Annotated in this window: 48 protein-coding genes (2 of these 48 running past the window's edge); 24 read left to right on the forward strand and 24 right to left on the reverse strand. The window is 32.1% G+C overall.

Annotated features, from left to right (window positions below; all coding sequences use genetic code 11):
- Positions 1-2,188, reverse strand: the 5' portion of a protein-coding gene (locus ACZ5CF_RS07275) for a putative LPS assembly protein LptD (RefSeq protein WP_464580843.1). The gene continues 410 nt to the left of window position 1, outside the view; only the first 2,188 of its 2,598 coding nucleotides appear in the window; it begins with the start codon at positions 2,186-2,188; the stop codon falls past the left edge of the window.
- Between the two features lie 228 nt (positions 2,189-2,416).
- Here ACZ5CF_RS07275 and ACZ5CF_RS07280 point away from each other — a divergent pair, with 228 nt between their 5' ends.
- The 12 genes from ACZ5CF_RS07280 (at position 2,417) to ACZ5CF_RS07335 (ending at position 17,568) form a co-directional block, all read left to right on the forward strand.
- On the forward strand, positions 2,417-3,610 hold the full coding sequence (locus ACZ5CF_RS07280; RefSeq protein ID WP_464578545.1) for an N-acetylmuramoyl-L-alanine amidase: 1,194 nt from the start codon (positions 2,417-2,419) through the stop codon (positions 3,608-3,610).
- A 55-nt stretch (positions 3,611-3,665) separates the two neighbouring features.
- A complete protein-coding gene (locus ACZ5CF_RS07285) occupies positions 3,666-4,616 on the forward strand; it encodes an MlaD family protein (RefSeq protein WP_464578546.1) in 951 nt (316 codons plus the stop codon).
- 17 nt (positions 4,617-4,633) lie between these two features.
- A complete protein-coding gene (locus ACZ5CF_RS07290) occupies positions 4,634-5,959 on the forward strand; it encodes a 4Fe-4S dicluster domain-containing protein (protein WP_464578547.1) in 1,326 nt (441 codons plus the stop codon).
- 28 nt (positions 5,960-5,987) lie between these two features.
- Positions 5,988-6,434 (forward strand): LNS2 domain-containing protein, encoded by a 447-nt coding sequence (locus ACZ5CF_RS07295; RefSeq protein WP_464578548.1) that lies wholly within the window; start codon positions 5,988-5,990, stop codon positions 6,432-6,434.
- Positions 6,435-6,472: 38 nt separating this feature from the next.
- Complete coding sequence (locus ACZ5CF_RS07300) at positions 6,473-7,264, forward strand: (Fe-S)-binding protein (protein WP_464578550.1); 792 nt, start codon at positions 6,473-6,475, stop codon at positions 7,262-7,264.
- Between the two features lie 12 nt (positions 7,265-7,276).
- Positions 7,277-7,759, forward strand: coding sequence for an ABC transporter ATPase (locus tag ACZ5CF_RS07305; protein ID WP_464578551.1), 483 nt, complete (start codon positions 7,277-7,279; stop codon positions 7,757-7,759).
- A 107-nt stretch (positions 7,760-7,866) separates the two neighbouring features.
- A complete protein-coding gene (locus ACZ5CF_RS07310) occupies positions 7,867-10,782 on the forward strand; it encodes a glycoside hydrolase family 3 N-terminal domain-containing protein (protein WP_464578552.1) in 2,916 nt (971 codons plus the stop codon).
- A gap of 15 nt (positions 10,783-10,797) precedes the next feature.
- Entirely contained in the window at positions 10,798-11,928 is a 1,131-nt protein-coding gene (gene bshA, locus ACZ5CF_RS07315) for an N-acetyl-alpha-D-glucosaminyl L-malate synthase BshA (protein WP_464578553.1), read from the forward strand.
- Between the two features lie 205 nt (positions 11,929-12,133).
- On the forward strand, positions 12,134-13,822 hold the full coding sequence (locus ACZ5CF_RS07320) for a carbamoyltransferase family protein (protein WP_464578555.1): 1,689 nt from the start codon (positions 12,134-12,136) through the stop codon (positions 13,820-13,822).
- Positions 13,823-13,947: 125 nt separating this feature from the next.
- Entirely contained in the window at positions 13,948-15,303 is a 1,356-nt protein-coding gene (locus ACZ5CF_RS07325; RefSeq protein WP_464578556.1) for an MBOAT family O-acyltransferase, read from the forward strand.
- Positions 15,304-15,308: 5 nt separating this feature from the next.
- Positions 15,309-16,259, forward strand: a complete 951-nt coding sequence (locus ACZ5CF_RS07330; RefSeq protein ID WP_464578557.1) for a hypothetical protein — start codon at positions 15,309-15,311, stop codon at positions 16,257-16,259.
- Between the two features lie 4 nt (positions 16,260-16,263).
- On the forward strand, positions 16,264-17,568 hold the full coding sequence (locus tag ACZ5CF_RS07335; protein ID WP_464578559.1) for a phenylacetate--CoA ligase family protein: 1,305 nt from the start codon (positions 16,264-16,266) through the stop codon (positions 17,566-17,568).
- Positions 17,569-17,570: 2 nt separating this feature from the next.
- On the opposite strand, the gene ACZ5CF_RS07340 is transcribed toward ACZ5CF_RS07335, so the two are convergent.
- From ACZ5CF_RS07340 to ACZ5CF_RS07430, 19 genes are all read right to left on the reverse strand, one after another.
- A complete protein-coding gene (locus tag ACZ5CF_RS07340; protein ID WP_464578560.1) occupies positions 17,571-19,682 on the reverse strand; it encodes a GNAT family N-acetyltransferase in 2,112 nt (703 codons plus the stop codon).
- Entirely contained in the window at positions 19,683-20,300 is a 618-nt protein-coding gene (locus tag ACZ5CF_RS07345) for a sugar transferase (protein ID WP_464578562.1), read from the reverse strand.
- Between the two features lies 1 nt (position 20,301).
- Positions 20,302-20,904, reverse strand: coding sequence for a formyltransferase family protein (locus tag ACZ5CF_RS07350; RefSeq protein WP_464578563.1), 603 nt, complete (start codon positions 20,902-20,904; stop codon positions 20,302-20,304).
- On the reverse strand, positions 20,879-21,496 hold the full coding sequence (locus ACZ5CF_RS07355) for a sugar transferase (protein WP_464578565.1): 618 nt from the start codon (positions 21,494-21,496) through the stop codon (positions 20,879-20,881). The genes ACZ5CF_RS07350 and ACZ5CF_RS07355 overlap by 26 nt, the downstream gene beginning before the upstream one ends.
- A complete protein-coding gene (locus tag ACZ5CF_RS07360; RefSeq protein ID WP_464578566.1) occupies positions 21,489-22,796 on the reverse strand; it encodes a phenylacetate--CoA ligase family protein in 1,308 nt (435 codons plus the stop codon). Before ACZ5CF_RS07360 ends, ACZ5CF_RS07355 begins: the two co-directional genes overlap by 8 nt.
- A gap of 4 nt (positions 22,797-22,800) precedes the next feature.
- Positions 22,801-23,847, reverse strand: coding sequence for a sugar-transfer associated ATP-grasp domain-containing protein (locus tag ACZ5CF_RS07365; protein ID WP_464578568.1), 1,047 nt, complete (start codon positions 23,845-23,847; stop codon positions 22,801-22,803).
- A 9-nt stretch (positions 23,848-23,856) separates the two neighbouring features.
- Positions 23,857-24,993 (reverse strand): glycosyltransferase family 4 protein, encoded by a 1,137-nt coding sequence (locus ACZ5CF_RS07370; protein WP_464578570.1) that lies wholly within the window; start codon positions 24,991-24,993, stop codon positions 23,857-23,859.
- 3 nt (positions 24,994-24,996) lie between these two features.
- On the reverse strand, positions 24,997-26,895 hold the full coding sequence (gene asnB / locus ACZ5CF_RS07375; RefSeq protein WP_464578571.1) for an asparagine synthase (glutamine-hydrolyzing): 1,899 nt from the start codon (positions 26,893-26,895) through the stop codon (positions 24,997-24,999).
- Positions 26,895-28,046: a glycosyltransferase gene (locus ACZ5CF_RS07380; protein WP_464578573.1), complete on the reverse strand. Its 1,152-nt coding sequence runs from the start codon at positions 28,044-28,046 to the stop codon at positions 26,895-26,897. The genes asnB (ACZ5CF_RS07375) and ACZ5CF_RS07380 overlap by 1 nt, the downstream gene beginning before the upstream one ends.
- A 22-nt stretch (positions 28,047-28,068) precedes the next feature.
- Positions 28,069-29,925: an asparagine synthase (glutamine-hydrolyzing) gene (gene asnB, locus ACZ5CF_RS07385; RefSeq protein ID WP_464578574.1), complete on the reverse strand. Its 1,857-nt coding sequence runs from the start codon at positions 29,923-29,925 to the stop codon at positions 28,069-28,071.
- A 30-nt stretch (positions 29,926-29,955) separates the two neighbouring features.
- Entirely contained in the window at positions 29,956-31,038 is a 1,083-nt protein-coding gene (locus ACZ5CF_RS07390) for a glycosyltransferase (RefSeq protein ID WP_464578576.1), read from the reverse strand.
- Between the two features lies 1 nt (position 31,039).
- Positions 31,040-31,624: a serine O-acetyltransferase gene (locus tag ACZ5CF_RS07395; protein WP_464578578.1), complete on the reverse strand. Its 585-nt coding sequence runs from the start codon at positions 31,622-31,624 to the stop codon at positions 31,040-31,042.
- Positions 31,614-32,819, reverse strand: a complete 1,206-nt coding sequence (locus tag ACZ5CF_RS07400) for an O-antigen ligase family protein (protein ID WP_464578579.1) — start codon at positions 32,817-32,819, stop codon at positions 31,614-31,616. The genes ACZ5CF_RS07395 and ACZ5CF_RS07400 overlap by 11 nt, the downstream gene beginning before the upstream one ends.
- Positions 32,819-33,895, reverse strand: coding sequence for a glycosyltransferase family 4 protein (locus ACZ5CF_RS07405; protein ID WP_464578581.1), 1,077 nt, complete (start codon positions 33,893-33,895; stop codon positions 32,819-32,821). The genes ACZ5CF_RS07400 and ACZ5CF_RS07405 overlap by 1 nt, the downstream gene beginning before the upstream one ends.
- The gene (murJ, locus tag ACZ5CF_RS07410) at positions 33,885-35,237 is read right to left on the reverse strand and encodes a murein biosynthesis integral membrane protein MurJ (protein ID WP_464578583.1); all 1,353 of its coding nucleotides are present in this window, start codon (positions 35,235-35,237) and stop codon (positions 33,885-33,887) included. The genes ACZ5CF_RS07405 and murJ overlap by 11 nt, the downstream gene beginning before the upstream one ends.
- A 4-nt stretch (positions 35,238-35,241) precedes the next feature.
- The gene (locus tag ACZ5CF_RS07415; protein WP_464578584.1) at positions 35,242-36,525 is read right to left on the reverse strand and encodes a nucleotide sugar dehydrogenase; all 1,284 of its coding nucleotides are present in this window, start codon (positions 36,523-36,525) and stop codon (positions 35,242-35,244) included.
- Positions 36,518-37,849 (reverse strand): UDP-glucose dehydrogenase family protein, encoded by a 1,332-nt coding sequence (locus ACZ5CF_RS07420; RefSeq protein ID WP_464578586.1) that lies wholly within the window; start codon positions 37,847-37,849, stop codon positions 36,518-36,520. The genes ACZ5CF_RS07415 and ACZ5CF_RS07420 overlap by 8 nt, the downstream gene beginning before the upstream one ends.
- Before the next feature lie 3 nt (positions 37,850-37,852).
- Positions 37,853-38,860, reverse strand: a complete 1,008-nt coding sequence (locus tag ACZ5CF_RS07425) for an SDR family oxidoreductase (protein ID WP_464580844.1) — start codon at positions 38,858-38,860, stop codon at positions 37,853-37,855.
- A gap of 149 nt (positions 38,861-39,009) precedes the next feature.
- Entirely contained in the window at positions 39,010-40,029 is a 1,020-nt protein-coding gene (locus ACZ5CF_RS07430; RefSeq protein ID WP_464578587.1) for an NAD-dependent epimerase, read from the reverse strand.
- Positions 40,030-40,334: 305 nt separating this feature from the next.
- Here ACZ5CF_RS07430 and ACZ5CF_RS07435 point away from each other — a divergent pair, with 305 nt between their 5' ends.
- The 9 genes from ACZ5CF_RS07435 (at position 40,335) to ACZ5CF_RS07475 (ending at position 51,816) form a co-directional block, all read left to right on the forward strand.
- Positions 40,335-41,900 carry a pectate lyase family protein gene (locus ACZ5CF_RS07435; protein ID WP_464578589.1) on the forward strand — a complete coding sequence of 522 codons (1,566 nt, stop codon included), beginning with the start codon at positions 40,335-40,337 and terminating at the stop codon, positions 41,898-41,900.
- 140 nt (positions 41,901-42,040) lie between these two features.
- Positions 42,041-42,808 carry a hypothetical protein gene (locus ACZ5CF_RS07440; RefSeq protein ID WP_464578591.1) on the forward strand — a complete coding sequence of 256 codons (768 nt, stop codon included), beginning with the start codon at positions 42,041-42,043 and terminating at the stop codon, positions 42,806-42,808.
- Between the two features lie 187 nt (positions 42,809-42,995).
- Positions 42,996-44,300 (forward strand): MBOAT family O-acyltransferase, encoded by a 1,305-nt coding sequence (locus ACZ5CF_RS07445; protein WP_464578592.1) that lies wholly within the window; start codon positions 42,996-42,998, stop codon positions 44,298-44,300.
- Positions 44,301-44,302: 2 nt separating this feature from the next.
- Complete coding sequence (locus ACZ5CF_RS07450; protein WP_464578593.1) at positions 44,303-45,232, forward strand: restriction endonuclease subunit S domain-containing protein; 930 nt, start codon at positions 44,303-44,305, stop codon at positions 45,230-45,232.
- Between the two features lie 360 nt (positions 45,233-45,592).
- Positions 45,593-46,678, forward strand: coding sequence for a DegT/DnrJ/EryC1/StrS family aminotransferase (locus tag ACZ5CF_RS07455; protein ID WP_464578595.1), 1,086 nt, complete (start codon positions 45,593-45,595; stop codon positions 46,676-46,678).
- Positions 46,679-46,680: 2 nt separating this feature from the next.
- Positions 46,681-47,553 carry a nucleoside-diphosphate sugar epimerase/dehydratase gene (locus ACZ5CF_RS07460; RefSeq protein ID WP_464578596.1) on the forward strand — a complete coding sequence of 291 codons (873 nt, stop codon included), beginning with the start codon at positions 46,681-46,683 and terminating at the stop codon, positions 47,551-47,553.
- 11 nt (positions 47,554-47,564) lie between these two features.
- The gene (locus tag ACZ5CF_RS07465) at positions 47,565-48,623 is read left to right on the forward strand and encodes a UDP-N-acetylglucosamine 4,6-dehydratase family protein (protein ID WP_464578598.1); all 1,059 of its coding nucleotides are present in this window, start codon (positions 47,565-47,567) and stop codon (positions 48,621-48,623) included.
- Positions 48,624-48,639: 16 nt separating this feature from the next.
- Positions 48,640-49,410, forward strand: a complete 771-nt coding sequence (locus ACZ5CF_RS07470; protein WP_464578600.1) for a polysaccharide biosynthesis/export family protein — start codon at positions 48,640-48,642, stop codon at positions 49,408-49,410.
- A gap of 21 nt (positions 49,411-49,431) precedes the next feature.
- Positions 49,432-51,816, forward strand: coding sequence for a GumC family protein (locus tag ACZ5CF_RS07475; RefSeq protein WP_464578602.1), 2,385 nt, complete (start codon positions 49,432-49,434; stop codon positions 51,814-51,816).
- Here ACZ5CF_RS07475 and ACZ5CF_RS07480 read toward each other — a convergent pair.
- Together ACZ5CF_RS07480 and mnmE are read right to left on the reverse strand one after the other, a co-directional pair.
- Positions 51,803-52,555 (reverse strand): tyrosine-protein phosphatase, encoded by a 753-nt coding sequence (locus ACZ5CF_RS07480; protein ID WP_464578603.1) that lies wholly within the window; start codon positions 52,553-52,555, stop codon positions 51,803-51,805. The two genes, ACZ5CF_RS07475 and ACZ5CF_RS07480, sit on opposite strands and share 14 nt — an antisense overlap.
- A gap of 18 nt (positions 52,556-52,573) precedes the next feature.
- Positions 52,574-53,974: a tRNA uridine-5-carboxymethylaminomethyl(34) synthesis GTPase MnmE gene (mnmE, locus tag ACZ5CF_RS07485; RefSeq protein WP_464578604.1), complete on the reverse strand. Its 1,401-nt coding sequence runs from the start codon at positions 53,972-53,974 to the stop codon at positions 52,574-52,576.
- A 186-nt stretch (positions 53,975-54,160) separates the two neighbouring features.
- Here mnmE and ACZ5CF_RS07490 point away from each other — a divergent pair, with 186 nt between their 5' ends.
- The 3 genes from ACZ5CF_RS07490 to ACZ5CF_RS07500 all read left to right on the forward strand — a co-directional run bounded on the left by ACZ5CF_RS07490 (position 54,161) and on the right by ACZ5CF_RS07500 (position 56,089).
- Complete coding sequence (locus ACZ5CF_RS07490; protein ID WP_464578605.1) at positions 54,161-54,664, forward strand: Dps family protein; 504 nt, start codon at positions 54,161-54,163, stop codon at positions 54,662-54,664.
- An 83-nt stretch (positions 54,665-54,747) separates the two neighbouring features.
- Positions 54,748-55,647 carry a mechanosensitive ion channel family protein gene (locus tag ACZ5CF_RS07495; RefSeq protein WP_464578607.1) on the forward strand — a complete coding sequence of 300 codons (900 nt, stop codon included), beginning with the start codon at positions 54,748-54,750 and terminating at the stop codon, positions 55,645-55,647.
- A gap of 100 nt (positions 55,648-55,747) precedes the next feature.
- Positions 55,748-56,089 carry a DUF4870 domain-containing protein gene (locus ACZ5CF_RS07500; protein ID WP_464578609.1) on the forward strand — a complete coding sequence of 114 codons (342 nt, stop codon included), beginning with the start codon at positions 55,748-55,750 and terminating at the stop codon, positions 56,087-56,089.
- Between the two features lie 68 nt (positions 56,090-56,157).
- Here ACZ5CF_RS07500 and dnaN read toward each other — a convergent pair whose 3' ends face one another.
- Both dnaN and gldG read right to left on the reverse strand, forming a co-directional pair.
- Complete coding sequence (dnaN, locus tag ACZ5CF_RS07505) at positions 56,158-57,276, reverse strand: DNA polymerase III subunit beta (RefSeq protein WP_464578610.1); 1,119 nt, start codon at positions 57,274-57,276, stop codon at positions 56,158-56,160.
- A gap of 73 nt (positions 57,277-57,349) precedes the next feature.
- Positions 57,350-57,671, reverse strand: partial view of a gliding motility-associated ABC transporter substrate-binding protein GldG gene (gene gldG / locus ACZ5CF_RS07510; RefSeq protein WP_464578612.1) — the final stretch only. It continues 1,349 nt past the right edge of the window; only the last 322 of its 1,671 coding nucleotides appear in the window; its start codon lies off the right edge, out of view; it ends in the stop codon at positions 57,350-57,352.

Genomic DNA, 57,671 nt, shown 5'->3' on the forward strand with positions numbered 1-57,671 from the left:
TCCCAAATAAATCATCTTCACGCCCACCGCTAAGGGTATTATCTATTTGTCTGTTTTGATCATCTTTTTTAGCAAAACTCTTACTGGTAAGAGAGTAGCTTACAGTAAGGTTTGCGTTAGTTAACCTAAATAGGCTACCGCCATTATCAATATTAAAAACATCTATTCTTTGGTTATTTACCCCTAATGCATAGGGGTCTAACGTTGCACCAAAGTTAATATTCATTTTATTGTCTAAAAGCTGAGTTCCACCGGTAACTCTCACAGGGCTTAACGCAAGCGAATCTGCTTCAAAATTGTAGGAAGTAGATAAGTTTAAGTTATTAAGCAGTTTAATTTTTTTAGGCTCTGTAGCAGTAGAGTCTTTGTCTCTAACTTTAGCTTCAATTACATTGCTCAAGCTAAAACTAACAGCGTTAGCATTATTTAATCCGGGAGTACCAAATAAACCACCTTCAAAACGGGTATATTGTCTAATGTCTGTAGGATCTTCAGAGGCTACGTATTCATCATAATATTGGTCTAATCCGGGAGTATAGCCCCAACTAATAGTAGGGCGCATTACGTGCCGTATAGCTTGTATTTTTTTATCTTCACCAAAATTAAAAGTTCCGTATAGTGTAGTACCAATACTTGCACTTAAGTTGTATTTTCCAAACCTATCAAAACCACTTAAAGTGTCAACAGGGACAACTCCTAAAGTAGGGTTGTAGTCTTCTCTTCTTATAGTTTTAAATGTCCATACGTCTTGGTAATTACCTCCAACACTAACGCTAAAATATTTAAACAGTTTAAAGTTGGTACTAATAGGGATGTTGTGCTGCATGCCTACTTTAGCATCGTCAAACATTTCTTTTTTAAAGAAAAGAGAGTCGGTTGTTTCTATTCTGTTTTCTGCTCTTAAATTGTACTGAAAGTTTATATTTTGCAGCATTCCTTTTTTTATACCATCACGCTTTGCAAATGGGAAAATTCTTTCTACACTTGCTTGAAGGGTTGGCAAGGTCATATTTATAGATTCTGTTCTGGTATTTTGAGAGTGCGTTGCCGTAAGGTTAATGTTTACAGAAGGGTAGGCCGGAAAAGTTTTAGAATACGAAATAGACGAGGCTAACGTGTTATTTAAAAAATTAGGGGTGTTAAGTTGGTTTACAGATTGCTGATAGTACCTACTGCTACCCAAGTTTACCGAGGCAGAAAACCTTGAGTTTGGGCTGGCCTTAGCATCTTGAGTATGACTCCATTGTATATTGTAAATTGTGCTTCGGCTGTAATCCGGAAAACCTTTCTGGCTGTTAATTAAATTCTCATACCTAAACCTAAAACTACCTCTAAATCTGTAGCGTAATGCATAATTACTCTCGGCTCTAAACCCATAGCTTCCGTTGGTGTAAATATCTCCTAAAACAGCTAAATCAAAATAATCACTTATAGCAAAGTAATAGCCTCCGTTTTGTATAAAATACCCTCTGTTATTTACCTCACCAAATGTTGGAAAAATAAACCCGGAAGTTCTGCTTTCTGTTAATGGAAAATACGCAAATGGCACACCAATAGGAGTAGGCACATCGGCAATGTACATATTACTTAAACCGGCAATTATTTTCTTTTTAGGAACAAACTTTGCTTTCCTTATTCTAATATAATACTCTGGGTCTTCGGGTGTTTTAGAGGTTGTTAAACGCCCTTCTTTAAAAAAGTAAACAGAATCGTTTTCTTTTTTTGTTATTTCAGCAAAAACATGAACACCACCACCCGTTTGCTGTTCAGATCTAGAGTTCCAAATTAAAGCTTTTTTAGTATCGTAATTAAATCTAATAGAATCCGGATTTACCTGATTGGCAGCTTGTTTAAAATCTGGCAATTGCGTGTAAGCGCCCGTAGAATCTTTTATTCTTCCGGCATAAACCTCACGTTTATCGTAATTTAAAACAATAATTCCGGCTTTTAACTCGGTATCTTGGTAATATACTTCTGCTTGATTGTATAGATGAATTTCTTTCTTTATTTGGTCTATAGTAACCGAATCTTTGGCTTTATAAGTTATTTTACCCAGTAGAGCAGAAGATTTTGGTTTTATAGTGTCTAATTGAGTAGTGTCTGCTTTTTTTGTTGAAAGAACTAACGAGTCTTGAGGTTGATTTTTAGGATTTGTTTGTATAGAATCTGCTACGGCTTTTATGGGCATAGGCTTTTTTGCCGGAAGCTCCTGACCATATAAAGAAAACTTCCAAAGTAGTATAAATAGTGTTAAAAGAGAGTGTAGTTTATTTGTTTGCAAAGCTTTTAATCCTATTTTTGTATAAGAATGGCCTAGTTTTTGGGTGTCAAACTTACGTATATTTTTTTGTCCTACGATAAGAGATTTCAATAAATTTAACTTCGGTTTAGGCCTTAACATACTTGAGAGAAACTTATGAAACACAGAACAATATTTTTTACAGCTGTAACAACGTTAGCGCTACTGTTGGTTTCGTTTACTGCACACAAAAACAACGCCAAACCTAACGATAAGTTTATTGTGGTTTTAGATGCAGGCCATGGCGGGCATGATCCGGGTAACTTAGGTAATGGTTTTAAGGAAAAAGACATTGCTTTAAAAATAGTACTTAAAGTAGGTGAGTTGCTTAAAAATAATAAAGATATTGAAGTTATTTATACTCGAACTAAAGATGTTTTTGTGCCATTAAAAAAAAGGGGAGAGATTGCTAATAAAGCTAAAGCCGATTTGTTTGTTTCTGTACACTGCAATGCCCACGGCTCTAAAGCACACGGAACAGAAACCTTTGTCTTGGGATTACATGCCAACAAGCAAAACTTTGAAGTAGCCAAGAAAGAAAACCAGGTAATATATTTAGAGGAAAACTACGAAAGTACTTATGCAGGCTACGATATTAATTCTCCCGAATCTGTTATAGGGTTAACCATTATGCAAGAAGAGTTTTTAGACCAAAGTATTATGTTAGCCAAGGCTATACAGGATAATTTTGATAAAAAACTTAAACGCGTAAATAGAGGAGTTAAACAAGCCGGATTTATTGTTTTACACCAAACTTACATGCCAAGTGTATTGGTAGAAGCCGGATTTTTATCGTACAGACCCGAAGGAGAATATTTAAATTCAAATAAAGGTCAGCAACAAGTTGCCAAAGCTATCACTGATGCTATTTTACAATACAAAAAGAATATAGAAACCAATGTAGGTTTAGATACCAGTTTTGAAACGGTAAATAATTTGCCTCAAGACCAAGAAAACAACAATCAAACAGAGACACAAACAGAAACCAACACCAATCTGGGTAATGGAAGTGAAGCTGAGCACCATGATACTATAAAAAACACAGAACAAGTAACATTTAGGGTTCAGTTGGCTGCCAGCACAAAAAAAATACCATTAAAACCGGAAAATTTTAAAGGATTAACCAATTTATCTTCAGAAACATACAATAGGTTTTACAGATATATGTATGGTAATACAACCAATTATAAAGAAGCTTTAAAGCTTAAAGAACAAGCTAAAGCCAAAGGTTTTACCTCTTGTTTTATAGTGGCTTATAAAAACGGAAAAAGAGTTCCGGTTACTACACAAATGCAAACAACATCAAATTAGCCTTTATCTTTAAAAAATATTTCTAATTTTGTTGTAAACCAAAAAGCGTACATTTTTGAAACTATCTAGAGAACTTAAAACTGCCGTTATTGTATTAGGCGGAATACTACTGTTTATTTTAGGGTTTAGCTATTTAAAATCTGCATCAATATTTAATAAAAGCCGTACTTTTTATGCTGTTTATAAACATGTGGGAGGCTTATCGTCCGGAACACCTGTAACTATCAACGGTTTTAAGGTCGGAACCATTCAACAAATAAAATTTAAAGACAATAAAGGACATTTAGTTGTAACCTTTACAGTAGATAATGATTTTGAGTTTTCTAAAAACAGTATTGCAGAACTGTACGATACCGGTATTATTGGAGGAAAAAGCATACAAATTATTCCTGTTTTTGATGAAAGTGCTTTGGCACAATCCGGAGACACACTTCCATCTTCTATAAAACCGGGTTTAACAGAGCTGGTTACACAACAATTAACACCATTACAAGAAAAAATTCAGGGGGCTATAACCAGCGCAGATTCTGTTTTGTTAGGAGTAAACAAAGTATTGGATAAAAAAACACGTACCAGTTTACAAGAGGCTATTACAGGATTTAATGATGTAGTTGTTAATTTTAAACAAGCCTCGAGTACTCTAAATAAATTACTGGTAGAAAACCAACAAAACATAGACAGTTCTTTAACTAATATTAATACCCTCACGGCTAATTTTGCAGATATGTCTAAAAAACTATCAGAAGCAGAGTTAGATAAAACTGTTTTGAAGCTACAAGAAACAGTTGCTAACTTAAATGCAGTATTAGCACAAGTAGAAAAAGGAGAGGGTACAATGGGTAAGTTACTTAAAGACGATAAAATGTACAATAATCTCTCTGAAGCCTCAAAACAACTTGAGTTGCTTTTAGAAGATATGCGTTTAAATCCTAAGCGCTATGTTCATTTTTCGCTATTTGGTAAAAAACCTAAACCATATCAAGCGCCAGAAGAGAATAAACAATAACAAGATAACTAACCATTATGAATTACATTCCAAACATACTTTTTGCAGTTGTATTGGTTGCCGGGATTACTTTTTTTACTAGAAATGTAAAAAAGCTAATCAGAAATATTAAACTTGGTAAATCTGTAGATGTTTCTGATAATAAATCAGAACGGTTTAAAAATATGGTTAGAATTGCCCTTGGGCAATCTAAAATGGTGGTTAGACCAATAGCCGGAATACTGCACATAATTGTATATGTAGGGTTTGTTATTATTAATATAGAGGTATTAGAAATTATTATAGACGGCTTATTTGGCACGCATAGAGTATTATCTTTTTTAGGTGGGTTTTATGATTTTTTAATAGCTTCTTTTGAGATTTTAGCCTTATTGGTTATTGTAGCGGTTTTAGTTTTTTGGATTAGAAGAAATATTATTCGTTTACAGCGCTTTATAAAACCAGAAATGAAAGGTTGGCCTGAGAAAGATGCTAACTACATTCTTTATTTTGAGTTTGTTTTAATGGTGTTTTTCTTAACTATGAATGCAGCCGATTTTAAACTGCAACAGTTAGGAGTAGAGCACTATACACAAGCTGGGGCATTTCCGGTAAGTCAGTATATTTTACCATTATTAGACAATTTATCAGAAAGCACTTTAATACTAATAGAGCGCTCTGCATGGTGGCTTCATATAGTTGGTATATTATTATTTTTAAACTACTTATATTACTCTAAGCATTTACATATTTTATTAGCATTCCCAAACACTTATTACGCAAGTGTTAAACCTAAAGGTGCTTTTGATAATTTAGAGTCTGTTACCAACGAGGTAAAGCTTATGATGGATCCTAATGCCGATCCATTTGCTGCCCCTGCGCCCGATGCAAATGAAGCTCCGCCCGAAAAATTTGGAGCATCAGATGTAACCGATTTAAATTGGGTTCAACTATTAAGTGCATACACTTGCACAGAATGTGGTAGATGCACCAGCGAATGCCCTGCTAACCAAACGGGCAAAAAACTATCGCCTCGTAAGATTATGATGGATACGCGCGACAGATTAGAAGAAGTAGGTAAAAATATAGATAAGAATGGGGAGTTTAAAGATGACGGTAAGCAACTTTTAGACAATTACATAACAAGAGAAGAACTTTGGGCCTGTACAACTTGTAATGCATGCGTAGAAGCTTGCCCGGTTAGCATAAACCCACTATCAATAATTTTAGATATGCGCCGCTATTTAGTAATGGAGCAATCTGCAGCCCCTTCAGAGCTTAACGTTATGATGAGCAATATAGAAAATAACGGAGCTCCTTGGCCTTTTAACCAAATGGACAGATTAAACTGGAAAGACGAGTAAACGTGTAACGTTAAAATATCAATGTGCTATGAATAAAGAAGAAGTAGAAAAATTGTTGCACGAAAAGGTAGAAGCCGGAGAACACGTGAGTCCCGTTTTACCTGAAGGCATAAAAAACTATTTAATAGATATAGACGGTACCATTTGCGAAGATATTCCTAACGAAGAACCCGAAAGAATGGCTACTGCAAAGCTATATCCGGATGCTTTACAAACCCTTAATAAGTGGTATGATGAAGGACATATAATTTGCTTTTTTACCTCTAGAACAGAAGCTCACAGAGAAGTTACAGAACAGTGGTTAAAAAAACACGGGTTTAAATATCACAGTTTGCTAATGGGGAAACCCAGAGGAGGTAATTACCATTGGATAGATAATCACTTAGTGAAGGCTACACGCTACAATGGTAAATTTACAGACTTAGTAGAAAAAGAAGTTACCATACAGGTTTTTGATGATGGTAAGCACGATTAAACCAAGTAAGAAATTATAATTTTCAGAAAAATATAAAAATGAGTGATAAAATTGTAGTTCCAACCATGGCTCAAATGCTTGCCGAAGGCAAACAACCTGAGGTTTTATTTTGGGTAGGTTGTGCAGGAAGTTTTGATGATAGAGCCAAAAAAATAACCAAAGCCTTTGTAAAACTACTTAACAAAGCCAACGTTTCATTTGCTGTTTTAGGAACAGAAGAGAGTTGTACCGGAGACCCCGCAAAGCGTGCCGGCAATGAGTTTTTGTTTCAAATGCAAGCTGTTACAAATATTGAAGTTTTAAATGGTTATGGAGTAAAAACTATTGTTACAACGTGTCCGCATTGCTTTAATACCATAAAAAATGAATATCCTTCTTTAGGAGGAGAATATGAAGTATTACACCACACACAATTTCTAAAAAAGTTATTAGAAGAAGGTAAACTAACCGTAGAAGGTGGTAAATTTAAAGGTAAAAGAATCACATTTCACGACCCTTGTTACTTAGGGAGAGCCAACAATGTTTACGAAGCACCAAGAGAATTACTCACAAAATTAGAAGCAGAGTTGGTAGAGATGCGTAAATGTAAAAAACAAGGACTTTGTTGTGGGGCAGGAGGTGCGCAAATGTTTAAAGAACCCGAAAAAGGAGACAAAGATGTTAATGTAGAGCGTACAGAACAAGCCTTAGAAACAAAACCCGATATAATTGCTGCCGGATGCCCGTTTTGTAATACCATGCTAACAGACGGGGTTAAGGCTAAAGAAAAAGAAGCCGATGTTACGGTGTTAGATGTTGCAGAGCTAATTGCTAATGCAGACGATTTATAAAATGAAAGAATTATGTACGTAGATTTTGAATCGTTAAAAGACACTTCTCGAGTTTGGATTTATCAGGCCAATAGAAGTTTTACAGATGAAGAGGTAGAAGAAATAAGCCAAAAACTAAAAGATTTTATAAACCAATGGACTGCCCATGGGGTTGGACTTCATGCTTCATTTCAAATAAAATATAACCGATTTATTGTTATAGCACTAGATCAAGATGTGCAAGAAGCAACCGGTTGCTCTATAGATGCATCGGTACATTTTATACAACAACTAGAGCAAACGTACAACGTTAGTTTATTAGACAAAATGAATGTATCATATAAGCATGGAGACTTTATTGCATACAAGCCTTTAACTGAGTTTAAAAAGATGGCAAAAAACAAATCGGTTTCTCCATCAACTATTGTTTTTAATAATTTAGTAACTAACAAACACGAGTTTGAAACCATTTGGGAAGTTCCGGCAAAAGATAGCTGGCATAGCCGATTTTTTTGATAAAGGTTTGTTAAGATTCTTTTTTTTATAGCATACAATTAAATACATTTGAAAAATAATGCTTTCTGGCATTATTTTTTCTTTTTATACCAGAAACAAAATCCACTATGCATAAAAAGATATTCCTTTTAGCTGTACTTATTTGCAACACGTATGTTTATGCACAAACTCCAGATCCGTTGTTATCTAAAGATGCAGAGCATCAGGCAGTTTGGGTAGATAGTGTTTACAGCGCTTTGTCTTTAAAAGAAAAAATAGGGCAGCTTTTTATGCTTGATGTTTGGTCTGAAAAAGAAAAAGAACATACAGACAGAATAAAAAAACTTATTACAGAATACGGGCTTGGAGGCGTAATTTTCTCAAGAGGGGGTCCGCACAGGCAAGCTGTGCTTACAAACCAATATCAAGAGTTGGCTAAAGTACCTCTATTAGTTGCTATGGATGCAGAGTGGGGCTTGGCTATGCGCTTAGATTCTACGTTTGCCTATCCGTGGTCAATGACGCTTGGAGCAGTAGAAAATAATACTCTAATAGAAAATGTTGGGTATAGAATGGGACTACATGCAAAACGAATGGGTGTACACATTAGTTTCTCTCCTGTTGTAGATATTAATACAAATCCTAAAAACCCAATTATAGGAAACAGATCGTTTGGTGAAGACAAAGACAATGTTACGCAAAAAGGAGTTGCGCTAATGCAGGGGCTACAGCGAGCCGGAGTTTTAGCATGCGGAAAACACTTTCCGGGGCATGGCGATACCGACCAAGATTCTCATAAAACATTACCAACTATAAATTTTACAGCTTCTAGAATAGATAGTGTAGAACTATACCCTTATAAAAATCTCATTCAGCAAGGACTGGCCAGTGTAATGGTTGCACATTTAAATGTACCCAGCTTAGAGTTTAGAGATGGCTACCCTTCATCAATATCAAAAAACATTGTAACCAATATTTTAAAAGAGAGGCTGGCTTTTAAAGGACTCATTTTTACTGATGCACTTAATATGAAAGGGGCATCTAACTTTTCGAGTCCCGGAGAGATAGATTTAGCAGCTTTTATAGCAGGTAATGATGTTCTGTTAATTTCTGAAGATGTACCAAAAGCTATTGCTAAAATTGAAGAAGCATACAAATCTGGATTAGTAACCGAAGAACGATTAGCGCACTCGGTAAAAAAAATACTTAAAGCAAAGTATAAAGTTGGATTACATAATTATAAACCCATACGCCACGAGAATTTATTCAGAGAACTAAACACGCTTCAAGATTCAATTTTACACGAAGAAGTTATTGAAAATGCAATAACAGTTGTAAAAAACAGCAATAACCTAATACCATTTACTAATCTCGATAAAAAACGAATTGCCTATGTAGGTTTTGGAGATGATAGAGGAGAAACTTTTGTTAAAACATTAAAAAAATATACGGCAGTTAATGTTTTAAAAACCGATAACCTTTCAAGTGTTATAAACCAGTTAAAAAATTATAACACGGTGATTGTTGGATTACACAGAAGTAATGATAACCCCTGGAAGGCATATAAATTTACAGATAAAGAACTGGTTTGGTTAAATGAAATTGCTAGAGAAAAAAAAGTTGTATTAACCACTTTTGTAAAACCATATGCTTTATTAGATGTTCCATCATTTTCAAACATCGAAGCGGTTGTAGTGGCTTACCAAAACAGTATTGTAGCTCAAGAGAAAGCAGCACAAATATTATTTGGAGCACTTCCTGCAAAAGGCAAGCTGCCTGTAACAGCGCATCCAGATTTTCCTGTAAACTCCAGTATAAAAACCGTATCGTTATCTCGTTTAGGATATACCATTCCGGAGCGAGTTCAGGTAAGCTCTGTTGCTTTGCAAAAAATTGATTCTGTTGTTACTTCTGCTATTGCTAACCAAGAGATGCCCGGAGCACAGGTATTGGTGGCCAGAAAAGGAAAAGTAATTTACAATAAAGCTTTTGGTAAACCTACATACAAATCAAATCAAAAAATAACCGAAGAACATATATATGATGTAGCTTCTTTAACTAAAATACTAGCAACATTACCCTTAGTAATGAAGTTAGAAGAAGCAGGTGTTTTAAGTCTTGAAACCAAATTAGGAGATTTACTTCCGGAATTGCGTAAAACAAACAAGAAAAATTTGTCGTTGCTTGAGGTTTTATCGCATTATGGCAGATTAAAACCATGGATTCCTTTTTATTTAGAAACACTAAATGAAGCAACAAAAAAGCCATCGACAAAGTATTATGCAAAACAACCTAAGGGTAAATTTACAGTGAAGGTTACCAATAATTTATACATGCGTGAAGATTATGTAGATTCTATGCTTGTTAAAATTGCCGAGACAGATTTGCTTGCAAGAAAACAGTATAGGTACAGCGATTTACCCTATTATTTACTTAAAAAATTTATTGAAAATTATTACAAAAAACCTTTAAATGAACTCGCTCAAGAGTTTTTTTATAAACCAATTGGAGCTAATTACACGTCTTATTTACCATTAGAAAAGTTTCCGAGAGGGCAAATTGTACCAACAGAAGAAGACACTTACTTTAGGCATCAAACAATACATGGTTATGTACACGATATGGGTGCAGCCATGCAAGGAGGTGTAGGAGGTCATGCCGGATTATTTAGTAATGCTAATGATATTGCAAAACTTATGCAGCTGTACCTTCAAGATGGTTTTTATGGCGGTAAACGATACTTTAAAACCAGTACAATTGCTAAGTTTAATGTGTGTTATTTTTGTAAAGAAAATGTTAGAAGAGGCGTTGGATTTGATAAACCTCAGTTAGAAGATCCGGGCCCTACATGCGGATGCGTTTCCATGTCGAGTTTTGGGCACAGTGGTTTTACCGGCACATACGCTTGGGCAGATCCGGAGAAAGAGCTCATCTATGTGTTTTTATCAAATAGAACGTATCCAACCATGGAAAACAGAAAATTAATAGAAAATGGTACAAGAACTGTAATACAGCAGCTTATTTACGACTCATTGTTAGATTAATTACATTTAGAATTCATGAAAATTGCAATAGTTTGTTATCCAACCTTTGGCGGAAGTGGCGTTGTAGCTACAGAACTTGGTATTGCCTTGGCTAATAGAGGGCATGAAGTTCATTTTATAACCTATAAACAGCCCGTTAGGTTGGCGTTACTTAGCAGTAATATTCATTTTCATGAAGTTCACGTACCGGAATACCCTTTATTTCATTACCAACCCTACGAGCTTGCATTATCAAGTAAGCTGGTTGACATGATAAAGCTTCATAAAATTGAGCTTTTGCATGTACATTATGCCATACCTCATGCATATGCCGGGTATATGGCCAAAAAAATACTAGAAGAATCCGGAGTATATGTACCAATGGTTACAACACTTCACGGAACCGATATTACTCTAGTTGGAAATCATCCGTTTTATAAACCGGCAGTAACTTTTAGTATAAATCAATCAGATGTAGTTACTTCTGTTTCTAATAGTCTTAAAGAAGATACGTTACGATTATTCAGTATAAATAAAGAGATTGATGTTATTCCTAATTTTATAGATACAAGTAAATATGCTTCTAAATTTACAGATTGCCAAAGAAGCATAATGGCATCAGAAAACGAGAAAATAATAACCCACATAAGTAATTTCAGGAAGGTTAAACGAATACCGGATGTAATTCAGATATTTTTTAAAATACAACAACAAATACCTTCTAAGCTAATTCTTGTTGGCGAAGGACCTGAAAAAGAAAAAGCCGAAAACTTATGTAAAAAACTTGGCATACAAAACAAAGTATTGTTTTTAGGAAATAGTGATGAGGTTGATAAGATTTTGTGCTTTTCAGATTTATTTTTACTTCCTTCAGAAACAGAGAGCTTTGGGTTAGCAGCATTAGAAGCTATGATTAATAAAACACCGGTAATATCCAGTAATACCGGAGGAATACCTGAAGTTAACAAACACAATGAAACAGGATTTTTAAGTAATGTAGGTGATGTAGAAGAAATGGCAAAAAATGCCATTTATATTCTTGAAAACGAAGAACGTTTAAACACCTTTAAAAAACAAGCGTATAACTGGGCAAAACAGTTTGATATAAATACAATTGTACCGCTTTACGAAAAAATCTACGAAAAGGCATTTAAAACCATTCCGTAAACAAACTTTTTTGGTTATTTTTAAAATGTAAAAAAGTAATAGCACTCTTTTTTAATAAACTCCCCAAACTTTTAGCATTTATTTTTTGCAAATGCAGTAATTGCTAGGCGGCTTTTAGTGTATTTGGTAGAATAATTTTGCTTACTAAGCAGTAATATGCAAAATTTATAAACTATTATTAACCAAAACTTTTGCTTTACCTTTTATGGTTATACTGGGCTTAAACTACTACTTTCACGACTCTACCGCATGTATTGTTAAAGATGGAGAATTGCTTGCTGCAATAGAAGAAGAACGATTAAACAGAGATAAGCATACACGAGTTTTCCCGCAACTGGCAATAGATAGATGCTTAAAGATTGCCAATTTAGATTATAATCAAATAGACCATATAGCTGTATCTATTAAACCCACACATAATTTAGGCAAGAAATTATGGCATTGTGCTACAAACTTAAAGAGTTTTAAGCCATTTGTTAATCACGAGTTTGTTCATGCGTATAACAAACAAAAAAGCTTTTGGAATTGGTACAAATACCATTGGGAAAACAAAAATAACGGCCCGAAAGTACATTTTATTCCACATCATTTTAGTCATGCTCCAGGCTCGTTTTATGTGTCGCCATATCAAGAAGCAGCATTATTAGGAGTAGATGGTTCTGGTGAATGGGCTACAACGTGGCTTGGTTATGGTAAAGAGAATACTGTTAAGTGTTTAGGAGAAAGTTTTTTTCCACATTCATTAGGTTCTTTTTATGAATCTGTAACACAATTTTGTGGTTTTAGAACCAGTTACGATGAAGGTAAAACAATGGGTTTAGCACCAATGGGAGACCCTAATGTTTATTATGATGAGGTAAGTAAAATGGTTAAAGTAGATAAGAATGGTCAATTACATTTTGATCTTAGCTACTTTAATTTTCAGAATATGAGTTGGAAGCGCTTGTCTCCAAAGTTTTATAAAATTTTTGGCGAAGGCAGAAAGCATGGAGAGCCTTTTAAAGAGCGCCATAAAAATGTTGCAGCAGCTTTTCAAAAAGTATTAGAAAATAGAGTTTTAGAAATTTGTAATATACTTCATAAAAAAACTCAAGCAGCGTATTTAGTAATTTCCGGAGGGGTATCACTAAACAGTGTAATGAATGGTAGAATTGTTAGAGAAAGTGCCTTTAAAGATGTGTATGTGATGCCTGCTGCAGGAGATAATGGTACTGCAATAGGGGCAGCATATTACTTGTATAATGGTATTTTTAATAACCCTAGAACGTATGTGCATAATAATCCGTACGTAGGAACCTCGTACACAAATCAAGAAATAAAAAAAGTTTTAGACGGGGCTAAACTAACATATGAATACCACGAAGATATTTGCGAAATTGCAGCTACTCTTTTAGAAGAAGGTAAAATTATAGGCTGGTTTCAAGACAGAATGGAAATAGGACCGAGAGCATTAGGAAGTAGAAGCATACTTGCCAACCCTGCTTTTCCGCAAATGAAAGATAAAATTAATGCAGAAGTTAAGTTTAGAGAAGCCTACAGGCCTTTTGCACCATCTGCTATTGTTGAAGCTAAAAACGACTTTTTTGATTTACAAGTAGAAGCTCCTTTTATGCTTAAAGTTTGTAATGTTTTAAAAGAAAAGCAACAAGTAATACCGGCCGTAACACATGTAGATGGTAGCGCAAGATTACAAACTGTACGTAAAGAGTTGCACCCGAAATACTATAATTTAATAAAAACTTTGGGAGATAAAACAGGCGTACCGGTGGTTTTAAACACAAGCTTTAACATTCAAGGAGAACCGGTAGTAGAATCTCCTAAAGATGCCATCAGATGCTTTTTTTCGACTGGTTTAGACGCTTTGGTTATAGGTAACTATTTATTATTCAAATAAGTTTAAAAAATTAAGCTTACACCAACTTTATGCTTTTTAACTCAATTGAATACTTTCTTTTTTTACCTCTTGTTTACCTACTGTATTGGTTAGTTTTTAACAAGAGCTTACGCTACCAAAACATTATGCTTTTGGTTGCCAGTTATGTTTTTTATGGTTGGTGGGACTGGCGTTTTCTGTCGCTTATTCTATGTAGCACAATTGTTGATTTTTTTGTAGGACAAAAAATCCATAACACCCAAAACGTTAAACTTAAAAAGTACTGGTTATGGGTTAGTGTTGTGTTTAATGTAGGGTTATTGGGGTTCTTTAAATACTTTAACTTTTTTATTGATTCTTGGATTAATTTGCTTCAAGCAATAGGATTTCAAACTAATTATACTTGGACATTACAGATTGTTTTACCGGTTGGTATTTCATTTTACACATTCCAAACTATGTCCTATTCATTTGATATTTATTATAAGAGAATAGAGCCTACTAAAAAATTTATTGCATTTGCAGCCTTTGTTGCGTTTTTCCCTCAGCTAGTAGCCGGACCCATTGAGCGAGCTTCAAATTTACTATCTCAAATAACCAATAAACGTAACTTTAATTATGAGCAACATGTACAAGGAATTAAACTCATACTTTGGGGTTTATTTAAAAAGCTGGTGATAGCCGATAGTATTGCTCCTATGGTTGATGATATTTTTGCCAATTACTCTAACTATCCGGCATCAACCTTAATTCTGGGAGTAACATTATTTAGTTTTCAGGTTTATGGTGATTTTAGTGGTTATTCAGATATTGCTATAGGGACAGCAAAAATGTTTGGAGTAGAGTTAATGTCTAACTTTAAATTTCCTAATTTCTCAAGAAATGTAGCAGAATATTGGCAACGATGGCACATTTCTTTATCTACTTGGTTTAGGCACTACATGTATATACCCATGGGTGGATCTCGAGTAAGTAAACTTAAATCTGTTAGAAATATAATTGTAATTTTTTTAGTTAGTGGATTTTGGCACGGAGCAAATTGGACTTTCATTTTCTGGGGTGCTTTTCATGCATTAGCTTACATTCCTGTATTTTTAATGGGAAGAAATACTATTTACAAAAATAACGTAGTTGCGCAAAACAGTTATTTACCTTCTATTGTAGAAATAGGGCAGATTTTGCTAACATTTTCTATTGTTACTTTTTCTAGAATCTTTTTTAGATCAGAATCAATTACAGATGCTTTTGAGTTTATAAAAACTATAATTACAGATTTTTCCTTTGAAGCCTATACGCATCCACTAGGATATAGACTTATAGATTATTTTCTTTTGTTGGGAACTTTTGTATTATACGAATTTAGAATTAGAAAGGATGAACGTTCTCCGTTTCCGTTTAAATCTAAAATAGTAAGGTTTATAGCCTATTCTGTTGTAATTTTATTAATACTAATGTTTTACGATAGTGGTTTTGATAGATCATTTATTTACTTTCAATTTTAAAGTATATGAAAAAATTAATGCTAAAATGCGTTCTTTACTCATTCCTTTTACTGTTAGCTTTAGAAGGATGGGTAAGATTATTGCATTTAAGCAAAGATAGCCCTGTGCGATTTGTTGATGAAAAAAAGGTAGAAAAATGGTATCCGAATCAAAATGGGCATGCTGTAACCGGAAATAGAAGACAAAATTTTTCTGAATACAGAATTAATAAATCGGGATTTAATTCTTACAGAGAGTTTACACCCAGTCAGGATAAAATAGAAGTAGCCTTAGTAGGCGATTCTTTTATAGAAGGATTTCATCAGCATTACTACAACTCTATAGGAAAAAAAATAGAGAATAAACTCCCAGGGATAGAGGTTTATGAATATGGTTATGCAGGGTATGACTTTGCCGATCAGATTCACCTTGTACATGCTTATAAAGAGCAATTTGAGTTAATAGATGTAGTGATTTTTGGAATAAAATTTTCTAATGATTTAACGCGAGGAGAATACAATATTATTCCAGACAGATTAAAGTTTAGTAAACCACCGTATAAATGGCTAACCTACAGTAAATTGTTGGTTTATGCTCAAAACATAGGTGCTTTTGATGCCCCAAAGAGGCTAATATCTAATATGTTATCTATGCTTAAACCAGCACGTAAAGCAGTAAAAAATAATGTTAAAGAGGCAGAATTAGAAAGACAATACATAGCAAATTTTGAATCGCTTATAGAAACTTATGGGTTCAATAAAGATAAATATGTATTTTTATTAGATAGTGGTATAACAAGCCCTCAATTTATTGAGTATTTGATTCGTAATAATTACAAGTATATAGATATCGGACCAGCTTTAGAAAGAGCATCCAAACCTACAACTTTAATTTACGATAAACATTGGAACAACTACGGAAGAACAATAGTAGCTTCTGAAATAACTAAATACCTTCGGCAATACAATTTAAAGTGATATTATGTTACAAATCATTCGCAGAAAAGCTTTTTGGACTTTAGATTTTATTAAAGGGAGTAAAATCCGAAGGCATTATAATGATATAGCTAATAAGCTAGAAAATTACAATACAGATGTGGTACAAACAAGTATTAAAAACAGTCTGAATAATTTATTACAGCATGCAAGTTCTACTACTCCTTTTTACAAAGACTTCGCCAATTATAACAGCCTGCAGGACTTCCCTTTAATTAACAAGAACATGATTAGAGAAAATTATGAGTTGTTTAAATCAGAAAAATATTTGACTTCAGAGAACATTCCTGTTGTTACTAGTGGCTCTACTGGAACACCTTTTAAAATTTTTCATAATAAAGATAAGAGGTTTAGAAATACTGCAGATGTAATTTATTTTAGTAAAATGGCTGGTTTTCAAATAGGGTCAAGACTTTTTTATATGAAAGTGTGGAACGAGATTAATAAAAAAAGCCCGCTAAAACGTTGGATGGAAAATATTGTACCTCACAGCATTTACAGTTATGAAAATAGTGATTTTGAAGATTTAATTTTAAAAATGCAGGCAGATAAAAATAAAAAAGTGCTGGTTGGTTTCTCATCTACTTTTGAGCTACTTTGTAATTATTTAGATGGTCTTAATTCTGAACCGTTAGATTGCAATGTTGTTTCTATAATTGCAAATTCCGAAGCACTAGATTATGGAACCAAAAAAAGAATGGAATATTACTTTGGCGTTCCTGCTATATCCAGATATTCTAATATGGAGAATGGCATGTTAGCACAACAAAGCATTCAGGGAGGTACAGATTTTCATATAAATTGGGCAAGCTTTCATATTGAGGTTTTAGACATGAATGAAGATAAACCGGCTAATTTTGGAGAACCGGGAAGAGTTGTTATTACAGATTTGTATAATTATTGTATGCCAATGATTAGGTATGAAAATGGTGACATAGCAGTTATGAACAAAGAAGACGGGCAAGCACCTGTTTTAAGTCATATTGAGGGTAGAAAAGTAGATATGCTTTATAACACCCAAGGAAAATTAGTTACTTCACATATAGTAACAGTTAATATGTGGAAGTACGATGAACTTAAGCAATATCAATTTATTCAAAAAGGAGCTAAAGACTACACCTTTAAACTAAACCCAAAAGGAGAAAATTTTTCAAGAGAACAAGAGCTTATTAATGAATTTAAAGGTTATTTAGGACAAGATGCTACTATTACAATAGAATATGTACACGATATCCCATTATTAAATTCCGGTAAAAGAAAACTTGTAGTTAGTAATTATACTAAGAGCTAAAACTAGTTTTTTGCTCTGTATAGAGGAAAGTAATTATGCTCTATATCTGTGATTAAATCAACATTAAAGTTAGTTTTACTCTTTACTAATGTTTTATAAGCAGTTTTATCTATAATTTTCCGTCCGGTGTAATAAATAACATCTTCGTCTTTAGAAAAAAAAGACTTTTTATATTTATACAAATTATCTTTATCAGTTATGCCACCTCCCAAAACATAGTATTTTTTATTAGTAGCCCGAGCCCATTTCATTATTTCTATCTTTAAAAAATCGTTAGGTCTGCAATTAAAATAATCAGCCAGTGTTCCTCCCATAAAAGAATACAAGGTGTCTGATGAAACTAAAATTAATTCACCCGAAATAGTAATATTGTCTTTAAACACTAATGCTAACGCGCAGTTTTCTGGATTTCTACTTATAAAATCTGTAAAATAACTTAAGGGTAAAAAATATTTAATATCTGCATTGGTGCGTTGCATGGTTTTAATGTAGATATTATAAAAATCCTCAATTTCTGATTTGGCAATATTTTGATAATAAATTTTTATGCTCAGGTTATGCTGTAATGCTTTACGATAATTGTTTCTAACTTTTGGTTTAAAATTATTCCATTGTGTTTCTTCGTCAAGAATTTTCCCTTTAACATTTCTTAGTGACGGAACCAAAACACCATTGTACCCTAAGTGATTGTTGTTTAAACTAAAACGTATAAATTCTGATACTACGTGATTAGCAGCGTACCAATTATCTACAGATTCCCAGAATTTTTTTAAAATATCTTCTGATATATTATCGGGGTCAAATAGCGGACCACTATAACCATATGGAGAGGTTACATCATAAAAATCAGACTTTTTATTATCAACAGATATTTCTCTTAAATAAAAAGGCATTATAACAATAGGTTGCGCGTTTTTTGAAAATAAAAAATAACAAGAAGTACTATTTTCTGTAGCAGATAGTGCCTGAAAATCTTTAATGTTGTAAAAAGGGTTATCACTATGTATTTGCTTGGCTAATTTTTTAAAGGATTCAAATTCTGCTTCGGTTTTAATATGCTTTACTTCTAAATTCCAGGTAGGAGCATTAATTTCCGGAATTCTTAAAAGCCTATCGCACTTAGAAAAGGTTAGGTTAGGAATGTAGTTTATATACTTATTTACCTCTTTGTTTCCTTTTAGCCATTCAATATAAACGGTAGCAATGTTTGCACCTGATTCGTGTGAAAAAGGGTAGCCACCGCCAAACCTCGGATTTAACTCTAATATGTATAAATTATCATCATGCAGAAACGCATCACAGTCCATGTTACCAAGGTGACGAAGCTTGTTTGCTATGGTTTTCCCAACGGTTTCAAAACGTTCATCTTTAACAGATAAAGCTTTATCTGTTTCTCCAGACCGCATACTAAGCTTTTCTCGTAAAAAAGTATCAAAATAATTACAATCAAAATCATTTACAACATCCATCCCATATTCTTTGCCTTGCAATTTCTCTTGAATAACAATAGCTCTGTCTGGGTCTTCGTTGCTTGCCTTTTGTAATATAGAGCGTTTTACTCTTTTACTTTGTAAGGCAAAAGCAAGTTTGAGTTCTTCTATATCCTCCGGAAAATCTATACTAATAGAGGCACTGCCCCAACGAGGTTTTAAAACTACTGGAAATTGTAATTGGTTATTTTTAATAGCCTTTAAAGCATCGTCTAAGGTTAAGTATGTTTTAGGAGTTTTTACGCCTGCTTCTTTTAAAAAAAGGTATGTTTTCCATTTATCAAAGCAAATATTTATAACATCTAAGTCAGAAACAAGTACTTTACAGCCGTGAGTTTCAATTTTATGTTTATTTGCTGCTAAAATGGGTAATTCTAAATCGTTTAATGAAATTACAGCGCTAACTTTATGTTTTGTTATTACATTTAATATTTCATCTATATAATTTTCATCGTAAATATCTGGGACAACTTCTGCAATATCTGCATCAACTAAAGCCGGAGCATTTAGCTGCTTATCTACTGCAATTACGTTACCATTACCTTTTAGAGCATCTTTAAAGTAATTAATCAGGTAGTTTCTTCTACCGGCACAAGTAAAAAGTATGTTTAAGGTTTGATGCATTTATGTGTTTATTTTAGAGGCTCTTTCTTGATCCAAATCGAGCATATTTTCATCTAATTCAACGTTTTCCGGATTTAATACCTTCTTAATGGTTTTTAAAATTATAGTTAAATCTAACCAAAAAGAAATGTTTTTTACATACGCTATATCTTTTTCTAGTTTTTTATCCCATGAAAGCAAGTTTCTTCCGGAAACCTGAGCTAATCCTGTAACACCGGGTCTTACAGAGTGTCTAATTCTTTCTTCTTTTGTGTAATACGGAAGATAGTGAACACGTAATGGTCTTGGGCCGACAATGCTCATGTCTCCTTTAATTATGTTTATAAGTTGAGGGATCTCGTCTAAAGAGCTATTTCTTAAGAATATACCAAATTTTGTAACCCGTTCTGAATTAGGTAATAAAACACCTTCAGAATTGGTTTTGTCTGTCATGGTTTTAAACTTAATTATTTTAAATATTTTTTCGTTAAGCCCCGGTCTATCCTGGTAAAAAAACGGCTTACCGTTGTTTATAAATAGTAAAATTATTGTAATTATTAAGAATGCCGGAAAAAGCAGTATAAATGCTATTAAAGCTAAAACTAAATCTAAAATTCTTTTAAGATAACGTTTATACATGTTATGTTTTGAGATGATTTTTTTCGATGTGTTTAATAGTCTTTATAACTATTTTTCGTCCTTTTTTTTGAAACTTTTTATCGAGACTATCAAAGGTATCATTCTCTTTAATTTTGATTGGGGTTTGACATATAATTACGCCCTCATCTAAATTTTCATCGATAAAGTGAGTTGTGATTCCTGTAATTTTCACTCCGTATTTTAAGGCTTTTTGTATAGCCTTTTCTGTTTTTGCAAAACTTGGTAGTAGTGACGGATGGATGTTTACAATTTTATTAGAATAAGCAGAAAGTAAAGGCTCTTTTATAATATAACCATAAGCCAGTAAAAAAATATAATCTATAGAATACTCTTGGAGTGTTTTTAAAATCTTTTTTTGGTAAGCAATGGTATCTTTAAAATCGGTTTTTTTAATACAGATGCTGTTTATGCCTAGCTCTTTTGCAGTAATAGCGGCTTTACATTTGTTGTTAGCATGAACTAAGAGTTTTATTGACGAGTTTGGTAGTTTATTATTTTTAAAATCTACCATCAAATTGGCTGCAGATCTACCCCAACCGGTAGTTAATATAGCCCAATTAATATTGTTTTTTTCTCTGATCATCTAAATTTATCATTACTTGTTGAGGATCTACAGCAATATTTTTAGAGGTAATAATACTCATAACTGTAAGCCAAATTATCTTTAAATCTAACAAAAAAGATAGGTTCTCTACATATTCAACATCTTTAGCTAAACGGTTATCCCAATCTAAAAAATTTCTGCCTGATACTTGTGCCAAACCTGTAATACCGGGCTTTACACTGTGCCTTTTTCTTTCTAAAGGAGTATAGTAAGGAAGGTATTTAATTAATAATGGTCTGGGCCCAATTAAGCTCATATCTCCTTTTAAAACATTAATGAGTTGAGGTATTTCATCTAAAGAGGTTTTTCTTATTAGTCTGCCTAGCCTAGTTAATCTTTTAGAGTCTGGTAATAAAACACCATGCTCATCTTTTTCGTCTGTCATAGTTTTAAATTTAATAAGTCTAAACAGTTTCTCATTTTTTCCGGGTCTTAATTGAGTAAAAAAAGGAGAGCCCTTAAATGCAATGGCTAATACAATACACAAAGCAATAAATACTGGAGATAGTAGTAACAAAACAAGTAAAGATAACACAACATCTATAATTCTTTTAAAAAATAGTTTATACATTTTTTTTATAATTGTTGATGGTGGTTTTAAACTTACCGGATTTTAAATAAGGGATAGAATCTACAAACTCTAAAGTTATATTTGCTTGGCTTCCTAAAAACTCTTTGTAGGTGGCTAAAAATAGCTCTTCTTCATTAAAAGTGTCATTTACAACAAGCTTTATAACATAATCTGTTTTAGAATTTTGAATTATCTGCCCTTGTTGGATTCCTCTAAAAACAGAAAAGTCTGTTAAGCCTAATGCAGATATAACTTCACCTTCTGTGTTATAAATTGCGTCTTGGAGTCTACCAGTAATTGTTTTAAAATATGTTGAACCATTTATAGTTTCAATTGCTCCCAAATCGCCGGTATCATATCTAATTAAAGGGGTGTGATAATTAAATAAATCTGTGATGACAATTTTACCTAAAGCTCCTTCAGGAACTGGTTGGTTAGTTTTAATATCTAAAATCTCAACATGATAACTTGCGTTATTTATAAAAAAGGAGTCTGTATTGTAATCTGTCAATTGTTGAGCAATTATACCGTTTTCTGTATTTGAGTATCTAGAAACAACAGGAGAATTAAAATAATACGACATTCTGTTTTTTGTATAACTGACTAAAGGCTCAGAAGTGGCAATTACAACCTTAAGCTTAATCTCTTTAGGCTTAATTATGTTTGGGTTAGCATCAAGAACAGTACAGATTTGTTTAAATGCCGAAGCATGCCCGATAAAACATTTATTACTATTATCTTTTTTTAATCTATTAATTAATTGTAGAACTTCCTTCTTATTAAATGGCACAACATTAACAGGAACTATGTTTTGAAGTTTTTGCAAGAATGTACTCTTTTTATAATACTCTGTCCAAAACCTAAAATAATATAACCTCATTCCTAATTTATAACCGGCTAAATGAGCAAAATATAGTGAGTCTGCAGTGTTCCTTCTTTTTTTGTTTATGTCGCAATGCATAGAAAATGGAGATCCGGTAGAACCACTAGTAGTTAACTTAATTTTTCTTTTACTTACATAGTTTTGAGCAACAAACAGGTTATATTGTTCAGTAATCATTGCTTTATTTACAACAGGAAAATTTTTTAAGTCTTTATTTTTTAAATGTTTATAAAAGGGAACATTAGTGTAGGCATGATGTAACAGCTTTTTTAATAACTCATCTTTTACTACTTGTGCTTGTTTAGGATTTTCATTTAAAAAAGCTATCTGCTCTAAGTGTTTTTTTACAGGGCTACCCGCAAAAAAATCTTTCAGAAAAAAAGCATGATATCGTAAAAACTCTAAAAACTTTAGCATGAAACTAATTAATTTGGCTAAGCATTTTTTTAACTACCGGGTGGTTAGCATAACCACCATAACCACGTTCTGCCATTATAAAAGCCGGTTGATTGTTACCTTCTATCACAACAGGGCCTGAGGGAGTTATAGCAATATCCCACCCGCAAAGCTTGTTTGGAATTAAATAACAAAGCTTAAGTACAATTGTAACAGCTTCATTAAAAAAAGGTATTTTAAACCCGTTAAATTCAAAATCAGTATTAGGATGTTTGGTGTAATCTTGTGCACCATAAACCATTTTAGAATAGCCCTTATGAGTAAGGGTGCCATTTTTAAAATTAACCGGCACATAAAAACCACCTTTGCTGGCGTTGTCAACAAAGTTGTTATTTACACCAAATCGCATTACACCTCCAAAAATTTGCACATTCCCGTTATCGTTAAAAGTGTCTAATCTTAAAGTATTTATAGCACCTGAGTAAATTTTATTTACTTCAGGATGTTGCTCTAAAGCTTCTTGATGTATGTATGCATCATTAAAAAAAAGAGCCGTTTTATCTGTTAATATGTTTTCTAAATTATCTTGATTTATGATGAAGATTCCTGTACCTCCTTGGCTTGAAAGCGGCTTAATAAAAATAGTTTTGTTGGTATTTTTTAAATGCTTTTGTCTAAAAAAGTCAATGAGCTCTGTCGTTGTTTTAATTAAAATAACCTCATTATTATCTATAAAAGAATGATGATGGTTATAACTTAGTAAGGTAGGAGAGGGGATGTTATGTTCTTTAAAAAATAAATGCAGTGCTAGTTTATTAGATAATAAATGAACATAGGGCTCTGTGTTAAATGGTTTAGATTTAATAATAGAAAAGTACTCATGAAGGCTTATGTAATTTTTATAATTTTTAAACTCTTTTCTGTATAAATACCTTCCAAAATAGTAAGTCGGAAACCTCCCTTTTTTGTACCATAAAACAAGTGTTTCTTTAAGTATCTTAAAAAAAGGCTTTTTGTTTTTATCTTTAATAAAAACACGTAGTCTGTATATATGGTCTTTAGTTTTTTTCAAAAAACAAAATTAGGTTTCATGTTTTTCTATAATATCTAGTAGGTTTTGGTTTATAATGTTTACATCAAACTTTTTCTCGGCCAATTTTCTGCTTTCAATACCCATAACAGCAATTTTATTAGGGTTTTCTATAAAAAAACGCATGGCCTCAACCAAGCTTTCTAAGTTGTTTGGTTGTATTAAAATACCATTTTTTTTAGAAATTACGGTATTTCTGCATCCCGGGGTGTCTGTTGTAATTATGGGCATTCCAACGGAGAGGGCTTCTAAAATAGAGCGAGGAATTCCTTCTCTGTAAAATGTAGGTAATACAAAAACATCAGATTTGTGAAGAAATTTCTCTATGTTAGGCTGAGTTCCGTGATGAACTATAATGTTATTTAAATGCGCGATTTTTAATACTTCTTTGTCTATGGCCGAAGGCGAGTTTTTTGGAACATCGCCTAGAATATGAAATTCTGCAGTAGGATATTTTTCTTTTAAACTGGCTGCTGCTTCAATAAATAAATTAATTCCTTTTTCTTTAATTAAGCGAGCTACAAAAACAAAAATTACTTTGTTTTCTGAGTTTTCTTTTCTTCTGAATTTATATTTGGTAAGGTTTACACCAGAACCATCTACAATGTAATAAGGTTGGTTAGTTACAATTTTTTTTTCTTGAAATAATTTTAAATCATCTTCATTCTGGAAAATGATAGCTTTATTTTTTTTTAATGCTATTTTGTAAAGTAATTGAGATACTTTTTGTAATGCTCTGGCTTTTTTTGATACTCCAGCAAAAGTGTACCCCAATCCGGTAATTAAAGAGTAAACGGTAGCTTTAGTAGCTCTTGCTGCTAAAGAGCCATAAATTACAGGTTTAATAGTGTAGGGGAATACAATATCTATATTATTTTTTGTAATAACTTTTCTGATTTTAAAAAACGAGTTAAGATCTTTAAAAGGGTTTAAACCGGTTCTGTTTAGTGGAATTTGTATTGGGGTTGCTTTAATTGATATTAATTTTTCTTTGGTATCACTATCTATATCAGGTGCTGCAGCAAACACATTATAGCCGTTAGCAACAAGGGCCTTTATAAAGTCGCCTCTAAAATGTGTTAACGATTTAGCATACGAAGCAAGTAAAAGAATATTTTTTTGTTTCATGAACTATGTAGTGTAATTATGAAAATACCATTTTTGAAAGCAATAAAATGCCCAAACCCTAAATGTATTGTCTGCTTTACCAGAAACATGGTTTGTAACTAATTCTTGAATAGCCTCTATATTAAACAAGTTTTGGGTTGTAAGTTTTTGTTTGTCTATATAGCTTAAAAGTTCCTGTTTTAAACTACTTCTTAACCAATCTCCAACAGGTGATCCGAAACCACTTTTACTTCTGTATAAAAAATTATCCGGAAAATCTTCTCTAAAAGCCTCCTTAAGAATGTACTTTTTATTCCATCCTTTCATAAGATAGTTTTCAGGAAGTGTGTTAGAAAACTCCCATATTTCTCTGTTTAAAAACGGGGCTCTACACTCTAAAGAGTTCATCATGCTGGTTCTATCTACCTTAGGCAGCATGCCACCCTCTAAACTAACTAATTTATCAACTAACCTAAAATGGGTAAGGCTGGTTGGGTTATTAAAACCCAACGTTTTTTTGTAATGTTCAAAAACACTATCAATAAAAACATCGGGTAGTAAAAGCTCTTTTATTTGCTTGTTTGTATTTGCTAACGATATAATATCCCAATAAAAACCTCCTTCGTAATTTATTGCATTTAAAAGCTTTCTAATTTTAAAACGTTTCCCTCTACGATCGTCTTTGGTGGTTAAAAAATTATTGGCAGTTTTCTGAAGTAACGAATGAATAAACTTTGGTACAATGCGCGTGTATTTTTGATTCATCTTGCCAATGTAATACTTGTTATATCCGCCAAAAACCTCATCACCACCATCACCTGTCAGTGCAACAGTAACATATTCTCGAGTTTTTTTAGACATTAAGTGTGTTGGTAAGGCTGCAGTATCAGAAAAAGGCTCATCAAAATTCAATAAAATTTCGTGAATGTTATCTTTTAAATCGTCTTCGCCAATTATAAATTCGTGATGATTACTATTAATTAGTTTGGCAACAATTCTGGATTTATCGGTCTCATCAAAAGAAGCTTTTTTAAAACCAATAGAAAAAGTGTCTATTTTTTTATCTAAAGATCGAGATAAACAAAGCGAAACGATTGAAGAATCTACACCACCGGAAAGGAATGTGCCTAATGGAACGTCCGATACCGAACGGCTTAAAACGCTTTGTGTAACAAGTTCTTTTACTTTTTTCTTGGCATCATTAAACGAAATGTTCGAAGGGTTTGGTGGTGCTTCATGGGCTATTTTTTTTATTTGATAAGTGTTTGTATCTAAGGAATATTCTAAATAACTGTTAGCCTCTAATTTATGCACGTTTTCATAAATACAGTAAGGAGCAGGTATGTAGGTAAGCCTTAAAAACAGGTTTACCCCAAGCTTAGATATTTTTAGTTTATTGCTACTGGCATAGGCTATAGATTTTAATTCTGATGCCCACATAAAAGTGTTGCTGTCTTGAGTAAAGTATAATGGTTTCTCTCCAAAAAAATCACGAGCAATAAATACTTTGTTTCTTTTTTTATCGAGAATACTAAAGGCATACATGCCATCTAATTTGCTAAATGCATTTTCTTTATAATTTTCGTAGAGTTTTAATATAACCTCTGTGTCACTATTTGTGGTAAATGTTACGCCTTGTTGTAAAAGTTCGGCTTTTAACTCTCTGTAATTATAAATTTCTCCATTAAAAACAATTACAAGCTGTTTGTCGTTAGAGTAAATGGGTTGTTGCCCTGTAGATAAATCTATAATAGAAAGCCTTCGCATTGCCATGGCTACTGTGTGGCTGTTGTTTTGCTCTACAAAAAAACCATCTTCGTCCGGACCCCTATGGGTAATAAGTGTATTCATTCCGCTAATAGTTTCTTTTACTTTAGCTATAGGAATGGTAGCGTTACTAATTATACCGTTTATACCACACATTAATTTAAAAGCATTGTTTTAAAATCGTTATATATTTTGTTTAACTCAAAATCTAAGGCTCTTTGTCTTGCTTGTTTGGCATAATAAACCCGTTCTTCTGGGTTGTTTAAAAAGAAATTAATTGCTTTAGCCATAGCAACAGTATCATTGTTATTAATTAAAAGTCCATATTTAGCTTTGTAAAAATCTCCGGTCTCTATTTTAATAGGGGATGGGTCTTGGTTTAAAAGCTCTAACGGGCCAGATAAACAATTGGTTGATATACATGGTAACCCTACAGCCATGGCTTCAAGCAGTGCATTTGGAAAGCCTTCTGTATTAGACGATAAAACAAAGCAATTATGATTTATTAAGTGCTCATACACATTCTTTACATTACCCTTTAAATGCACTGTGCTTTGTAAATTATGTTTGTTAATGAGCTCTTTAAGATAATTTTCAAGGTTTCCTTGCCCGTAAATAGATAACAGAACAGTATTATTAGTATTCTTTAAGCTATTTAACGCGTTTATTATTAATTCTTGGTTTTTTCTCTTATTAATAGATCCTACATTAGCAATAGATAGTTTTGGGCTTTGCAAAACATCATCTTTTACTTTAAACTCCGGAATCAAAATAGGATTATAAACTACATAAGAAGGAATGGTTACCTTAAAATTATCTTTTAAATCTTTATTTATATATACCGAGTTTGAAAATACTAAGGAGTTTCTGTTATACAGTATAGGATACAAAATTTTTGATATGTAGTAAGATAGTTTAGACGAAGTGTTATCTGTTGGGTAACCTCGTTCACTAATTATTGTCTTGATGTTTTTTAAATAAATTGAAGCTAAACTGTTTAAAAAATTAGGTAAGGCTAAAAAAGAAATAGAAATAGCTATATTTTGGCTTTTTAAAACCCTAATAAACCTGAATAAAAATTTAAAAAAATCAACAAATTTTAAAATAACATTAGCATGCCTTTGTGTGCTGCTTTCAGATAAAACCACAACATTTACCCCTTCCGGAATTGGAAAATGTACAACCTTATATAAAAGAATAAGTGTTACATTATAATCTTTTACCAATTCAGTTAAAAGTAAGCTAATAACCTTTTCGGCACCACCACTACCAAGACTTATATTTAAAATTGAAATGTTTTTTTGCATAAAAGTTATTTTAGCAGGAAAATTACTTAAAGCTATAGCCTTCAGAGTAATTATTCATCCATTGTTTAAGTACAAGTAATGACCAAATTGCGTTGTATCTATTCCATTTTCCGCTTAAGTGTTCGTTTACAATTTTAGTAACGTTTTGTGGTTTAATGCCGGGTATTTTAGACATCTCTTTTTCACTAAGTTCAGATAAAACAAAATCTTTTAGTTCAGATTTAAACCATTCTTTAAAAGGCATGGTAAATCCAGCTTTAGGTCTGTCAAAAACTTCTTTGGGTACATGTTTGTATAAAATATCTTTTAGTATTCTTTTTTGATTGTTTTTGTAAAACTTAAATTCTGTAGGTAGTCCTCTTGCAAATTCAACAACTCTGTGATCCATTAAAGGAGACCTAGCTTCCAAGGAGTAAGCCATCGTAGCTCTATCAACTTTAGTATTTATATCAAAATTCAAGTAAGTCTTGATGTCAAATCCAGAAACACGCTCATAAATATTTTTTTTTGAGTTGAGTAAGTATTTAAGTTCATCGAAATCATTTAAGTCATAAACAGTATTATATACATACGGAGTAGGGTTGAATAGGGTGCTTAAATAAGCATTTTCAACAGTATTTTCTCTAATAACCCTTGAAATTACTTTGGGTTTATAATGAGGTAAAAGATTTAATAAATTAGAGCCAGCTTTACGCATAAAGCCGGGAAAAGAATATATCTTAGTCAAATATTTTACCCACATATACCTATGATAACCTAAAAAAATCTCATCACCTCCATCACCAGATAAAGCTACAGTAACATTTTTTCTTGTATGTTTTGCTAATAACATTGATGGGATTGCAGACGGATCTGCAAAAGGCTCATCGTAAAAATGAGTGAAATTTTCAATTAAGTTTATTCCATCACTGTAATTACATTCAATTATATGATGTTCAGAGTTTATGTGATTAGCTACTTGTTTTGCATAGATGCTTTCATCAACCCCTTCTTCGTTAAATTTTACAGAAAATGTTTTAATTTTTTTTGCGGTAGATTTTGTTGCTAAGCTTGCTACTATGGATGAATCAACTCCTCCTGAAAGAAAAATTCCAACAGGAACATCTGCAAATAGTCTGCTTTTTACAGCATCTTTTAATAAAGATTCAAGTTCATTTTGAGCTTCGGTGTAATTAGTATACGAATAGATTTGGTGATTATTTGAGTCTATATCCCAATAATTTGAAATATTAAATTCGTAATTTGATAAATTCAAATTGAAATAATGCCCTGCAGGAAGTTTTTTTACTTCATTAAAAATTGAGATGTTATCGGGAATATAACCCCAAGATAAATAACTTTGAATAGCTTTATTTGAAATTGTTAGTGCTTTATTATAAAGCCGTATTGAAGATATTTGGCTTGCAAATTCTATTTTGTTGTTTTTTAAATAATAATAAAAAGGTTTTTGACCTAATCGATCTCTAGCACCAAATAAGATGTTTTTCTTTACATCGTATATAACAAAAGCAAACATTCCATTAAAAAGAGATAAACATTCTTCATTATATTCTAGATATGCAGCACAAATTACTTCTGTATCGCTATCAGTTTTAAACTTATAACCTTTTTTAATTAAAGACTTTCTTATACTTTTAAAATTATAGATTTCTCCATTAAAAACAACGTGGATTAAATTTTCATAATTGAAAGGTTGATTAGATCTGGCATCTAAGTCAATTATTGCGAGTCTATTATGCCCTAGAATTAAGCTTTGATTATCATTTAAGGAGAATTCTTTAAAACTTGTTTTGTCGGGTCCTCTAAAATTAGTGCGGTCAAGTTTAGTAATTATTTGTTCTTGGCTATATTTAATTGTAGTACCGTATATTCCACACATGTATTGAATTATTAATGGTTGATTTAAATGTTATTTAGTTTCAGTTCCTGTGTTATTTATTAAGTTTATGAATAAATTTTCATATTGATTAAGAATTTTTTTTCTGCTAAATTTTTTAACTACTGATTCTCTTACTTGTTTAGGGGAAATAGGCTTATAATTATTTATAGCAGCAATAAATTCATCATCGGTTTCAACTAAAAAACCATTTACTTTATGAGTTATAATTTCTTTTGTGCCACCAGGGACATTATAGGCAACGGCAGGAACACCTACAGAAAGGCTCTCAAGTAAGGCATTAGGAAAACCTTCAACAAAAGATCCCTGTAAAAACAAATCACTTTCTAATAAATATTTTTGAACATTTTTTGTAAAAGGTATATAATTTACTTTGTTAATTAGGTTTAGTTTTTTAATAATATTAAAAATCTCTTCCTTTTGAGGACCATCTCCAATTATTGTATAGTTGAAAGGTCTAGAAATTTTACTTAAGCACAATAATAATCTTTCATATCCCTTTTCTTCACTTAATCTGCCAACTGTAATTAAATTAATTTTTTGGAAGTTATTAACTTCTGGTTTAACACTAACGTTTTTTGTTATAGGATTGTTGATAATTTTAAGATTGTTAGAATCAATTTTATATCTATTTTTAAAGTCTAAGGCCATATCTGTAGATTGGCATACAATAGCATCTACCCATGGGTAGCTAAGCCTTGCTAATTTGCCATAAATACTACTCTTTTTTTTAGAGAATTTGCTCATAACCCCTATAACACTAGCCTCTCTAATAACAAACTTAGTTTTAGTAAAATATGGAGATAGGAGGGCCATTACAGTATTTAAATGGCCAATAGAGCTAAAAGCTATTTGCGGTTTAATTTTTATTAAATAGTAGATAATTTTTGGGACAGCAAACAGAACTCTTTTTTTGTTTAAAAAAATGGTTTTGGCTTCATTAAAATCATATGCTGCATCTTTTTCACTTCCTGTAACTAATAAATAAGCATCAAACTTTTCTGGATCAATGTTATTAGCCAGAAAAGAAAGTATTCGTTCTGCGCCACCGGCCGTAAGTGTAGGGAGTAAAAATAAAATTTTAATCTTTTTCAAATTAGTTTAAGTGCTTGATTACTTTTTTTATGTTTATTTCTTTTATTTTTTGAGCAGGATTTCCGGCTAGCATGATGTTATCTTCTTCAAAACTTTTATTAACAACAGCATTGGCTCCTATAGCAATATTATTACCAAGTTTAATATTTCCGTAAATTTTTGCCCCCGGACCTATATATACATTGTCTCCTATTTGTGGAGCTTCTGGTTTACCACCAGACGCACCAATATTAGTGCAGGCATGAATTCTACAATTTTTTCCAACTTTAGCGTTAGCGTTAATTACAATTGTTCCGTAATGCACAATAGCTAATCCTGGACCAAAAACATTAATGGGAATAGAAAAACCAAGCTTTACAGATAGTTTTCTAAATTTATATTTAAGGTACAAACGATAAATTTTACTAAAAAAACCGTTCTTGCAATTAGTATAATACTCAAGTTTTCTGAGGGTTTTTTGGAATGAAAATATATAATCAGGAAAAAAGAAAAGAATTAACTTTCTCTTATAATTTAAATTATTAATTCCTAATGCTTTTTTGTCGGCTTCAAGGTACTCTTTATATATATGGTAATTAGTAATCATAACCGATTTTATTTTCAAATTTATTATCTATTAAATAACCAATATATACAAATAGTACCATTGCATATGGTTGATTAAGAACAGATTGAAGACTAATCATAAAAATATACAACGTAAGTAAGATGGTAACACAAAAAAATCGGTAATTGGCTTTAATTTTTAGAGATCTAACCATATAAATAAATAAAATAGAGATAAAAAAGATAAAAGCGAAAACGCCTGCATCTGCCCATATACCAAAATAAGTATTATGCCCTTTAACACTTACAAAAAAATCTACTCCATTGCCTAAAAAGGGGTTTTTATATATGTATTGCATTAGATTTTGTAAAAGGTCTGTTCTGCCAGAAGTATCTACTTCGGTAAAATTAAGTGTTAAAACATTGGCAAGGTTTTCTATTTTAGCTTGTTGATGTACACTTAAATTTAAATCTGCAGTAAGCTTTGGAAGGTTTACTATAAAAATATACCCAATAAATAAAGCGCCAAATAAAAGTAGAACTCTTTGTTTGGTAAAAAACTTATGGTTTAGCAATAAAAATACTATGGTAAAAGTAGTTAGGCCTGTTGTAGAAAAAGTTTGTGTTAGTGCATAAAAGGTAACCAAAAGCGTTACGACTTTAAATATTTTTTGATTACGGTTTTTTGGTTTAAAGTAATAATAAAAGAGAATAAATGCTATTATAGCAACCATTGCTGTATTGTTTGCGTCACCATAAACCCCTTGGGCTCTGTGAAGAGAATATTTATATACTTCTCTGATTCCCATATCAAAATTTAATTTGAAGAGAATGATGGTTAAAATGGAAGAGATTACAAAACCAAATGTAATTACCTTAAAAAAATCCTTTCGGTATTCTTCAATACTTAGTAATAAGTAAAAAGAGATAAAATAAATTACGCTTATTAAAGAAACTAATATGTTAAAATCGTGATCGTTAATAATAGCTGCTATTGTTGCAATTATATAGTAAAAAAAGTAAAAAATAATCCAAAGTTTAGCCGTTTTAGAAAGGTTGTTTATTTGAATTCTTTTTAAAATTAAAAAGATACCAACCAAAAGCAAAATAACATTGCTGTATGCTACAAGCTGTGCAGCTGTTAACGATACAAATATTCCGGCAAAATCCTGAATATTTAATACGTTAGAGGTAATTGGCCAAAAAAAGCACAGGTATATTATCCATTTATTCACTAAGCTAAAATTTCATTAAAAATGTTTATGTAATCATCTATTACGGTGTCTATTTCAAATCGTTTAAGTGATTTTAAGCCGTTTTCCCCAAATTTTTTTCGTAAATCTTTGTCAACAATCAATTTTTCTAGTCCTTCACGCATTTTTTCAATATTTTGATCTTCAATTAACAACCCATTATTGTTATGCTGAATTATATCTGAAGGGCCAGTTACACAATTATATGCAATGCAAGCCATACCTTGCGACATAGCTTCTAATAAAACCATAGGCAAACCTTCATATCTGGATGACAAAATAAAAATGGAAGATTCTTGCATTAATTCGGGAATGTTTTTAATAAAACCTGTAAATATAATTTGGTCTTCTAGTTTTTTGTCAGAAACTAACTTTTGTAAAAAAGGTAAGCCCTCGTTTCCGCTACCTACAATTTTTAGTTTCCAATCGTGATGTTTTTTTAGAATGGGCTCTACTATGGTTATTAAATTATCAAAACCTTTATGATGGTAACGGTCTAATTTACCTATTGCCAGAATTACTCTTTTTCTGTTTTGAGGGAGCTCTGCTAATGGTTTAAATGTACATGGATTAGGCATAACTTTAACATTTACTCCATATTTTTTGTAGTAAGGCACATCATAAGAAGTTAAAACAGTTACTAAATCGGCTTTTTTGTATAATTTTTTTTTGGTGAAAAGACTTAAAAACTCAGGCCCCATGTTTCTTTTATAATTATTATGCTCTGCAGCAATAATTTTAATATTATAAAACTTAGCTACTACAATAGCTATAAGGCTTGTAAGTGTTATAAAAGAGATTATTATATCTGGCCTGTTTTGTTTTTTTCTATAGAATTTTAAAAGATTAAAAAAACTTCTTAAAGTATGGTTTGGTATAATTCCTTTATCTAAGCTAACTCTATTAAGGTTTCGGTCAATTATATATTCTTCTCCTTTATTAAGCGTTATAATTCTTACGTTAATGCCAGGACGCTTAATAAAGCTTGATGCCAAAAGCAAAAGAACTCGCTCAGCACCACCACCTCTTAGTGTACTAATTATTAAATCAATTTTCATTAAAATTTGCTTTCTTAATTAACTTACGGTACTGTAATCTAGTAAAACTAAAATAAATAAAACTACTTATAGTGTATACTGTAGCAGTACTTACAGCCAGGCCATAAATGCCATATCTTTTTACAAGATAAGAGTTTAAGGCAATATTTAATATTAGGTTAAAAAGTGATGCCCAGGCCATAAATTTATTTTTATTGATACTGGTTAAAAACTTAACTAATATTAAGGTACATAGGTAAAAGGGAACATAAAGAAGTAGTATTTGTTGAATATTGGCAACCACTAAAGTGTCGTCTGCATCAAAAGCATTTCGCTCAAATAAAAATGATATTATTTCTTTAGAGAAGAATGCAAGAACACTAATAACGAGAGCAGCGCCTACAAAAACTAACAATAAAATTCTAAAAAGCTCTTTGTAAGCTTTTTTTAAATCTTCATTGATTTTTCTTGAAAAATGTGGTAATAAAACATTTCCCATGGCAATAATTAAAATTGTGATAATTATTGCCGGTATTTTCGCGCCGTAACTTATTGCTGTAATAGAACCAATAGCTAGTTGTGCAGCAAAAAAATGATCAACATAATTGTTTAAAGCAGATAGAAGGCCGGATGAAATTTTAGGAGGTAACTGCTTTAACATTACAATTACATTACTGTTTAGTTTAGGCCTACTTATTTTAAGAACTTTGGTTTTTATCGAGATAAAGAGTAAGTATAAAAACTCCAAAAAACATCCGGTAAGAAGACTAATTGCTAATACCATTTCTTGTAGCTCTTCTTTTAAAAAAATTAAGAAGAGAATAATTGTAATTGCAGAAAAAATTGATGATATGGTTGAATAAAAAAACCTGCTATAAACTTCTAATAACCCACTTAGTAAAGACGAAAATCCCCAGAAAAATAAACAAGGCAATACTATATACAGTTGTTTTTTAACAAGGGCGTAATAAGATTCTGTATGCCCCGGATAAACTAAATCTAAAAAAACATCTGTAGATAAAAAAGCTATTAATACTGCAAACAGAGCAATAGAGAAAGTTATTATGAAAACAACAGACTGAAAGGCAGCAACATTTCCTTTATTTTTAAGCTCATTAATATAGTTGGGAATGAAAATGTTTTTTAAAGCGTTAATAAAAACACTTTGAATAAAAGAGGGCACTAAAAGAGCAATTAAAAAGGTGTCTAAAATTTCGGATAGACCAAAAGAACCTGCTATTAATGTTTCTTTGTAAAAAGCTACGAGCTTAACAATAACAGTAATAAACCCAACTAATAAAACATTACGAATAAGCGGATTTTGGCTAGAGGATTTTAAGTATGATATTATTTTTTTTATCAAAGTCTCACAGCCTTTTTAAATTAGATTTAGCAGTTGTTAAAACACCCTTTACATCATAAATGATACCTGTATCAGTTAAATAGTCATTAACGTTAATTTTCAAAAATTCTCTATGAGCCACTGTTAAAACAACAGCATTAAATTTTTTAGACGGAATTTTGGTTACGGTTGTTATACCATACTCTCTTAATACTTCATCAGGATTAGCCAAAGGGTCATGAACTGTAACGGTTACTCCAAAAGATTGTAAATGCTTTACCACATCTATAACACGCGTGTTCCTTACGTCCGGGCAGTTTTCTTTAAAGGTAAATCCTAAAACTAATACTTCGGCACCTTTTATTAAAATATCGTTCTGCGCCATAAGCTTAATAACTTCAGAAGCTACGTATTGCCCCATGCTATCATTTAATCTCCTTCCGGCTAATAAAATCTCAGGATGGTAGCCTACTTCTTGTGCTTTCTGAGCTAAATAGTAAGGATCTACACCAATGCAATGTCCGCCAACCAATCCGGGTTTAAAGGGTAAAAAATTCCATTTAGTACCGGCTGCCTCTAATACTGCTTGGGTATCTATATTTAATAGATTAAAAATTTTAGCAAGTTCATTTACAAAAGCAATGTTAATGTCTCGCTGGGCATTTTCTATAACTTTTGCTGCTTCTGCAACTTTAATTGATGGAGCTAAATGCGTACCGGCAGTAATTACAGATGCGTACAGAGCATCTATTTTTTTTGCTATTTCGGGAGTAGAACCCGAAGTAACTTTTAAAATTTTATCTACTGTGTGTTCTTTGTCGCCGGGATTTATTCGCTCTGGAGAGTATCCAACAAAAAAATCTTGGTTAAATTTTAAACCACTAATTTTTTCTAAAACAGGTACGCACTCTTCTTCAGTTACACCAGGATATACAGTAGATTCATAAACAACAACATCTCCTTTTTTTAATACACCGGCAACAGTTTCACTTGCTTTATAGAGTGGTGTTAAAACCGGTCTGTTATTTTTATCTACAGGAGTAGGAACTGTTACTATATAAAAATTACATTCTTTAATTTTAGTAACATCGTTCGTACAAAAAAGTCCACTTTCATTAAAATCATGACTGTTTTGTAAAACTTGTTTTAGCTCAGACTCATTTACTTCTAACGTACTATCTATGCCTTTTTGAAGCTCAGTTACTCTATCTTCATTTATATCAAAACCAATAACAGGATACTTCGTTGCAAACAAGCGTGCAAGTGGTAAACCTACATACCCAAGACCAATAACACATATTTTATTCATTCTTTTTTCCTATTTGATAGTATTCAAAGCCTTTTTCAGGCAGATTTAGGTTGCTGTATTGGTTTCTACCGTCAAAAATCACCGGTGTTTTTAATTGAAGTTTAATTTCTTCAAAATCCGGCGATCTAAATTCTTTCCATTCGGTGAGTAATAGTAAAGCGTCTGCTTCTTTTAACGTATCGTATTTAGAGTTATAATAGTTTATGTTTTTAACATCTTTTAAATAAAAATGCTTGGCCTCTTCTATAGCTTTCGGATCGTATGCTTTAATAGTTGCCCCTCTGTTTGTTAGTTCTTTAATAATGTAGATTGATGGAGCTTCGCGCATATCATCGGTTTCAGGCTTAAAGGCTAAGCCCCAAATAGCAAAGGTTTTACCGGATAAATCTTCTCCGAATCTGCTAACTACTTTTTTAGCAAGAACAAGTTTTTGTTTGTTGTTTACTTCTTCTACAGACGATATTATTTTAGGCACATAGCCATTTTCTTCGGCTAGTTTTTTTAGGGCTTTTACATCTTTAGGAAAACACGAGCCTCCGTAGCCAACCCCAGGATATATAAAGCTGTAGCCAATCCTAGAATCAGAGCCAATTCCAATTCTTACTTTATTAATATCTGCTCCCACTAACTCGCTAATATTGGCCATTTCGTTCATAAACGAAATTTTTGTGGCAAGCATTGCGTTGGCAACATATTTGGTCATTTCTGCAGAGCGAATATCCATTACAATAAATCGGCTGGTGTTAAGAAGGAAAGGGGTGTATAGTTCTTCCATTTTTTTGATGGCGTAATCACTTTCTGCTCCAATAACAACACGATCGGGTTTCATGAAGTCGCCAACTGCAGCTCCTTCTTTTAAGAATTCCGGGTTAGAAACCACATGAAATTCTATGTTTACACCACGTTTGTTAAGCTCTTCTTGAATAGTGACTTTAACCTTATCGCCAGTACCAACCGGAACGGTTGATTTATCTACCACTATTAAAGGTTTTTCCATTTCTTGACCAATTTGTTTGGCCACAGAAAGCACATATTGTAAATCTGCAGAGCCATCTTCTCCCATTGGAGTGCCTACAGCTATAAAAGCAATATCTGCTTTATCTAATCCGTCACGAAGTTTTGTGCTAAAATGGAGGTTGCCAAGAGCTACATTTTTTGCAACCATATTTTCTAATCCCGGTTCGTAAATAGGGATTATACCATTTTTTAAATCGTTAATCTTTTTCTCGTCAATATCTATACAAGTAACTCGGTTTCCCATTTCAGAAAAGCAAGTGCCGGTTACTAATCCTACGTATCCTGTTCCAATAACGGTTAAATTCATGTTTTATACTTTTACTTTTAAGTTTTTCCAATACCAGTTAACGGCTTCTTTTAATCCTTTTTTTATATCGTATTCCGGCGTATATCCTAAAAGCTCTTTTGCTTTTTCAATAGAAGCTAAAGAATGTGGGACATCGCCTTTGCGCTCCGGACCATATTTTACTGGTACAGAAGCTATTTTAGCATCAAATTCAGACAAATATTGTTTTAGGAGCGTAACCAACTCATTTAAATTGGTTCTTTCTCCATAGGCTACATTATATACGGTGTTTAATGCTTTTTTGTTTTCGGTTGCTAAACACCTTAAGTTTATTTGTATTACGTTATCTATATAGGTAAAATCTCTAGAGAAACTTCCATCTCCGTTAATGGTAGGAGATTCGTGTTTCATTAATTGAATTACAAATTTTGGAATTACAGCTGCATACGCTCCATTAGGATCTTGTTTTCTTCCAAAAACGTTAAAATAACGAAGTCCAATAGTATCTATTCCGTACGTTTTGTAAAAAACATCGGCATAAAGCTCATTTACATATTTTGTTATAGCATAGGGAGAAAGCGGTTTACCAATGGTTTCTTCAACTTTTGGTAAAGATTTAGAATCTCCATAGGTAGAGGAGCTGGCAGCATAAACAAAACGTTTAATTTTAGCTTCTTTTGCAGCTACAAGCATATTAAGAAACCCCGATACGTTTACTTCATTACTGGTAATGGGGTCGTTAATAGATCTGGGCACAGAGCCTAAAGCAGCTTGATGCAGCGCATATTCAACATTTTTTACAGCTTCTTGGCAGGTAGAAAAATCTCTAATATCACCTTCAATAAGCGTGAAATTTTTGTGATGCAAAAAAGGTTCAATATTTTCTCTTTTACCGGTTGCAAAATTATCTAAACAAACCACTTTGTTGTTTAGGTTTAACAGCGCCTCGCATAAGTTAGAGCCAATAAAACCAGCTCCACCGGTTACTAATATTGATTTGTTTGAAATTGTACTTGGGTGCAACGACGTCATTTTATATAATTTGCTCATCAAAGATGCCTAAATACTTGATTCTATGAACGATTTAAACAGTAAAAAGCTTTTAATACCGATTAAGTGTTTATTGTTGGGAAGAACTTTAAGCAAATATGATTAATAAAAATTTTAATTAAAAGAACTTTTTAAACTTTATAGTAGTTTTTATACCATTCTATAAATTTTTTTACTCCTTTGGCAATAGGAGTGTTTGGTTTGTAATTATAATCCGTAATTAAATCATCTACATTGGCCCAAGTTTTTTCTACATCTCCCGGCTGGAGTTCTAACATTTGTTTTTGAGCTTTTTTATGTAAGTTTTTTTCTATTTCTTCTATAAAATCTAACAATTTTACAGAGTTATTATTACCAATATTGTATACTTTATACAAAGCGTTTCTGTTTTCAACAGGTTTTTCTATCACTCTTACCACGCCTTCTGTAATATCGTCTATATAGGTAAAATCACGCTCCATATTTCCGTAATTAAACACTTTTATAGGCTTGTTATTAATAATTGCTTTGGTGAAAATAAACATAGCCATATCTGGTCTTCCCCAAGGGCCATAAACTGTAAAAAAGCGTAATCCGGTGGTGTAAATATTGTATAAATGACTATAGGTATGTGCCATTAGCTCATTACTTTTTTTGGTTGCAGCGTAAAGGCTAACAGGCTTATCTACCTGATCCGATGTTGAGAAAGGAATTTTAGAATTGAGTCCGTAAACACTAGAGCTGCTGGCATACACCAGATGTTTTATATTAAAATGCCTGCAACACTCTAAAAGGTTTAAAAAACCAACAATATTACTGTTAATGTAAGCGTCTGGATTTTCTAAACTATATCGCACTCCGGCTTGTGCAGCTAAATTGCAAACTATTTGAATGTTGTTTTTTGAAAACAAAGTCTCAAGGTTGGCTTTGTCTTCCAGATTAAGTTTAACAAACTTAAATTGATCACCATAAAGACTACTAGTAGTTTCATTATTATACTTTGAAGCGTCTTCTTTGTTTATACCAAGTTCTTGTAAACGAGCATACTTTAAATTAACATCGTAATAATCATTAATATTATCTAACCCAATAACAGTGTGATTGTTTTTTAATAAAGCTTGGCAAACATAAAAACCAATAAATCCGGCTGCTCCGGTAACAAGTATTTTCATTAATAAAATTTTTTTGTGCTGTTTACGTTATCAAATATATGATTTACAAGTAAATGGGGGACAATTAGGATTTAAAATGTTAAAATTATGATATAAAAAATCCAAAATGAACTTTTTCACGTAAATAGATGAGTTGAACGTTGTTTTATTGTTGATAACTTATTGATTTTTAATGTGATAATGTGGTGTTAAACCATTTTATTTGCATTATTCTTTAGCAACTGATGTGTATTTTGTCGAAAAAAAACAACAACTTAACGTGAAAATGAGATTAATAGCTAAATTGAAACCCCAGATCTTACAAAATGAAAAGAATTAGATTAAGTGTGGTTGTGCTGCTTACATTTTTATTTACCCTAACATTAACGCAAATATCTTGCACCAATGAAGACCAGTTCTTAACAGAAATAGGGGTAAATGAGTCTGCAGAAAACTCAGATGAAGCAGCTAATGAAGATGAAGAGAGTCAAGATGATTCAGAAAATCAAAATGATTCAGGAGACAATTCAGATGGAGGAAAAACTAACGAACCTCCAGTCTATGGCGAGCTAAAAGCATTCCCTTCAGCTTATGGAGCAGGAGCTTATACTACCGGAGGTAGAGGAGGAGTTATTGTACACGTTACTAACTTAAACGATAGTGGCTCTGGTAGTTTAAGAGAAGCTCTTAAAATGACTGTTCCTCGTATCATTGTATTTGATGTTTCAGGTGTAATTAACCTAAACTCAATGATTTACTTAAATGCATCTAACAGCAATGTTACTATAGCCGGACAAACTGCACCTGAAGGTGGTATTACTATAGACGGTAACAGACTGTATTTTGATGGTGTAGATAATGTTATATGCAGATTTATTAGGTTTAGAGGTGGTGTAGATGCAGGTAATGATCCTTTTTCTGCTGTTGGAAATATAACTAACTATATTTTTGACCATTGTAGCTTTAGCTTTGATGGAGATGAGACGGGAGATTGGAGTAACAATGACCCTGGAGATTTTATTGATAATATAACCATACAGCGTTGTATTTTTGGAGAAGGATCTAAAGGAGTATTGTTTGGCTCTACTTCACCGGCTACAGCAGGAGACCTTTCTTTTAATCATAACTTGTTTTATAACATTACACACAGAACACCAAACTCTTATGGGTATGGGCCTAATGCCAGAGTAGAAATAATTAATAATGTTGTTTGGACGATTGGTTGGAGATTAATAAGAGCTAATGGTGATCAAAAACTAAATCACATTGGCAATTATTATGACTTTGGAACTAACCCTATTCAAGACACTAAGCTAAATCTTTTTGCTTGGGAAAGTAATATTATGCCAGAGATATATACTTCTGGAAATAAAATTGTAGCTCAAAACACAGGAAGTCCTCTTACGTATTCTGTTTCTGAAATGAATACAGACAATACTAAAATGTGGAAGTTTTTCTTAGATGCAGGAGGATATGAAGCAGGAGATCAACTACCAAGTAATTATTTCACAGACACACAGCATCCTCTTTTAGGAGCAGCAACACCTATATTTAGTGCAGATGAAGCTTTTAATAATGTTTTAGCAGATGTTGGATGCAATAAAAGGTTAAATGCAGATGGTACTGTAAGTAGTAATGTAGATGAATTAGATTTAACATGGTTATCTATGGTTAACCAAGGACTGTATATACCAAGAGTATCTTCATCTAATTACAATGTGCCTTCTATTGCTCCAAATTACAGACCATCTGACTACGATACAGATAGAGATGGAATGCCGGATGTTTGGGAATTAGCAACTTTTGGTAATTTAGACAGAGATGGTTTAGGAGATTTTGACGGAGACGGCTATACAGATATTGAAGAGTTTTTAAATTTAGTAGATATTTAAAATTTAATGTCATCACACATTTTGATAGAGGGAGGCTTAAAAGCCTCCTTTTTTTATCTATTTAAGTGAGTAATTCAACGTTTTTTAATTGAATAACATTAGAGAACCAAGAAAATTCTCTATTTTTTAAAAAAAATGGGGTGATACATTACTTAAAAAAGCATTTTAATATTCCATCCGCAAATAAAATCTTAGTAGGTCTACTATTAATAGATTTTATTTTAATAATTACGCACACACTTTTAATTGTAATTCCTTCTTTTAGTGAATCTTTAAGACCTAATTTTAATATTCAACCTTTTTTGATAACCTATGATGGTGGGTATCCAGAAATATATCAATACCTTAAATTTTTAGGTATTATTGTAGCTATTACCTATATAATCTACTTTAAAAAAAGAAAAAACAAGAAAGCAAAAAACCATAAATACTTATTATGGGGTTTCCTTTTTTTATTACTTTTTTTAGATGACGCATTTCAACTTCATGAGCGTGTTGGAGCATGGTTTTCAGAACAATTTAATTCTGATTTTAATTTTTTAGGTCTTAAATCAACAGATATTGGTGAACTTATTTATATATTACTCATGGGAGGAATTTTATTAATTATTATTATTTACAGCCTCATGATTCATAAAGGAAAAAAATTTAAGAATAAAAGTTATGACATACTTTTTTTAATGGGTTTTTTAATTTTTTTTGGTGTAGGAGTTGATTTTTTTCACGGCATGTTTAGAGAAGGTAAATACGCTAATTATATTTTTGGTATAATAGAAGATGGAGGAGAAATGATTGCTTTAAGCCTGTTACTTTGGTATTTTGTATTTTTAGTATTTAAGGCAACAGGGAACAATAAATACTTACATAAATATTTTTTTAAAAGAAGAAAAAATTTTCAGATAACATAATTTAGAATTCAGTAAAGTATTTTAATAACAAGTTTCCCCAACCTAAAACAGTCTTTGTAGTTGGTGTATTACTTGTAATTAACATTAAATGCTTTTTAATTCTAGTACATTTCTGATTTTTTTCCCTACAGTATTCGTGCTGTATTGGGTTATACCCAAAAAGAATGTTAAACTTCAAAATGTTCTTTTGCTACTGGCAAGTTATGTGTTTTATGGCTGGTGGGATTGGAGGTTTTTATCATTAATTGCATTTTCAACAATTGTAGATTATTCTCTAGGTTTTTTAATAGATAAAAACGAAGGAAAAAAGAGAAAAATTTATCTGATTTGCAGTATTGTAGCAAACCTTTCTTTACTTGGTTTCTTTAAATACTTTAACTTTTTTATAGAATCTTGGGTTAATCTGTGGAAGATGTTTGGGTATGAGATGCCGGTTTCTACCTTAAATATAATTTTACCGGTAGGAATTTCTTTTTATACATTCCAAACAATGTCTTATTCAATAGATGTTTATAGAAAGCAAATAAAGCCAACCAAAAGCTTTATTGCATTTGCAACCTTTGTTAGTTTGTTTCCACAATTAGTAGCAGGCCCTATAGAAAGAGCTTCAAATTTAATTCCCCAACTAATAAAAGCTAGAAGCTGGTCGCACACAAAATTTAAAGAAGGTTTTTTTCAAATATGTGTAGGTTTTTTTAGAAAAGTTGTGGTTGCAGATTCAATAGCAGTTTTAATAGACGGTATTTATAACGAGCCGGATATTCATAACGCATCAAGCATTTTAATGGCTGTTATTCTATACTCGTTTCAAATATATTTTGATTTTAGCGGCTATTCTGACATAGCCATTGGAACGGCAAAACTCTTAGGGTTTGAATTTAAGCAAAACTTTAATCTTCCGTATTTCTCATCATCTATTACAGAATTCTGGAGAAGATGGCACATATCATTATCTTCTTGGCTTCGCGACTATTTGTATATCCCGTTAGGCGGAAACAGAAAAGGGGTTAAAATTCAGTATAGAAACCTATTTATAACAATGCTTTTAGGAGGATTGTGGCACGGTAGCTCTTGGAATTTTGTTATTTGGGGAGCAATTCACGGGTCTTTTTTAGCTACTGAAAAGAAATTTAGATTGGTTCCCAAACAATATAAGCTTGTAAATAACTTACTAATATTTGTTTTAGTAACATTAGTTTGGATTTTTTTTAGATCAGAAAGCTTTGCAGATACTGCTACTATACTTAGTAAGCTATTTAGTAATAACTATTTAATGCCCTATATAGGTGATGTTAATAAGTTGGTAACTGTAATTTGGGGTTTAATTTTAGCATTTACATTAGATAGCTATTTGTTTTTTAATAAAATAGATTTAGAAAAAATAGGGGCTCAATTCAAGGTGTTTCATTACATATTCATTATAGTATTTATTATAACTAACATTGTGTTGTTTTACTCGAGCGCTCAAAACTTTATTTACTTTCAATTTTAACTATGAAAAAGTCTCTAATTCTTTTTGCAGCTATAGTTATTGCCTTTTTTATGGTAGATAGGCTAGTTTTTTTATGGCTAAATAAATTAGAGCAAACTATTTATAGAGGAGGGACAATTGGTAAAGTAAATACATTTTTTAAATGTAAAGATTCTGTAGATATTTTAATTTTTGGAAGCTCAAGAGCAGTTCATCATGTAAATCCTGATGTGTTTTCTGTTCCGGCATACAATATGGGGATGGATGCTACTAGAATTGGTTACGCAACTGCATTAATAACTACATTACAAAAACGCGATCAAGTAATTTTAATTCATATAGATCACAACAGAATATTTGATGAAACTTTTGATGGCTCTGATGCACTCTCACTAAAAAATTTATTAATTAAAAATAATTACATCAAAGATTTTTATAAATCGTATTTTCCTTCAGAACTATTTAAGGCTAACATCTCTAGAATGTACCTTTACAATGGCAAAGTGTTTTCTATAATTAAAAATAAATTTTTAGGTAATAAAGACACCATACAAAACGGATATTTACCTCTTTATCAAACTAAAGAGCAAAAACTAATTTTTGAGACGCTTTTAAAAGAAAAGAAGTTTAATATTAATGAAAACATTAATAAGCCGTTGGTAGTAAATAAACTATTTGAGGAGTTTGTAAATTCAATTTTAGAAAAGGCAAGTAACAATAATTCAAAAGTTATTTTTTTTACTTCTCCATCATTAAATAAGGTAGATAGAGAGGTAGAAGTTGCTACAAAAAAATTCTTTGTAAAGAAAAATGTACTATATTATAACTACTTAAATTATTTAGATAGCTTTCCTGGCAGAACTATTTATTTTAGGGACTTTACACACCTTACAGCAGCAGGAGCAGAAACTTTTTCAAAAAAAATTAAAGAAGACTTAGATGAAATTCTTTAACTGGAGGTTTGCTTTTTATCAGTTAACCGATGTTAATAAAAAATTTAACGAAATATTGCTCTAAAAATCAAATACTTAAATATAATCGTTATTTTTACATTGTACATTTTACCCTCACCGTATTAAATTGATTAATAGCCCAGGTTAATTTGATAGATTAGGGTTATGTTTCTTACCAAGAAATTATTTGTGCTTAGCTAACAGCTATAATTCCCTCAGCCTCTCTGCACAAATATTTATTCAATGGTTTTTTGCGTATTACCTGGTTTAAAGCTTTAAGTGGCTAACAAATTGTGTAACAGGTTTATAGGTTTTTAAGTGATAACAAAAACTACCAAAATTTGGCTTTCGTCTCCTCATATGAGCGGATTAGAGAGAGCGTATGTAGAAGAGGCTTTCCAGACTAATTGGATAGCGCCTCTAGGGCCTAACGTTCAGTATTTTGAGGAGCAATTAGAGCAATATTTGCAAAATAATGTGCATGTTGCTGCTTTAAGCTCGGGCACTTCGGCAATTCATTTAGCACTGGTCCTGTTAGGTGTTAGTGCCGGCGATGAGGTAATATGCCAGAGTTTTACATTTTCTGCTTCAGCAAATCCTATAAAATATTTAGGTGCAACTCCTGTTTTTGTAGATAGTGAAACCGATACCTGGAATATTTGTCCGAATCTATTAGAAGATGCCATTAAAGATCGCATTGCTAAGGGCAAAAAACCTAAAGCTATTGTAGCAGTACACTTATACGGAATGCCTTATAAGGCTAAGGAAATTAGTGAAATATCAGAACATTATAATATCCCTGTTGTTGAAGACAGTGCCGAAGCACTTGGTAGTTTATACCACAACCAAAAATGTGGTACTCTTGGTACTGTTAGTATCTTATCATTTAACGGAAATAAAATTATTACCACCTCGGGTGGAGGGGCGTTAGTTGTTAAAACCAGAGAACTAAAGGAAAAGGCTGTTTTTTTAGCTACACAAGCCAGAGATAATGCTCCACATTATCAGCACTCTACAATTGGTTATAATTACAGAATGAGCAATGTGGTGGCTGGTATTGGAAGAGGGCAGATGCATGTTTTAGAAGATAGAGTAGCAGCAAGAAGACATAATTATACAGTATATAAAGAGTTTTTAGAGCCTTTTAAGGAGTTAACTTTTTTACCGGAGCCGGAAAATTGTATTTCTAACAGATGGTTAACGTGTATGTTAACCAATAGCTATGCTAAGAGAGAACAAATTAGAGAGGCATTATTACAAGAAAATATAGAATCTAGGCCTTTATGGAAGCCTATGCACCTTCAACCTGTTTTTAAAGATGCTCCAAATTACACCAACGGTGTTTCAGAAGCATTATTTAATAAAGGTTTGTGTTTACCAAGCGGTTCTAATTTAGAACCAGATGATCTTCATAGAGTTATTCAAACAATCACTAAAACTTTTTGAGTATGTTAAAAAAATACCTTACCCGAAGTGCTCAGAAGTACGCCTCTAAATGGTTGGTGCTTGGTATAGACCTTTTTATGGTTATGATTACTTTTTTCATAGCTTATTTTGTTCGTTTTAATTTCACGCTGAATTTTGATAGTAAAAAATTTATAGTTCAGTTACCATTTTTAGTTATTGCTGCTTCAATAAGTTTTTTAATTACGGGCTCTTATAAAGGAGTAGTAAGACATACAGGTATTAAAGATGTTATTAGTGTTTTTAAAGCTACTACATTAATGGCATCTATTAGCATTCTTTTTGTTATATCTAATAAAACATTTAATCTAATTGAAGGCTACACTATTCCGCTTTCTATAATAGTTATACACTCTTTAATTTGCTTTTTAGCCTTATCGTCAAGTAGGTTGGTTTTTAAAATGGCCTACAACCACTATTTTAATAAGATAAAAAACAAAAAAAGAGTACTTATTTATGGGGCAGGAAACTCTGGTATTATGACCTACAATGCCTTAGTTGGTAGTGCGAGTGATAAAGTTTATGTTGCCGGATATATTGATGATGATAAGAAAAAGATTGGCAAATATATAAATGGAGTTTTAGTATACTCAAGATCAGCAGTAGATCCTAAGTTTATTTATTTAAACAGGATTGATGAGATAATTGTATCTATACAAAGCACCTCTAAAGAACGTTTTAGAGAGATTGTAGATGGATTGGTTGAGCTGCCTACCAAAGTAAAAGTTGTGCCTCCAATTGAGCGTTGGATTAACGGCGAGCTTAAAGCAAGTCAGATAAAGCAAGTTCAAATAGAAGACTTGTTAGACAGAGTACCAATAAATATTAAAAATCCTAAACTGGAGAGAGAACTTTAGGAGAAGTTATTATGGTTACTGGCGCTGCAGGCTCTATTGGAAGTGAAATAGTTCGTCAGATTGTTAATTATTCTTTTAAACAACTTGTATTAGTAGATCAATCAGAGTCATCATTATACGATGTGCAACAAGAACTAAAACAAAGAGAAATTCATAACATTAAATGTATTGTTGCCGATATAAGAGATAAAAACAGAATAGATTACATATTTCAGCACTATAAACCTTCTATAGTTTTTCATGCAGCAGCTTATAAGCATGTTCCACTAATGGAAGACAGCCCATATGAAGCCATTAAAATTAATGTTGGTGGCACTAAAATTTTAGCCGATGCAGCATCGCATTACAAAGCCAAAAAGTTTGTATTTATTTCTACAGATAAAGCAGTAAACCCAACCAGTGTAATGGGGGCTACTAAGCGCATTGCAGAGATGTACATAAGTTGCATTCAAAAATCAAGTAAAACCAAGTTTATTACTACCAGATTTGGTAATGTATTAGGCTCTAATGGCTCTGTAATACCTTTATTTAGAAAACAAATAGAAAAGGGTGGTCCTATAACCGTTACTCACAAAGACGTTACCAGGTTTTTTATGACAATTCCTGAAGCTTCACAATTGGTATTAGAAGCAGGAGCAATGGGCAAAGGAGGAGAGATATTTATTTTTGATATGGGTCAATCTGTTAAAATCTATGACCTTGCTTTAAATATGATAAAACTATCCGGATTAAAATATCCTGAAGATATTAATATACAAGTAACAGGGTTAAGACCGGGAGAAAAGTTATATGAAGAATTGTTAGCCCATGGAGAAGACAACCTTCCTACCTATCATAAAAAAATAATGATTAGCAAGGTTAGAGAGCTCGATTACAATAAAGTGAAAGCAGATATAGAAGAGTTGTGTGTGTCTAATGTGTTTCAGAACACAAACATAGTTAAAAAAATGAAAGAGCTTGTTCCTGAGTATATCTCTAACAACTCTAAGTTTGAAGCGTATGATAATTCTTCTAAACAAAAACTTCAAAATCAGAATACAGAAAGTAGTACTCGTTCTATAAGTATTTAATCAACCTTAATTTATTATGAAAAAAACAACCGTTAGATTTTTCCCCAAGACTATTTTGTTTATTGTTTTATCAACTATGTTAATTTCTTGTGGTTCAAGAGAAGATATTGTATATTTTCAAAACGCTAAAGATTTCGAAACAGTAGTAGATATTGATACCTTTACTCCGAGGTTTAAAGTAAACGATATAATTAGCATCAATGTATCTACTTTTGACATGGATGCTGTTAAACCCTTTAATTTAGTTAGGGAGTCTGGTGATGGTAGAGTTAGAGAAGTAGATTATATAATAGATAAAGATGGTTATATAGATTACCCTGTACTTGGTAAAATAAAATTGCTTGGTTTAACAGTAGAAGAAGCGAAGAGTTTATTTAAAGAAAAACTAAAAGATTACTTAAAAGATCCTATAATTAATATTAGGCTTTTAAATTTTAGAGTTTCTGTATTAGGAGAGGTAAATCGTCCCGGAACCTATCAAATATCAGGAGAACGTGTTACTGTATTAGAAGCTATTGGTTTAGCAGGAGATTTAACCATTAAAGGAAAAAGAAATAATATTATGGTTATTAGAGACTTTAATGGTGCTAGAACCTACAGCAGAATAGATTTAACCACTAAAGAAGCTCTAAATTCACCGGTTTATTATTTAACCCAAAATGATGTGGTTTATGTAGAACCAAATGAATCGGCAATTTATGCATCACGTTCAGACAATAGAACCTCTATTGCAATATCTATTGCTTCAATATTAATAACATCTACAGTAGTAATTTTAACCAGATAAGCTACAGAAATTAAAAACCTCATGAACAACGGTCAAGAACAAATACATAAAAACAATTCTCAAGAAGATTTAGATTTAAAAGAAATATTGTCCTATTATCTTGGATATTGGAAATGGTTTTTATTAAGCTGTTTTTTATGTGGAAGTTTGGCTTATTTATACCTTCGTTACGCAACTCCTGAGTATGAGGCCTATGCAAAAATAATGCTGGTTGATGAAAATCAGGCATCACCTAGTCAGGTACTTTTAAAAGATTTAGAGCTTTTATCGGGTTTAGAAAGCGAAAAAATAAAAGACGAAATAGAAGTTTTAAAATCAAGAAAACTAATGGCCAATGTGGTTAAATCACTTGGTATAAATGTTGAAATTTTTAAAAAAGGTAGAATTCACGACTCAGAATTATACCCAAAAGCTCCTATTAAATTAAATTTTATAGAATCTGACTCTGTTATTTACGAATCTGAATTTAGTTTTTTTATTAATGTTAAATCTCCAACTGAATTTGTTTACTATATGGATGAGGAAGACACTCCTAAAGTAAAAACATTTGGAGAGAATATTATAACTAAAATAGGAGGTATAATAATAACTCCAACCATTAATAATATTGAGACCTTAAAAGGAGAACCCATACAAGTTAAAATTAAACCACTTAATAAAGTAGCTGAATCATATAAAGAAAAAATTAAAATTACTCAAGCAGATGAGTTTTCTAAAGTGTTAAATATAACTCTAAAAGACAGGGTTAGAAAAAAAGCTATTGATGTAATTAATGAATTGGTTTACCAATATAACAAGGTGTCTGTTGATCAAAAAAGTGAAGAAGCAAAAAAAATAGCTAATTTTATTAACGACAGGATAGATTTAATAGCTACAGACCTATCTAGTATAGATCAAAGTGCAGAGCGTTTTAAAACAGGTAATAAGCTTACTGATATTGTTTCTGAAGCCGACATGTATTTAAGTTCAAGTTCTGCAACAGAAGAAGAACTGGCAAAAAGCCAAACAGAACTAAACTTAATAAACTTCATGAAAGAGTCTGTAACTCAAGATCAGGCTCAGTTTGAACCCATCCCTTCTAACGTTGGGTTATCAGATCCTTCTATAACAAACATTACGGAAAAATACAATGAGCTTATTTTAGAACGTCAACGACTATTGAAAAGTTCTAATGAAAAAAACCCTATGGTTGTAAAGTTAGATCAAGAATTAGATGGGTTAAAATCTTCTTTAAGCCAGAGTTTAAACAACTTGCGAAATACTATTAGAATTAGAGTAGATAACTTAAAAGAAAGGACAGCTAGGATTAATTCTAAAATTTATTCGGTCCCCGGACAGGAACGAAGATTAAGAGACATTCAACGTCAACAGCAAATAAAAGAGTCATTATACCTGTATCTTTTAGAAAAAAGAGAAGAAGCCACTATCTCATTATCATCAACAGCTGCAAACGCTAAGGTAATAGATAGTGCATACAGCCCACTACCAGGCCCCGTTTCTCCTAAACCTAAAATGGTATATTTAGCAGCTATATTTATTGGGCTTGCAATACCATTCTCTATTCTTTATGCGAAGAGCCTACTAGATAATAAAGTTCATAAAAAGGAGGATATAGAAAAACGTATTTCTAATATTTCTGTGGTAGGAGAAATACCTCATATAAAATCTAAATTTACACCTCTTATAGAAAAAAATGATAGATCTGTGCTATCGGAAGCATTCAGAATTGCTCGAACTAATTTTGATTACTTAAGAAAAATACGAAAAAGAGAACAATACAATAATGTGCTTTTTGTTACCTCTACTGTTAAAGGTGAAGGGAAAACTTTTTTCAGTATGAATATGGCACTTACCTTTGCTAATTCTAACAAGCGTGTACTTTTAATAGGTGCAGATATTAGAAATCCCAAAATAAAAGAATATTTAGTATCTGTTAAATCAGAAAAACTACATCATTTTGGTTTAACCGATTACTTATTTGATGACAGCTTAGAACTTTACGATGTAATAAGAACATATAGAATAAAAAATAATAACATAGATATTTTATTACCGGGTAAAACTCCACCTAATCCGGCCGAGTTGCTTATGAGCGATAGAATGGAGCTGTTGTTCAATGCAGTTTCTCAAGAGTATGACGTTGTAATTGTAGATACGGCACCTACTTTATTGGTAACAGATACATTACTTTTTAGTCAGTTTGCAGGTCATACATTTTATCTCGTTAGAGCAGGTTTCACCGAGAAAAAACTACTAAACTATGCTAAGGAGTTAAACGATTCTAGAAAGTTAAACGGAATGATGTTAGTGCTCAATGATGTAAAGCAAGCTAATTTTGGCTATGGAGCTAAATATGGATATGGTTATGGGGTAGAGAAGAAAAAGAAATCTCTTATACCTTTTTAGCATCAAATACATCACTTGTATTTTCTATAATAGATTTCAGTAGCGCTATATTTTTTTTTGTTATTTGCAGCTGTTCTATTTTTTCTAATTGGTAAAGATTATGAGCATCTGTACCGACAAAGTCTATTAAATTATTTTCTAATAGTGTTACTGCAGTTTTTTGAACGCTTTTTCCATAATACTCAGATAGTGATAGCAAATTTAATTGAAAAAAACATCCCATTTGTTTTAGTGTTTTGTACATATCTGGAGTATTGTAATAATATGAGTAACGCTCCGGATGGGCTAAAACCGGCCAAAAACCACTTTCTCTGATTTGCTGTAAAATGCTAAATAAATTAATAGGAGGTTGTAAATAAGAGAGTTCTACCAGCAAATACTTTTTTGCTAAAGGCATTACAGTATTTTTTTCTAAGATAGTCTCAAAATTAGAGTCTATCATATGTTCTGCTGCAGCATTAATTTTTAAATGAGTAAGTCTTGCAGGCGTTAGTACACTTTCTAATCTTTTAAATGATTTTTCTATAGATTGTGGAGTGTTTTCATAATAATCTTTCATTATATGAGGGGTAGCAATTATATTATAAATACCCATCTGAGAGTATTTTTTAAGCATGCTAATAGCGTCTTTAACTGCCTTAGCTCCATCATCAATTCCGGGTAAAACATGACAATGAATATCTGTAAAGCCTTCAAGGTGCTCTCCTAAATAATATTTCTTTTTAAAAATAGAAAACATATAAACTCGTTCATTAAACTATTTGCCGATACAAAAATTTGCAAATATGTTACCAAGCAGGTCTTCGGTAGATATCTCTCCTGTAATCTCTCCAAAATAATAAAGTGCTTGTCTAATATCTATAGCAAGTAAATCTCCGGATAACCCTTCATCTAAACCACGTTTTACCTTCTGAATTTCTTCAAAAGCATTCACAAGAGCATCGTAATGTCGAGAATTAGTAACAATGGTCTCGTTATTTTTAAGTTCGCCGGTATTTACATAAGCCAGTAGTTGCTCTTTTAACGTTTCTACTCCAATACCATCTTTTGCAGAAAGAGGTAAGGCTGCAGGGATTTTTTTAAATAAATTGGTTTTATCTGATTCAGAAATTTTATCCACCTTGTTTAATACGGTAATCACTAATTTTTCTGGATATTTAGAAGCAATTTTATGAATCTCTGTTGTAATGTTTTCAAGCTTTTCTGAATCAGAAATTAAATTTGATGCGTCTAAAAGATACAGTACAACTTTGGCTTGATTAATTTTCTCAAACGTTTTTTTAATACCTATAGATTCTACTGTGTCTTTGGTTTCTCTAATACCGGCAGTATCAATAAACCTAAAACCAACACCACCAATAACAAGTTCATCTTCAATAGTATCTCTGGTAGTACCGGCAATATCACTAACAATGGCACGCTCTTCGTTTAGCAGAGCATTAAGTAAAGTAGATTTCCCTACATTGGGCTCTCCGACAATAGCAATTGGAATTCCATTTTTTATAACATTACCAACTGCAAAACTATCTATTAAACGCTTCAGTACATTAGTAATTTTATTTAATAGCGCTTTAAAATCTTCTCTGTTAGCAAATTCAACATCTTCTTCAGCAAAGTCTAATTCAAGCTCAATTAAAGAGGCAAAATTTAATAACTCGTCTCTTAACTTTTTTATTTCGTTACTAAATCCACCACGCATTTGCTGCATTGCTATTTTATGTGCAGCTTCATTATCACTGGCAATTAAATCGGCTACCGCTTCTGCCTGGCTCAAATCTAATTTACCGTTTAAAAAAGCTCTAAGCGTAAACTCACCGGCTGTTGCCATCCTACACCCTTTTTTAATAAACAATTGAATGATTTGTTGTTGGATGTAGTTAGAACCATGGCAAGAAATTTCTACAACGTCCTCGCCGGTGTATGAATTAGGGTTTTTAAATACAGAAACTAAAACTTCATCTAAAACTGTGTTTTCATCTACAATATGACCTAAATGTATGGTATGTGATTTTTGATTAAGCAGTTTTTTATTGCCCTTAACCGATTTAAAAGCTTCATCTACATAAACTATTGCATTGGGCCCCGACAACCTAATAACTGCAATTGCACCAGTGCCCGGAGGCGTAGCTAAGGCTATTATAGTTTCTTGTAATATCATTTATTCTTATTTAAAGCAAAAGTACAAAAGTTAATGTTCTAAAAGGGTATAAATACTTCTTACAAAAACACCTCTTAACACTCTTTAACAATGTAGGTTAAAACCTGTTAAAAACTTGATTTTTAAGCTCTATTTTTTAAATTATATATACGGAATTAATTGTTAACCCAATAAAACATTTAAACTATGAATTATTTAAATTTAGATAAAGAGAAAACTTCAAAAACGGTATTTGAGCTAAATATATTATTAGCTGATTACCACTTGTATTATCAAAAATTAAGAAATTTTCATTGGAATGTATTAGGCAAAAACTTCTTTGATTTACATGAGAAGTTTGAAACAATGTATGATGATGCTAAAGTTAAAATAGATGAAATTGCCGAACGTATTTTAACATTGCGCTTTCAGCCGGTTAGTAACTACTCTGAGTATTTAAAATTATCTAACCTTAAAGAATCTTCTTCTGATATATCTGATACAGAAATGGTAAAAGATTTGCTAAATGACCATGGCAAACTTTTAACCCAAATGAGAAAAGTTGTTGAAAAGGCAGAAGAAGCTAAAGATGAAGGTACTATAGATTTAGTAGGAGCATACATTAGAGAGTTGGAAAAAACATCATGGATGTTAGATGCGTGGATTATGAACAGCACCGATGTTATGCAGAAGCCTTCTGTAAGTAAATAACAGAATTATTTTCACAGTACCGGTTGGCTTTTGCCTAAAAGCCACCGGTTTTTTTATTGTAGAACCTTTAAAAACCTAAAAAAATGAGAGAAGAACTCGCTGAAGCTTGGAATAAAATGATAGAGAAACTAGAAGGTTGGTTAGATACAGTTGTGTCTTACTTACCCAATTTTGTAATAGCGTTATTGGTGTTTACAGCTACCTTTTTTATATCGAGGTATGTAAATAAAGTAATGCTTAAAGCACTTGCAAAAACATCAATGCAGTCGTCTATAAAAAAAATTACAGCTAAAACCACTGCAATACTAGTTATTTTATGTGGTTTGTTTTTAGCACTTGGGATAATGGATTTAAATAAGGTGCTAACCACAATGTTAGCAGGTGCTGGTGTAGCCGGTTTGGCTGTTGGTTTAGCATTACAAGGAGCGCTATCTAACACTTTTTCAGGTATAGTTCTCTCTTTTGTAAAACACATAAAATTAGGAGATTGGGTAGAAACTAATGGTTATTCCGGTGAAATTGTAGATATAAATTTACGAACTACAACACTTAAACAAGTTGATAATAATTTGGTAGCCATACCCAACAAAATGGTATTAGAGAACCCAATAAAAAACTACTCTGCAACAGCACAATCTAAAGTTATTTTAATGTGCGGAGTAGGATATGAGTCTGATTTAGAGTTTGTAAAAAACTTAACTCAAAAAACAATTTCTGAAAACTTTGAAGCTGTAGAAAACAAAGCAGATGTGCAGTTTTTTTACACAGAGTTTGGGGATAGCGCTATTAATTTTGAGACAAGGTTCTGGATTAACTCTACAAGCGGATTAGAAGTTAAAAAAGCAAAAAGTAAAGCAATTATGTTGCTTAAAAAGGCTTTTGATGAACACGGAATAAACATTCCGTTCCCAATAAGAACATTAGAGTTTTCTAACAAGCTTCAATTAAATGGGGTTAACAAAGAAAGTTTTTCGGTGAGTTAGGTTTTTAGGCTGCGCATTGCGCAGCTTTTTTTGTAATAGTTTGTAACAAAAAGTGCTTTTTTGCGTCATAATAATAGTGATAACCAATTAATCATCAATCATGAAACGTTCAGACAATCAACTGCTTGTAATTACGCACCTTAGTCAGTTATTAGATTTAATCACTGCTGTAGGTGGTTTTATTGTTCCTTTAATACTTTGGTTAACACAACGCGATAAAGTTTTGCATATGGATGAGCACGGTAAAGCAATTATAAATTTTAGAATAAGTATGCTGCTGTATGCAATTTTATGTGTGCCGCTAATTTTATTTTTTGGTTTAGGTATTTTAGGACTTATTGCTATTTGTATTTTTTACTTTATTTTTCCGATTATTAATGCTGTTAAGGCAAGTAATAATGAGCAACCATATTACCCGTTAAGTGTAAAAATTATAAAGTAAAACATTAAAAAAAGATAAATAAAAAGCCGCTTTAAAGCGGCTTTTTTACTAATTATATAAACTAAAATTTAATTGTTTAACATAACCGGCATAACAAGCATGGTTATATGTTCTCCTTCATCTAATCCATCTACCGGAGTGAGTAACCCTGCACGATTAGGCAAACTCATTTCTAGAGCAACCTCATCTGAAGATAAATTGCTTAGCATCTCTATCAAAAAGCGAGAGTTAAAACCAATTTGCATATCGTCTCCTTGGTAATCACAAGTTAAACGCTCTTCGGCTTTGTTACTGTAATCTATATCTTCTGCAGATATATTAAGCTCTGCACCTGCAATTTTGAGTCTTATTTGATGTGTTGTTTTGTTCGAAAATATAGAAACACGTCTAACAGAGCTTAAAAACTGATTTCTATCAATAGTTAATTTGTTCGGATTCTCTTTTGGTATAACAGCTTCATAGTTAGGGTACTTACCATCTATCAGTCTGCAAATTAGCTCGTAATTATCAAAAGTAAACTTAGCGTTATTTTCATTGTACTCTACGGTAACATCCGATTCACTTCCTGCTAAAATACCTTTTAGTAAGTTTAAAGGTTTTTTTGGCATAATAAATTCTGCAGGATTGTTAGCTTTAATATCTGTGCGCTGGTACTTTACTAATTTATGGGCATCTGTAGCTACAAAGGTTAACCCTTCTGGAGTAAACTGAAAAAACACACCGCTCATTACCGGACGAAGATCATCATTACCGGCAGCAAAAATTGTTTTGCTGATTGCTGTGGCAAGAACATCTCCCATTACTGTTGTAGAACTGGCGTCAGAAAGTGTTACTGCTTTAGGAAACTCTTCACCGTCTGCGTAAGCTAACGCATATTTACCGTGGTTAGAGCTTATTTCTATGGTGTTATTATCTTCTACAACAAAAGTTAAAGGTTGTTCAGGAAACGTTTTTAATGTGTCTAACAATAGTTTAGCCGGTATAGCAACACTTCCCTCAGAATCGCTTTCAACCTCCAATACAGCACTCATAGTAGTTTCTAAATCTGATGCAGAAACAGTAAGTGTGTTTTTGTTTAGGTTAAATAAAAAGTTATCTAAAATAGGAAGTGTGTTATTGTTATTTATAACTCCTCCTAAAACTTGAAGTTGCTTTAAAAGATATGAACTTGATACTATAAATTTCATTTACTCAAAATTTTCAGGTAATGCAAATATATTTTAATTTAAGGTTTTATCTATACAAACTTATTAACATTTATTAAGTATATTTTTTACGTCTTACTAAGAAATAAAACAAGGCAAAAACTCCAAAAATAACTAGCGGAGAAATTATATTTAGCAATTGCCATTTGGTTTTTTCTTCTGCAATTTTTTGGGTGTCTAAGAAAGCAAGACTAACTTTTTTAGTTCTTATGCTTAACAATCCGGAGTCGTCTAAGAGGTAGTTAACAGTGTTTAATAAAAACTCTTTGTTTCCATAAAAATTATTAGTCCACTTATCATACCCAAGCTCTAAAGGCCTTCCGTTGTTTAGTTGATTTTTTATGATATCACCATCAGACACAACTACCATTTTAGAT

It is taken from the genome of Lutaonella thermophila (assembly GCF_055387725.1).

Excerpts from the sequence above, each read along its gene's own strand:
- ACZ5CF_RS07370 (WP_464578570.1), bottom strand. The coding sequence starts at position 24,993 with ATGAAACAAAAAAATATTCTTTTACTTGCTTCGTATGCTAAATCGTTA.
- ACZ5CF_RS07320 (WP_464578555.1), top strand. The coding sequence starts at position 12,134 with ATGGTTATACTGGGCTTAAACTACTACTTTCACGACTCTACCGCATGT.
- ACZ5CF_RS07350 (WP_464578563.1), bottom strand. The coding sequence starts at position 20,904 with ATGATCAGAGAAAAAAACAATATTAATTGGGCTATATTAACTACCGGT.
- ACZ5CF_RS07465 (WP_464578598.1), top strand. The coding sequence starts at position 47,565 with ATGGTTACTGGCGCTGCAGGCTCTATTGGAAGTGAAATAGTTCGTCAG.
- ACZ5CF_RS07420 (WP_464578586.1), bottom strand. The coding sequence starts at position 37,849 with ATGAATTTAACCGTTATTGGAACAGGATACGTAGGATTAGTAACCGGC.
- ACZ5CF_RS07345 (WP_464578562.1), bottom strand. The coding sequence starts at position 20,300 with ATGTATAAACGTTATCTTAAAAGAATTTTAGATTTAGTTTTAGCTTTA.
- ACZ5CF_RS07435 (WP_464578589.1), top strand. The coding sequence starts at position 40,335 with ATGAAAAGAATTAGATTAAGTGTGGTTGTGCTGCTTACATTTTTATTT.
- asnB (WP_464578571.1), bottom strand. The coding sequence starts at position 26,895 with ATGTGTGGTATAAACGGTATAATTAGTAACGCTACCATTCCTATAGCT.
- ACZ5CF_RS07340 (WP_464578560.1), bottom strand. The coding sequence starts at position 19,682 with ATGCATCAAACCTTAAACATACTTTTTACTTGTGCCGGTAGAAGAAAC.
- ACZ5CF_RS07460 (WP_464578596.1), top strand. The coding sequence starts at position 46,681 with ATGTTAAAAAAATACCTTACCCGAAGTGCTCAGAAGTACGCCTCTAAA.
- mnmE (WP_464578604.1), bottom strand. The coding sequence starts at position 53,974 with ATGATATTACAAGAAACTATAATAGCCTTAGCTACGCCTCCGGGCACT.
- bshA (WP_464578553.1), top strand. The coding sequence starts at position 10,798 with ATGAAAATTGCAATAGTTTGTTATCCAACCTTTGGCGGAAGTGGCGTT.
- ACZ5CF_RS07425 (WP_464580844.1), bottom strand. The coding sequence starts at position 38,860 with ATGACGTCGTTGCACCCAAGTACAATTTCAAACAAATCAATATTAGTA.
- ACZ5CF_RS07290 (WP_464578547.1), top strand. The coding sequence starts at position 4,634 with ATGAATTACATTCCAAACATACTTTTTGCAGTTGTATTGGTTGCCGGG.
- ACZ5CF_RS07415 (WP_464578584.1), bottom strand. The coding sequence starts at position 36,525 with ATGAATAAAATATGTGTTATTGGTCTTGGGTATGTAGGTTTACCACTT.
- ACZ5CF_RS07325 (WP_464578556.1), top strand. The coding sequence starts at position 13,948 with ATGCTTTTGGTTGCCAGTTATGTTTTTTATGGTTGGTGGGACTGGCGT.
- ACZ5CF_RS07470 (WP_464578600.1), top strand. The coding sequence starts at position 48,640 with ATGAAAAAAACAACCGTTAGATTTTTCCCCAAGACTATTTTGTTTATT.
- ACZ5CF_RS07500 (WP_464578609.1), top strand. The coding sequence starts at position 55,748 with ATGAAACGTTCAGACAATCAACTGCTTGTAATTACGCACCTTAGTCAG.
- ACZ5CF_RS07305 (WP_464578551.1), top strand. The coding sequence starts at position 7,277 with ATGTACGTAGATTTTGAATCGTTAAAAGACACTTCTCGAGTTTGGATT.
- ACZ5CF_RS07480 (WP_464578603.1), bottom strand. The coding sequence starts at position 52,555 with ATGTTTTCTATTTTTAAAAAGAAATATTATTTAGGAGAGCACCTTGAA.
- ACZ5CF_RS07335 (WP_464578559.1), top strand. The coding sequence starts at position 16,264 with ATGTTACAAATCATTCGCAGAAAAGCTTTTTGGACTTTAGATTTTATT.
- dnaN (WP_464578610.1), bottom strand. The coding sequence starts at position 57,276 with ATGAAATTTATAGTATCAAGTTCATATCTTTTAAAGCAACTTCAAGTT.
- ACZ5CF_RS07450 (WP_464578593.1), top strand. The coding sequence starts at position 44,303 with ATGAAAAAGTCTCTAATTCTTTTTGCAGCTATAGTTATTGCCTTTTTT.
- ACZ5CF_RS07355 (WP_464578565.1), bottom strand. The coding sequence starts at position 21,496 with ATGTATAAACTATTTTTTAAAAGAATTATAGATGTTGTGTTATCTTTA.
- ACZ5CF_RS07475 (WP_464578602.1), top strand. The coding sequence starts at position 49,432 with ATGAACAACGGTCAAGAACAAATACATAAAAACAATTCTCAAGAAGAT.
- ACZ5CF_RS07395 (WP_464578578.1), bottom strand. The coding sequence starts at position 31,624 with ATGATTACTAATTACCATATATATAAAGAGTACCTTGAAGCCGACAAA.
- ACZ5CF_RS07495 (WP_464578607.1), top strand. The coding sequence starts at position 54,748 with ATGAGAGAAGAACTCGCTGAAGCTTGGAATAAAATGATAGAGAAACTA.
- asnB (WP_464578574.1), bottom strand. The coding sequence starts at position 29,925 with ATGTGTGGAATATACGGTACTACAATTAAATATAGCCAAGAACAAATA.
- ACZ5CF_RS07310 (WP_464578552.1), top strand. The coding sequence starts at position 7,867 with ATGCATAAAAAGATATTCCTTTTAGCTGTACTTATTTGCAACACGTAT.
- ACZ5CF_RS07360 (WP_464578566.1), bottom strand. The coding sequence starts at position 22,796 with ATGCTAAAGTTTTTAGAGTTTTTACGATATCATGCTTTTTTTCTGAAA.
- ACZ5CF_RS07455 (WP_464578595.1), top strand. The coding sequence starts at position 45,593 with ATGAGCGGATTAGAGAGAGCGTATGTAGAAGAGGCTTTCCAGACTAAT.
- ACZ5CF_RS07490 (WP_464578605.1), top strand. The coding sequence starts at position 54,161 with ATGAATTATTTAAATTTAGATAAAGAGAAAACTTCAAAAACGGTATTT.
- ACZ5CF_RS07380 (WP_464578573.1), bottom strand. The coding sequence starts at position 28,046 with ATGCAAAAAAACATTTCAATTTTAAATATAAGTCTTGGTAGTGGTGGT.
- ACZ5CF_RS07295 (WP_464578548.1), top strand. The coding sequence starts at position 5,988 with ATGAATAAAGAAGAAGTAGAAAAATTGTTGCACGAAAAGGTAGAAGCC.
- ACZ5CF_RS07280 (WP_464578545.1), top strand. The coding sequence starts at position 2,417 with ATGAAACACAGAACAATATTTTTTACAGCTGTAACAACGTTAGCGCTA.
- ACZ5CF_RS07430 (WP_464578587.1), bottom strand. The coding sequence starts at position 40,029 with ATGAAAATACTTGTTACCGGAGCAGCCGGATTTATTGGTTTTTATGTT.
- ACZ5CF_RS07330 (WP_464578557.1), top strand. The coding sequence starts at position 15,309 with ATGAAAAAATTAATGCTAAAATGCGTTCTTTACTCATTCCTTTTACTG.
- ACZ5CF_RS07405 (WP_464578581.1), bottom strand. The coding sequence starts at position 33,895 with ATGAAAATTGATTTAATAATTAGTACACTAAGAGGTGGTGGTGCTGAG.
- ACZ5CF_RS07300 (WP_464578550.1), top strand. The coding sequence starts at position 6,473 with ATGAGTGATAAAATTGTAGTTCCAACCATGGCTCAAATGCTTGCCGAA.